Origin of the sequence: Haladaptatus sp. R4, from assembly GCF_001625445.1 — an archaeon.
GTDB lineage: Archaea > Halobacteriota > Halobacteria > Halobacteriales > Haladaptataceae > Haladaptatus.
In genome coordinates this window covers 1-57,671 of record NZ_LWHG01000006.1, presented here as the reverse complement: position 1 = coordinate 57,671, position 57,671 = coordinate 1, and the positions used below count along the sequence as shown (strand labels likewise).

50 protein-coding genes, 1 rRNA gene and 13 pseudogenes (1 of these 64 running past the window's edge) are annotated in these 57,671 nt (G+C 60.6%); 32 read left to right on the top strand and 32 right to left on the bottom strand.

What is annotated here, in order from left to right:
* Nucleotides 1-279 (top strand): annotated as a pseudogene (locus tag A4G99_RS24245) (PadR family transcriptional regulator); it begins 65 nt to the left of the window's first position.
* On the opposite strand, the gene A4G99_RS02960 reads toward A4G99_RS24245, so the two are convergent.
* The 4 genes and pseudogenes from A4G99_RS02960 to A4G99_RS02945 form a co-directional block, all read right to left on the bottom strand.
* The gene (locus A4G99_RS02960) at nt 233-880 is read right to left on the bottom strand and encodes a hypothetical protein (protein WP_223301661.1); all 648 of its coding nucleotides are present in this window, start codon (nt 878-880) and stop codon (nt 233-235) included. The pseudogene A4G99_RS24245 and the gene A4G99_RS02960 sit on opposite strands and share 47 nt — an antisense overlap.
* A gap of 51 nt (nt 881-931) precedes the next feature.
* A complete protein-coding gene (locus A4G99_RS02955) occupies nt 932-1,321 on the bottom strand; it encodes a hypothetical protein (protein ID WP_066139258.1) in 390 nt (129 codons plus the stop codon).
* Nucleotides 1,322-1,350: 29 nt separating this feature from the next.
* Nucleotides 1,351-2,047: pseudogene (locus A4G99_RS02950) on the bottom strand (hypothetical protein).
* 14 nt (nt 2,048-2,061) lie between these two features.
* Entirely contained in the window at nt 2,062-2,967 is a 906-nt protein-coding gene (locus A4G99_RS02945) for an NAD(P)H-binding protein (RefSeq protein WP_066139255.1), read from the bottom strand.
* 53 nt (nt 2,968-3,020) lie between these two features.
* Here A4G99_RS02945 and A4G99_RS02940 point away from each other — a divergent pair, with 53 nt between their 5' ends.
* The 4 genes and pseudogenes from A4G99_RS02940 (at nt 3,021) to thrC (ending at nt 6,065) form a co-directional block, all read left to right on the top strand.
* Nucleotides 3,021-3,455, top strand: coding sequence for a DUF456 domain-containing protein (locus A4G99_RS02940; RefSeq protein ID WP_223301659.1), 435 nt, complete (start codon nt 3,021-3,023; stop codon nt 3,453-3,455).
* A 233-nt stretch (nt 3,456-3,688) separates the two neighbouring features.
* Nucleotides 3,689-3,970, top strand: a complete 282-nt coding sequence (locus tag A4G99_RS02935) for a hypothetical protein (RefSeq protein ID WP_066139252.1) — start codon at nt 3,689-3,691, stop codon at nt 3,968-3,970.
* 58 nt (nt 3,971-4,028) lie between these two features.
* Nucleotides 4,029-4,788: pseudogene (locus A4G99_RS29715) on the top strand (HpcH/HpaI aldolase/citrate lyase family protein).
* Nucleotides 4,785-6,065 carry a threonine synthase gene (thrC, locus tag A4G99_RS29710; protein ID WP_394337435.1) on the top strand — a complete coding sequence of 427 codons (1,281 nt, stop codon included), beginning with the start codon at nt 4,785-4,787 and terminating at the stop codon, nt 6,063-6,065. Before A4G99_RS29715 ends, thrC begins: the two are co-directional and overlap by 4 nt.
* 474 nt (nt 6,066-6,539) lie before the next feature.
* Here the strand turns inward: thrC and A4G99_RS02925 are convergent, their stop codons facing one another.
* The 10 genes and pseudogenes from A4G99_RS02925 to A4G99_RS25645 form a co-directional block, all read right to left on the bottom strand.
* A complete protein-coding gene (locus A4G99_RS02925) occupies nt 6,540-6,773 on the bottom strand; it encodes a CDGSH iron-sulfur domain-containing protein (protein WP_066139249.1) in 234 nt (77 codons plus the stop codon).
* A 49-nt stretch (nt 6,774-6,822) separates the two neighbouring features.
* Nucleotides 6,823-8,574, bottom strand: coding sequence for a DEAD/DEAH box helicase (locus A4G99_RS02920; RefSeq protein WP_066139246.1), 1,752 nt, complete (start codon nt 8,572-8,574; stop codon nt 6,823-6,825).
* A gap of 98 nt (nt 8,575-8,672) precedes the next feature.
* A pseudogene (locus A4G99_RS02915) lies at nt 8,673-10,021 on the bottom strand (NADH:flavin oxidoreductase).
* A gap of 203 nt (nt 10,022-10,224) precedes the next feature.
* Nucleotides 10,225-10,650 (bottom strand): DoxX family protein, encoded by a 426-nt coding sequence (locus tag A4G99_RS02910; RefSeq protein WP_066139243.1) that lies wholly within the window; start codon nt 10,648-10,650, stop codon nt 10,225-10,227.
* Nucleotides 10,651-10,776: 126 nt separating this feature from the next.
* A complete protein-coding gene (locus A4G99_RS02905) occupies nt 10,777-11,334 on the bottom strand; it encodes a thioredoxin family protein (RefSeq protein WP_066139241.1) in 558 nt (185 codons plus the stop codon).
* A gap of 114 nt (nt 11,335-11,448) precedes the next feature.
* A complete protein-coding gene (locus tag A4G99_RS26795; protein WP_223301657.1) occupies nt 11,449-13,485 on the bottom strand; it encodes a glucodextranase DOMON-like domain-containing protein in 2,037 nt (678 codons plus the stop codon).
* A 290-nt stretch (nt 13,486-13,775) separates the two neighbouring features.
* Nucleotides 13,776-14,696, bottom strand: a pseudogene (locus A4G99_RS26790) (hypothetical protein); the annotation flags it as partial.
* Between the two features lie 73 nt (nt 14,697-14,769).
* Nucleotides 14,770-15,787: pseudogene (locus A4G99_RS02895) on the bottom strand (glutathione S-transferase family protein).
* A gap of 299 nt (nt 15,788-16,086) precedes the next feature.
* On the bottom strand, nt 16,087-16,857 hold the full coding sequence (locus A4G99_RS02890; protein WP_066139238.1) for a hypothetical protein: 771 nt from the start codon (nt 16,855-16,857) through the stop codon (nt 16,087-16,089).
* Between the two features lie 47 nt (nt 16,858-16,904).
* Complete coding sequence (locus A4G99_RS25645; RefSeq protein ID WP_190303670.1) at nt 16,905-17,081, bottom strand: hypothetical protein; 177 nt, start codon at nt 17,079-17,081, stop codon at nt 16,905-16,907.
* A gap of 212 nt (nt 17,082-17,293) precedes the next feature.
* Between A4G99_RS25645 and A4G99_RS02885 the strand changes: the two genes are divergently transcribed.
* The 7 genes and pseudogenes from A4G99_RS02885 (at nt 17,294) to A4G99_RS02865 (ending at nt 22,635) form a co-directional block, all read left to right on the top strand.
* Nucleotides 17,294-18,436, top strand: coding sequence for an MFS transporter (locus tag A4G99_RS02885; protein ID WP_223301656.1), 1,143 nt, complete (start codon nt 17,294-17,296; stop codon nt 18,434-18,436).
* A 99-nt stretch (nt 18,437-18,535) separates the two neighbouring features.
* Nucleotides 18,536-19,668: pseudogene (locus tag A4G99_RS02880) on the top strand (citrate synthase).
* Nucleotides 19,669-19,869: 201 nt separating this feature from the next.
* Nucleotides 19,870-20,491: pseudogene (locus A4G99_RS26785) on the top strand (ATPase domain-containing protein); the annotation flags it as partial.
* Nucleotides 20,492-20,512: 21 nt separating this feature from the next.
* Entirely contained in the window at nt 20,513-21,160 is a 648-nt protein-coding gene (locus A4G99_RS26780; protein ID WP_255359014.1) for an ATPase domain-containing protein, read from the top strand.
* A gap of 1 nt (nt 21,161) precedes the next feature.
* On the top strand, nt 21,162-21,338 hold the full coding sequence (locus A4G99_RS26775; protein ID WP_223301655.1) for a hypothetical protein: 177 nt from the start codon (nt 21,162-21,164) through the stop codon (nt 21,336-21,338).
* A complete protein-coding gene (locus A4G99_RS02870) occupies nt 21,335-21,703 on the top strand; it encodes a response regulator (protein ID WP_066139235.1) in 369 nt (122 codons plus the stop codon). Before A4G99_RS26775 ends, A4G99_RS02870 begins: the two co-directional genes overlap by 4 nt.
* 185 nt (nt 21,704-21,888) lie before the next feature.
* Nucleotides 21,889-22,635 carry a ribonuclease H-like domain-containing protein gene (locus tag A4G99_RS02865; RefSeq protein ID WP_066139232.1) on the top strand — a complete coding sequence of 249 codons (747 nt, stop codon included), beginning with the start codon at nt 21,889-21,891 and terminating at the stop codon, nt 22,633-22,635.
* Between the two features lie 783 nt (nt 22,636-23,418).
* On the opposite strand, the gene A4G99_RS02860 is transcribed toward A4G99_RS02865, so the two are convergent.
* Nucleotides 23,419-24,078 carry a cyclase family protein gene (locus A4G99_RS02860; RefSeq protein ID WP_066139229.1) on the bottom strand — a complete coding sequence of 220 codons (660 nt, stop codon included), beginning with the start codon at nt 24,076-24,078 and terminating at the stop codon, nt 23,419-23,421.
* 151 nt (nt 24,079-24,229) lie between these two features.
* On the opposite strand from A4G99_RS02860, the gene A4G99_RS02855 reads away from it, so the two are divergent.
* The gene (locus A4G99_RS02855) at nt 24,230-25,705 is read left to right on the top strand and encodes an ATPase domain-containing protein (RefSeq protein WP_066139226.1); all 1,476 of its coding nucleotides are present in this window, start codon (nt 24,230-24,232) and stop codon (nt 25,703-25,705) included.
* The gene (locus A4G99_RS02850; protein WP_066139222.1) at nt 25,698-26,078 is read left to right on the top strand and encodes a response regulator; all 381 of its coding nucleotides are present in this window, start codon (nt 25,698-25,700) and stop codon (nt 26,076-26,078) included. Before A4G99_RS02855 ends, A4G99_RS02850 begins: the two co-directional genes overlap by 8 nt.
* Before the next feature lie 482 nt (nt 26,079-26,560).
* Here A4G99_RS02850 and A4G99_RS02845 read toward each other — a convergent pair whose 3' ends face one another.
* The 6 genes from A4G99_RS02845 to A4G99_RS26760 all read right to left on the bottom strand — a co-directional run bounded on the left by A4G99_RS02845 (nt 26,561) and on the right by A4G99_RS26760 (nt 30,423).
* Nucleotides 26,561-27,301, bottom strand: a complete 741-nt coding sequence (locus tag A4G99_RS02845; protein ID WP_066139219.1) for a DUF6293 family protein — start codon at nt 27,299-27,301, stop codon at nt 26,561-26,563.
* Between the two features lie 195 nt (nt 27,302-27,496).
* Nucleotides 27,497-28,786, bottom strand: coding sequence for a hypothetical protein (locus tag A4G99_RS02840; RefSeq protein ID WP_223301654.1), 1,290 nt, complete (start codon nt 28,784-28,786; stop codon nt 27,497-27,499).
* Nucleotides 28,765-28,989 (bottom strand): hypothetical protein, encoded by a 225-nt coding sequence (locus A4G99_RS26770; RefSeq protein WP_223301653.1) that lies wholly within the window; start codon nt 28,987-28,989, stop codon nt 28,765-28,767. The genes A4G99_RS02840 and A4G99_RS26770 overlap by 22 nt, the downstream gene beginning before the upstream one ends.
* Nucleotides 28,986-29,162, bottom strand: a complete 177-nt coding sequence (locus A4G99_RS26765; protein WP_223301652.1) for a hypothetical protein — start codon at nt 29,160-29,162, stop codon at nt 28,986-28,988. Before A4G99_RS26765 ends, A4G99_RS26770 begins: the two co-directional genes overlap by 4 nt.
* Nucleotides 29,159-30,265, bottom strand: coding sequence for a DUF58 domain-containing protein (locus tag A4G99_RS02835; RefSeq protein ID WP_223301651.1), 1,107 nt, complete (start codon nt 30,263-30,265; stop codon nt 29,159-29,161). The genes A4G99_RS26765 and A4G99_RS02835 overlap by 4 nt, the downstream gene beginning before the upstream one ends.
* A complete protein-coding gene (locus tag A4G99_RS26760) occupies nt 30,262-30,423 on the bottom strand; it encodes a hypothetical protein (protein ID WP_223301650.1) in 162 nt (53 codons plus the stop codon). The genes A4G99_RS02835 and A4G99_RS26760 overlap by 4 nt, the downstream gene beginning before the upstream one ends.
* A gap of 228 nt (nt 30,424-30,651) precedes the next feature.
* Between A4G99_RS26760 and A4G99_RS26755 the strand changes: the two genes are divergently transcribed.
* Complete coding sequence (locus A4G99_RS26755; RefSeq protein WP_066139216.1) at nt 30,652-30,867, top strand: hypothetical protein; 216 nt, start codon at nt 30,652-30,654, stop codon at nt 30,865-30,867.
* Nucleotides 30,868-30,931: 64 nt separating this feature from the next.
* On the opposite strand, the gene A4G99_RS02825 is transcribed toward A4G99_RS26755, so the two are convergent.
* On the bottom strand, nt 30,932-31,987 hold the full coding sequence (locus A4G99_RS02825; protein WP_066139213.1) for a DUF4129 domain-containing protein: 1,056 nt from the start codon (nt 31,985-31,987) through the stop codon (nt 30,932-30,934).
* A gap of 101 nt (nt 31,988-32,088) precedes the next feature.
* Between A4G99_RS02825 and A4G99_RS02820 the strand changes: the two genes are divergently transcribed.
* Nucleotides 32,089-33,129, top strand: coding sequence for a M48 family metalloprotease (locus A4G99_RS02820; RefSeq protein ID WP_066139210.1), 1,041 nt, complete (start codon nt 32,089-32,091; stop codon nt 33,127-33,129).
* A gap of 29 nt (nt 33,130-33,158) precedes the next feature.
* Here A4G99_RS02820 and A4G99_RS26750 read toward each other — a convergent pair whose 3' ends face one another.
* Complete coding sequence (locus A4G99_RS26750) at nt 33,159-33,512, bottom strand: hypothetical protein (RefSeq protein WP_223301649.1); 354 nt, start codon at nt 33,510-33,512, stop codon at nt 33,159-33,161.
* Nucleotides 33,436-34,602 carry an arylsulfotransferase (asst) gene (locus A4G99_RS02815; protein WP_223301648.1) on the bottom strand — a complete coding sequence of 389 codons (1,167 nt, stop codon included), beginning with the start codon at nt 34,600-34,602 and terminating at the stop codon, nt 33,436-33,438. The genes A4G99_RS26750 and A4G99_RS02815 overlap by 77 nt, the downstream gene beginning before the upstream one ends.
* A 232-nt stretch (nt 34,603-34,834) precedes the next feature.
* On the opposite strand from A4G99_RS02815, the gene A4G99_RS02810 reads away from it, so the two are divergent.
* The 3 genes and pseudogenes from A4G99_RS02810 to A4G99_RS26745 all read left to right on the top strand — a co-directional run bounded on the left by A4G99_RS02810 (nt 34,835) and on the right by A4G99_RS26745 (nt 38,819).
* A complete protein-coding gene (locus tag A4G99_RS02810) occupies nt 34,835-35,569 on the top strand; it encodes a CPBP family intramembrane glutamic endopeptidase (protein ID WP_066139208.1) in 735 nt (244 codons plus the stop codon).
* Between the two features lie 110 nt (nt 35,570-35,679).
* Nucleotides 35,680-38,341 (top strand): annotated as a pseudogene (locus tag A4G99_RS02805) (heavy metal translocating P-type ATPase).
* A 244-nt stretch (nt 38,342-38,585) separates the two neighbouring features.
* The gene (locus A4G99_RS26745; RefSeq protein ID WP_223301647.1) at nt 38,586-38,819 is read left to right on the top strand and encodes a hypothetical protein; all 234 of its coding nucleotides are present in this window, start codon (nt 38,586-38,588) and stop codon (nt 38,817-38,819) included.
* 208 nt (nt 38,820-39,027) lie between these two features.
* Here A4G99_RS26745 and A4G99_RS02795 read toward each other — a convergent pair whose 3' ends face one another.
* Nucleotides 39,028-39,615 carry a histidine phosphatase family protein gene (locus A4G99_RS02795; protein ID WP_066139205.1) on the bottom strand — a complete coding sequence of 196 codons (588 nt, stop codon included), beginning with the start codon at nt 39,613-39,615 and terminating at the stop codon, nt 39,028-39,030.
* A 113-nt stretch (nt 39,616-39,728) separates the two neighbouring features.
* Here A4G99_RS02795 and A4G99_RS02790 point away from each other — a divergent pair, with 113 nt between their 5' ends.
* Nucleotides 39,729-40,508: a PHP domain-containing protein gene (locus A4G99_RS02790; RefSeq protein ID WP_066139286.1), complete on the top strand. Its 780-nt coding sequence runs from the start codon at nt 39,729-39,731 to the stop codon at nt 40,506-40,508.
* A gap of 49 nt (nt 40,509-40,557) precedes the next feature.
* On the opposite strand, the gene A4G99_RS02785 is transcribed toward A4G99_RS02790, so the two are convergent.
* A complete protein-coding gene (locus A4G99_RS02785; protein WP_223301646.1) occupies nt 40,558-41,745 on the bottom strand; it encodes an AI-2E family transporter in 1,188 nt (395 codons plus the stop codon).
* 264 nt (nt 41,746-42,009) lie between these two features.
* On the opposite strand from A4G99_RS02785, the gene A4G99_RS02780 reads away from it, so the two are divergent.
* Complete coding sequence (locus A4G99_RS02780; protein WP_066139202.1) at nt 42,010-42,627, top strand: GAP family protein; 618 nt, start codon at nt 42,010-42,012, stop codon at nt 42,625-42,627.
* Between the two features lie 30 nt (nt 42,628-42,657).
* Here A4G99_RS02780 and A4G99_RS02775 read toward each other — a convergent pair whose 3' ends face one another.
* Nucleotides 42,658-43,350, bottom strand: a complete 693-nt coding sequence (locus A4G99_RS02775; RefSeq protein ID WP_066139197.1) for a glycosyltransferase — start codon at nt 43,348-43,350, stop codon at nt 42,658-42,660.
* A gap of 120 nt (nt 43,351-43,470) precedes the next feature.
* Here A4G99_RS02775 and A4G99_RS02770 point away from each other — a divergent pair, with 120 nt between their 5' ends.
* The 3 genes and pseudogenes from A4G99_RS02770 (at nt 43,471) to A4G99_RS02760 (ending at nt 46,410) form a co-directional block, all read left to right on the top strand.
* Nucleotides 43,471-44,304, top strand: coding sequence for a hypothetical protein (locus A4G99_RS02770; protein WP_150123014.1), 834 nt, complete (start codon nt 43,471-43,473; stop codon nt 44,302-44,304).
* A gap of 134 nt (nt 44,305-44,438) precedes the next feature.
* Nucleotides 44,439-45,777, top strand: a pseudogene (locus A4G99_RS29705) (M28 family peptidase).
* Nucleotides 45,778-45,891: 114 nt separating this feature from the next.
* Nucleotides 45,892-46,410, top strand: coding sequence for a phenolic acid decarboxylase (locus A4G99_RS02760; RefSeq protein ID WP_066139192.1), 519 nt, complete (start codon nt 45,892-45,894; stop codon nt 46,408-46,410).
* A 248-nt stretch (nt 46,411-46,658) separates the two neighbouring features.
* Here A4G99_RS02760 and A4G99_RS29700 read toward each other — a convergent pair.
* From A4G99_RS29700 to A4G99_RS25005, 4 genes and pseudogenes are all read right to left on the bottom strand, one after another.
* A pseudogene (locus A4G99_RS29700) lies at nt 46,659-46,742 on the bottom strand (DNA-binding protein); the annotation flags it as partial.
* A gap of 65 nt (nt 46,743-46,807) precedes the next feature.
* Nucleotides 46,808-47,155 (bottom strand): hypothetical protein, encoded by a 348-nt coding sequence (locus A4G99_RS02755; RefSeq protein WP_066139189.1) that lies wholly within the window; start codon nt 47,153-47,155, stop codon nt 46,808-46,810.
* 404 nt (nt 47,156-47,559) lie between these two features.
* Nucleotides 47,560-47,907 (bottom strand): hypothetical protein, encoded by a 348-nt coding sequence (locus tag A4G99_RS25640; protein WP_190303668.1) that lies wholly within the window; start codon nt 47,905-47,907, stop codon nt 47,560-47,562.
* 558 nt (nt 47,908-48,465) lie between these two features.
* Nucleotides 48,466-49,290: a twin-arginine translocation signal domain-containing protein gene (locus tag A4G99_RS25005; RefSeq protein ID WP_150123013.1), complete on the bottom strand. Its 825-nt coding sequence runs from the start codon at nt 49,288-49,290 to the stop codon at nt 48,466-48,468.
* A gap of 91 nt (nt 49,291-49,381) precedes the next feature.
* On the opposite strand from A4G99_RS25005, the pseudogene A4G99_RS26730 reads away from it, so the two are divergent.
* From A4G99_RS26730 to A4G99_RS02735, 6 genes and pseudogenes are all read left to right on the top strand, one after another.
* Nucleotides 49,382-49,819, top strand: a pseudogene (locus tag A4G99_RS26730) (transposase); the annotation flags it as partial.
* A gap of 456 nt (nt 49,820-50,275) precedes the next feature.
* A pseudogene (locus A4G99_RS26725) lies at nt 50,276-50,605 on the top strand (Gfo/Idh/MocA family protein); the annotation flags it as partial.
* Between the two features lie 124 nt (nt 50,606-50,729).
* On the top strand, nt 50,730-51,458 hold the full coding sequence (locus A4G99_RS26720; protein ID WP_223301644.1) for a Gfo/Idh/MocA family oxidoreductase: 729 nt from the start codon (nt 50,730-50,732) through the stop codon (nt 51,456-51,458).
* Nucleotides 51,459-51,613: 155 nt separating this feature from the next.
* Complete coding sequence (locus tag A4G99_RS02740) at nt 51,614-51,910, top strand: hypothetical protein (RefSeq protein WP_066139184.1); 297 nt, start codon at nt 51,614-51,616, stop codon at nt 51,908-51,910.
* A gap of 236 nt (nt 51,911-52,146) precedes the next feature.
* On the top strand, nt 52,147-52,269 hold the full coding sequence (locus A4G99_RS28485) for a hypothetical protein (protein ID WP_255359008.1): 123 nt from the start codon (nt 52,147-52,149) through the stop codon (nt 52,267-52,269).
* Entirely contained in the window at nt 52,270-53,544 is a 1,275-nt protein-coding gene (locus A4G99_RS02735) for an RNA-guided endonuclease TnpB family protein (protein WP_066139181.1), read from the top strand.
* An 11-nt stretch (nt 53,545-53,555) separates the two neighbouring features.
* Here A4G99_RS02735 and A4G99_RS02730 read toward each other — a convergent pair whose 3' ends face one another.
* Nucleotides 53,556-53,954, bottom strand: coding sequence for a hypothetical protein (locus tag A4G99_RS02730; protein ID WP_150123012.1), 399 nt, complete (start codon nt 53,952-53,954; stop codon nt 53,556-53,558).
* A 228-nt stretch (nt 53,955-54,182) separates the two neighbouring features.
* Here A4G99_RS02730 and A4G99_RS02725 point away from each other — a divergent pair, with 228 nt between their 5' ends.
* Both A4G99_RS02725 and A4G99_RS02720 read left to right on the top strand, forming a co-directional pair.
* Nucleotides 54,183-55,934 (top strand): YndJ family protein, encoded by a 1,752-nt coding sequence (locus tag A4G99_RS02725; protein ID WP_066139178.1) that lies wholly within the window; start codon nt 54,183-54,185, stop codon nt 55,932-55,934.
* A gap of 795 nt (nt 55,935-56,729) precedes the next feature.
* Nucleotides 56,730-57,671: ribosomal RNA gene (locus A4G99_RS02720) — 16S ribosomal RNA — on the top strand; the annotation flags it as partial.

The following is a 57,671-nucleotide window of genomic DNA, read 5'->3' as shown; positions in this document are numbered from 1 at the left end:
CACGGCCTCGCCATCAAAGAAGAACTCGAAGCGTACTACGAGAAAGAGATTCATCACGGCCGACTGTATCCGAATCTCGATTCACTCGTCGATAAAGGGTTGGTGGAGAAGGGACAGCGAGACCGTCGGACGAACTACTACACGCTCACCCGCCGAGGAGCGCGGGAAATCGAAGCGCGACGCGAATGGGAAGAGCGCTACGTCGGCGCTGACCTCGGTCAAACGCAGACGCTTAAGGAGAGAGTGCGGTACCGAGGACCGCCGCGTTCAACGCTCTGATTTGAGCGAACACAGAGCTCGACTCATTTACTTTGTAGCCGTCACCCGACTCAGTGAGAACGCCGAGGTCCGCCAGCGGTTCGACGTGCATCCACACCGACTTTCGGGACAGGCCGACGAGTTGGTGAAGGTCGTCCTGCGTGAACACCTCGTTCTGATCCATAGCGAGTAGTGCGTCCAACAGCAGTCGTACCTCCTTCGGTCGTGTCAGGTCACGAAAACCGTCCGACGCGCCGCGTTCGTCCGCCGCACCGCGCAACTGTGCGACCGTGTTGGCGATAACGCTCTCCGAGTTCGGGCGGTACGTCCCGTCGTCTTTGCGGAATACGTGGAGTTCGACGAGGTCGTCCAGGCTTCGGTCGACGCTGTCGGCTCCTTGGTCGAGTTCGTGCGCGAGTTCCTCTAGCTCCCACTCGCCGCCGGTCGCGGCGGCGAGACGAACCAGCTCTCTGGTCGCGGAGTCGCGGGTCAGAAAGAGCCAGCCAGACGGGTACGCCGCCCGTGCCGCCTGAATTCCTTCTTCGTCCGCAAGCCCCCACATGTCGTCTCGATTGTGGGTCGTGCGGAGGGTCCAATCTCGGGAGTCTACATGAAGCGCCATTAGATTGCATTGTCCCGCCGATGGTATATAATGGTTGTACTCCGAAAGTGACTAGTTTTCCGGATTCGACTCACACGAAACGTTCCACGAGACGGGGGATTCTGCGGACAATCGTCGATAGATCGACTTCAACCCCTCAGAACGAGTGTCCGGAAGGATGTGTAGTTCGACGGAACCGTAGCGCACGACGACGCGAAAGGTCGTGTCGTGTTCGCGGTCGCGGACGAGATACATCGGGACGGGAAGGTCGAACCAGTCGCCGTAGGTGTAGGCATCCCCGTCCAGTACCCGCTCGACGAGCGCGGTGAGGTCGTTCTCGGACGGGTCGGAGTCGGGCGAGAGTCGAAACAGCGTCTCCCCTTCGTAGCGAACGCCACCCCGTCGCGGATACGTTCGGCGCGGACGGTGGGGAATCGAGAACGATGGGTCGCCGTCGGACATGGACTACCAGCGAATTACACCGTCATCGGTTAAATAGTTGAGCGGCGAGTGCGGATGAAAATCGCGCTCCCGGAGACGCAGAAGACGGCGACGACGTGTCCGACCAGGGCGAGCACCAGCAGGTCGTAGCCCCAGACGAACGGGACCAGAACGAGTTGCAATACGGCGAAGGCGATGACGACCGCATCGACACGCCGGAGGTCGTGGCGCGTCTCCGACTCGCTCGGATACTTCACGGAGACCCAGAAGCCGATGACGCTCGCCCACCACGCGGTGCCGATTCGGTAGCACACGTCCCAGAGGACGAGCAGGGTGAGAAACACGGCCGGAATCGGGGGCGACGTCCGCGAGCAGGGATTCGAGCAGCGGCGCTCCGGTCCGAGGCGTGTACACCAGCAAGTAGGTGACCAACGCCACGTAGGCGAGGACGCCGAGAACCACCTCGATGCTCGACCCGAACAACAGCTTTCGGTACACCATCGGAATCGTCAGGTCCCGCACTCGTCGTCCGATGAGGAGCATCAGCGCGCTTCCGGCGGTGGCGACGACGATTGCCGCGGTACCCGCCGGAACGGCGTGCCAGAGGTCGTATCGCCACGCGAGCAACAACATGAGTCCCTCGAAGAGGACGAACTGAATCGTCAGCGCGAGCCAATCGGGGAACGTGACGCCCGGAATCCCGTCCGCGCTGCTCTCGTAGGCCCATCGATACTCCGGCGTGTTCATCCGGTTTGCCCTGCTCATGCGATTGCGCGCCGCACGGCGTCGTCGAAGGGTGTCAGTTCGATGGGGACGAGCGAGCGAATCCGGTCGTCTTCCACGACGGTGCGCGTCTTCAGTCCGAGGATGAGCGGATGCGCGACGACTTTGGGGACGTCGGTGACCAGATCGACCCAGTAGGCCGAGAGTTGCGGGCTGAGGACGGGAACGGGGACCATCGTCGCGCGTTTGTCGAGCAGGTCGCCCGTCCGAATTACCATCTCGCCGTACGTCAGTACGTCCGGCCCGCCGATTTCGTACGTTTCACCGGCCGTCTCCGGCGTGTCGAGGACGCCGACGAGATAACCGACGACGTCCTCGATGGCGATGGGTTGGCAGTTCGTCCGGACCCATCGTGGCGTTATCATGAGCGGCAGACGCTCGGCCAACTGCCGGACCATCCGGAAACTGGCGCTGTCGCCGCCGATGACGATGGCCGCCCGAAGGACGGTGAGGTCGTACGCCCCGGTACCGAGGATGTACTCCACTTCCCGACGCGATTTGAGGTGATCCGAGAGCGTGACCCGTTCCCCGCCGAGACCGGAGAGATACACCACGCGGGAGAGTTTCGATCCCCGAGCGGCCGAAACGAAGTTTCGCGCCGCGACCCGGTCGTGTGCCATGAAGTCCTCGCTCTCGCCCATCGAGTGGACGAGGTAGTACGCGGCGTCCACTCCGTCGAAGACGCCGCGAAGGCTCTCGCGGTCGTTCAAGTCCGCCTCCACCACTGACACGCCTTCCGGCGGGTCGTACGTCGAAGCGTTTCGAGTCATCGCCACGACTTCGTGACCCCGTTCGATCAGTTCGGGGACGAGGTTGCGGCCGACGAACCCGGTTGCTCCGACGACGAGTACCTCATTACTCGAAACTCGGGCGCTACGGTTCAAAAGCTGTCGGGGCAACCTGAAGGGTTATGCGCCGCAAGCACCACGATTTCCATATGGATTGGCCGTTCCTCCTCGCCCTCGCCCTCCTACTCGGTGGCGTTCTCGGAAGCGTCGCTCCCCTCGTGCCGGGAGTTCCCCTCTCGCTCGCGGGAATCTACGTCTACTGGTGGGGGACGGACTTTCACAGTCCCGGCCTCGCCTTCGTCGCCATCGCAACGGTCGTCGGTATCGCGGCGTTCGTCGCCGACTACGCAGGAAGCGCGATTTCCGCACGCGCTGGCGGTGGTTCGATGGTGTCCGCCGCCGTCGCGGCCGTCGTCGGAATCGTCGCCCTGTTCGTCACGGGACCCGTGGGAATGCTGGTCGCCGTCGCGCTCGCCACCTTCGTCGTCGAACTCACGCGGACGAACGACCTCCGGCACGGTGCCCGAACCGCTGGCTTCGCCGTCGTCGGCATGCTCGCGTCGGCGTCGTTCAACTGCTCGTGACCGGTTCGTTGCTCGTCGGCTTCCTCGCCGTCGTGATATTTTGAACGACTGTCTTCCACTGGCTGTTCCATCCATCAACTTGATTAATATTCTGAATATGGGCGACTCTCGGATCAGGCTCTCCCGTCTACGCCTGGCATCGTCACGACCGGTCAAGTTACTGAACTACCGTATTGAATAATTTTAAATCAGTTGCCTGATTTGTAGATGACGACAGTCATAGGCACCTTTCCATGCAAGCTATCGAACTCACCTACATACTACTCAGCGTCGTTCTCGCGGCGACCGGCCTCACGATGGTCGGTTTGGCGATGCGTGCCTACCTTCAGACCTCCCGACGGTCGATGCTCGCCCTCTCTATCGGGTTCTCGATTCTCGTCGCGGGCGCGATAGCCACGACGTTCAGCGCGTTTCTCACGGATTTCCACAACACCAGACTGCTTTTGACGGTGAACTACGGCGTCTCGACGGTCGGCTATCTGTTCGTCATTTACAGCGTGACAGGTGCGGACTGAGGCGACTCGAATTTCCCCGACCGGACCCTATTTTTCCCTCCTTCGCGTTCGAATTCCCATGAGCCAACTCGCGGACGCAGTTCGTGCAGGTGATCGCACCGTCGGATCGTGGATTTCCATCGGCCACCCGGCGGTCGCCGAGATGAGCGCCGAACTCGGCTTCGATTTCGTCGTCATCGACGCGGAACACACGGCGATGTCGCTGGAGACGGTCGAATCGCTCGCCCGTGCAGTGGATGCGGCGAGCGGCGACACCGAACCGCTCGTCCGCGTGGCCGACGACGACCCCGCTCGACTCAAGCGCGTCCTCGACACCGGCGTTTCCGGTGTTATCGTTCCGATGGTGGAGACGGCCGACCAAGCCCGAGCCATCGCGGATGCGACGCGCTACCCGCCGGATGGAATCCGTGGCGTCGCCGGGGCACGGGCCTCGCGGTACGGACTCAGCTTGAGAAAATACTTCGAACGGGCGAACGACGAGCGTCTCGTCGTCGTTCAGATCGAATCCTCGATCGGCGTCGAAAACGCGGCCGCCATCGCCGGTGTCGAGGGGATCGACGCGCTGTTCGTCGGCCCGGCGGACCTCTCCGCGTCGCTCGGTCGGTTCGGCGACACCGACTCGCTCGACACGAGATTCCGCTGTCTTGGCGGCGGGTCACGAAGCGGGCGTCCCCGTCGGCACCATCGCGCTCGAATCCGAAGACGTGGAGCGCTGGGCCGACGCCGGATTCGACTTTCAGGTCGTCGGCATCGACGCCGACTACTTGCTCTCGGGTGCGACGAACGCCAAGGAACGCTACGAGGACGCGATCCGATGACGGCGGGGATGACGCTCGCCTGCTATCGGTGTGGCAACGAAGTGAACGCGGAAACGCGCGCACGCTGCCCGTGCGGCGAACCGCTCTGGCCGAAGACCGACGCATCGGACTTTTCGTGGCCGACGGTCTCGGACCCGTCCATCTGGCGGTATTCGGCGTTGCTCCCGGTCGGGCATCCGTCGGCGACTCCCGATATCGGTTCGGCGGTCGGCGGAACGCCCCTCCTTCGAACGCCGCGGTTGGACGAGTACGCCGGATGCGAGATGTGGGTCAAGGACGAGAGCGCCAATCCGACGGGCAGTTTCAAGGACCGGGGGAGCGCCGTCGGCATCGCCCGCGCGCTCGAAACGGACGACGAGTGGGTCGGAACCGTCTCGCACGGCAACATGGCGATGAGCATGGCCGCGACCGCCGCGAGCGCTGGCCTGAACTGCCTCGTCTTGGTCCCCGACGACATCCCGACGGAACGACTCGCCCACATCGCCCAGTTCGGTCCGACGCTCGTGCAGGTCGAAGGCGACTACGGCCGACTGTACGACGTGAGTCTCGAATTTTCGGATATTCGATTCGTGAACTCCGACGCGCCGCTTCGGGTCGCGGGCCAGAAGACGACGGCGCTCGAAATCTGTGAATCGTTCGCCGCACGAGGAACCGGTTCGACCGTACCGGATACAATCGTCGCGCCGGTCAGCAGCGGCGGACACGCCAGCGCCATCTGGAACGCCCTCCGTGAACTCCGGAGCGCGGGGTTGCTGGATTCCGCGTCGCTTCCGCGACTCTACTTCGTGCAGGCCGCCGCTTGCGACCCGATTTCGAGGGCGTATCGGGAGGGAGCGAACGAGGTCGTACCCGTCGAGGCTGGCGAAACCGTGGCGTATTCCATCGCCAACGCTTCGCCGCCGAGTGGCAACCGAGTCCTCGCGGCGGTCCGCGAGACGGACGGTGCCGTGCTCTCGGTCGAGGACGATGCGATTCTCGATGCGAAACGACACCTCGCCCGTGGTGCGGGACTGTGCGTCGAACCCGCCTCCGCGACGACGCTCGCCGGAATCCGTCGGCTTTCCTCGGAGGGCGAAATCGGTTACGACGAATCGGTCGTCGCCATCGCGACCGGGACCGGGTTTCGCGAACGCTCGTCGATGGCGTCGACCGCCCCGAATCGGTCCGGATCGACGACTTGCCGTCGCGCGTGGACTCTTTGGTGTCAGGATAGCACTTCGACAGGATCGTCTCGCTCTCGATGGTCGCGCCGTTCACCATCACGTCCACGCTCGTGAACATGATGCCGTTCCCGTACGGTTCGACCGTTTTCCCCGTCATCGGTCCGACGAGCGCCTTCCCTCGCTGACCCGTGACGGTGTCCTCGTAGTAGATGACGAGGTCGTACTGCACGTCCTTCGGTTTGACCTTGACGGTCACGTTCCGGCAGGAGTAGTCGATATCAGCGGTCACGGCGACCGTTTGGAGCGCCGTGGCGTCCGCTGTCGGTGTTTCACCCACTGCCGGTGTTTCGTCCCCCGTCGCCGGGTTACCGGTCGCGACCGTTCCCCCGCCAAAACCGATCCCGGTGACCACGACAACGACGATTGCGGTCGTCACCAGTTTCCGTCCCACTCCCCCGAGATGCATACCGTCGGCACGCCACCGATTCGGTTAGGCGTTGTTGCCGACCCCGCTGATCGTGTTTTCCGCTACTCGTCGTCGCGTTCTCCGCTATTTGCCGTATTCTCCGCTATTCGTCGTGTTCTTCCCTATTCGCCGCCGTCCTTGTAGACGATTTCCTCGATTTCGCGCCGGTCGCCGTCCTCGTATCGATACACCGTCCCCGATTTCTCGTCCCTCGTCGTTCGGTGCGTGCCGTCGCAGAACGGGTAGTCCGACGAGAGACCGCACATGCAGATGGCGATGTTCCCCTTCTCGTCGTCGAAATCATCCTCGTCCACTTTCAGCGGGCCGGTCGCGTCGTGTCGCACTTCGCGGGCCATGGTTCGACTTGTGCCCGCCCGTACTTCAGTCCCGTCGCCGACTTCCGGGCTACTCCTCGTCCCGTTCGTCCAGCACGGTTTCCTGAATCCGGATTCCCTTCGACGCCAGATGGCGCAACTGCTGGCGGGCGAACTCCTCCTCGCGGGTGCCGCGCGTCGCCAGCACGTACATCCGGGCGCGTCCGGCGGGGCGCATGGTCCGTCCGGCGCGCTGTGCACCTTGCCGCCGTGACCCGCCGAGACCGGACGCGACGATGGCGATTTCGGCGTCCGGGAGGTCGATACCCTCGTCGCCGACGCGGGAGATAACGAGGGTGTCTTCACGCCCGTCGCGGAACGCCTGCAAGTGACGTTCGCGTTCCGGGTGGCGCATCTGTCCGCTCAGGAACGGCACGTCGAGGGCCTCCGCGATCCGGTCGCCCTGTTCGAGGTACTCCACGAACACCAGCGCCTTCGAGGTGGGGTGCTCGGCGAGGAGGAACCGAATCTCGTCCAGTTTCGCGGGATTCGTCGCCGCGATCTGGCGCTTGCCGCGCCCGTCGGCGTTGGCGTACTCGCCCTGATAGGTCTCCTCGTCCCAGCCGACGTACCGGATTTCGACTTCCGGCTCCGCGACGAACCCGGCCTCGAACAGCGCGTCCCAATCGGTTCCGATTGGGGGGCCAATGAGCGTGAAGATGTCCTTCTCCTTGTCGTCCTCCCTGACGGGAGTAGCCGAAAGTCCCAAGCGGTGCTTCGATTGGAGGTTCGCGCTCCGGCGGAAGACTCGGCTCGGAATGTGCTGGCACTCGTCGTACACGATGAGTCCCCAACGTCGCTGGTCGAACAACTGTCGATGGCGGTCCATCCCGGCGGTTTGGTAGGTCGCAATCGTCACGGGGCGAACGTTCTTCTCGCCGCCGTGGTACTCGCCGACCTGTTCGCGCGTGAGGTCCGTGTGGGTCAACAGTTCGTCGCGCCACTGCCCGGCGAGTTCGCGGCCGGGAACCAGAATCAGCGTCTCGCCGGAGACGGCTTCGAGGACGCCCATCGCGGCCACCGTCTTCCCGCTTCCGGGCGGGCCGACGAGGACGCCCGATTTCAGGTCGATGAACTCCTCGACCCACTCGCGTTGGTAGTCGCGCAGGGAGAGTGCGCACTCGACGGGCAGTTCGTCGCCCGTCTCCAGTTCACGCTCGTCTTGGACGGGATACCCCGCCTCGTACAGAATTCGCTTGACTTCCGCGACCTTGTCCTCGGCGACCCAACTTTCGTCGTCGGCGATGGGTGCGCGAAGGTGGTTATCGTTCAACTTCTGCCGGGCCACGTTCCCCATCAGGTCGTCGCTCGCGGCCTGTAGGACGACGTAGCCGTCCTCGTGGGTGTAGAGGCGGAACTGCTTCGCTCGTTTCCACTGTCCCTCGATGAACGCCTCCAGATCCGGCGACGGTTCGGGGAGCACCTGCCGAACGGTTCGCATCAGGTTGTCGAGCGAGTCGTAGGGTGCGGACCAGATGTCCTCCTGTCGAACCTGATAGCTGTAGCTCCCGGCCCGCGTCGTGTCGGTGAGGTGGGCGAACTGCGAAAGCTGTGCTCGCGTGAACTGTTCGGGCTGGTCGGCGACGATCTCGCGGCGCTTCGGGAACACCACGATTCGCTCGCGGTCGGCCAGTCGCTCCCACTCCGTCGGGAACCAGACCACCGGGTCGTTCTCCACGTCGAGGCGCGCCACGTCGCGCTCGTCCCGCAGTCGTTCGAGTGCGCGGTTGGCGTCCTCGTGCGAACGGTCGAGGACGCGGGCGACTTCGTCGGCGGTGAGCACCGGCCGCCCGAGTCGATGGCGTCGTAGAAGTCCGAAATCTCGTTACTCGTGCTCGTCGTCGTCACTGTCCTTCGTTTGGATGCCACCCCGAATACCCGTTACGACTCGGTGCGGTCGGCATCGGTTTCGCTCCCGTTTCGCTCGTAAGCACCCTCTTTCCGGAGTTTCCCGCTCCGTTCGAGCACGCTCGGGGTGCGACAGACGCCGCGAGCGCCGGCCGCCTGCGGAACGGTGCAGTTGTTGCAGTTCTCGCAGGCGACGGCCGTCCTCTCCCCGTCCAAAATCCGCGCCGGAAGCCGCGGTTCGGCGTAGAACGGCCTCCCCATTCCCACCGCATCACAGGACCCGTCCGCGAGCAGTCGATCGATCTGCGGTCGATTTCGAATCCCGCCCTCGGCCAGCACGGGGATCGAAACCTGCTCCGCCACACGGCGGGTGAACGGCCGGTTCCACGCCGGGTCGAAGTCGTATTTCAGCGATTGGAGCCAGTTGAGCAGGGCGACGACGGCGCGCGCGGCTTGCTCCCGAACGCCTCCTCGTACCCTTCTCGGAACCGCTCGTCGCGCCACGCGCGGGACGGAAACGCCCCGCGGATGATGCTCGCGTCCCAGAACACGGAGGCCTGTACCGGAACGACCGCGTCGAAACCGACCGCCTCCAATCGGTCGCAGATTCGAATTCCGTCCTCCAGCGAGAGATGTCGCCGGACGAAAACGGGGGCGGTCGTTTCGGCCGGTACTTTCGTCATGATCGGAACGTCGGGGCCGACGCGCTCCCGAATCTCGTCGTACACGACTTCGAGAAATCTCGTTCGGGCGGCCAGCGATCCGCCGAACTCGTCGTCGCGCCGGTTGTAGAACGGCGAGAGGAACTGCTGGACGATGCCCATGTTCGCCCCGGCGATGTGAATCCCGTCGTAGCCCGCGTCAACCGCGTACGCCGCCGACCGGCCGAAATCCGCCGCGAGGTCGTACACCTCCGCCGTCGAAAGGACGTGCGGGTCGTAGTCCAGAAAGCTCAGTGTATCGAGCAGTCGAAGAACGGCGGGCGGTCGGGAAACCGCGAGTTGTTGCAAATCGGGATGCTTCCGACGATAGCCCGCGTGCCACGTCTCCATGCTCCGCAAGCCGCCGTGTTCCAGTTGGATGAAAATTCGACTTCCGGTCCCGTGGCCGTGAATCGCGTCCGTGAGTCGTGTGAGTCGGGAGACGAATTCGGGGTCATGTACCCGCGTCATCCCCGGCGCGGCACAGCCCCCCGTCCCGCGGACGATAGTCGCTCCTTGACAGATCAGCCCAACACCCGACTCGGCGGCGGGTTCGAGTTCCCGAATCAGGACGTCCACCGCGTCCTCCCCGTTGCCAGCGCATTCGAGCAACGGGGCGCGATAGAGCCGATTCGGCAGTTCGACACCCCCGATTTTCAGTGAATCTTCGAGTTGCGGCACGGTGACGGTGAATTCGTCGGATTCGCTCCTAAAGGTTTGCGCGAAAAAACGTCCTCGTGGGAATGGTCGACTTTGCGATTCGGAGGGCTGTCGCTGCGGGGTGGCTGTGCTCCTCTCGTGGTAACGTCCGGAAGTCGAAATCACCACGCCTGAAGCTACTCCTGTTCGAAAATTCGAAATCGAAAATACCGCACGCGACCGCCTTATCGTTCGCTCTGTTGCTTCTTCTTCGACTTCTCGCTCTCGGCGACGCCGAGGAAGGCGAATGCCGCGCCGAGCATGGCGGCGTTCTTCAAGAAGTGGTTCTGTTCGTTCCCCCGTTCCTGTCCTTCTTGATTCCAGAAGTCGTGGGTAAACGGCGTGACGCCGACCAGGAAGCTGATGGCGGCGCTGGCGGCGAGTCCGGGAAGTTTCCACAGGCTGATTCCGACGCCGCCGACGACGAGAAGCCAGTGGGACGCCACCACGGACAACTCGGGCATCGGGACGCCCTTCGCTTCCGCGTAGCCCGCCTGTGCTTCGATGTTTCGAAGTCCGGAAATTCCCATGTACGTCAGCAGGCCGCCGAACAGCACTCTGGCGAGCCTGAATCCGGTTGATTTCGCTACCGTGTCGCTGCTTTCTGCCATGGCTGACTACACGTCCAATCGCCACTTATAGCTGATTCCCAAAATGTTCGGTATCGCTCACGTCGGGGCGTGACACCGGTGTTACCGCCTCGGTTGCTCCCGATTATTCAATCTATTTGTTCCCTTTCACTTCCACTTGATCGAGCACCCACGCGACGGCAGGAACTCCAAGTCCACGTCCTCGCCCGCAAGCACGCTGTCGATGGCGTCGCGGATGTAGAACTCGGTCGGTTCCGCGTCGGGATTCAACGCGTCGTCGAGTCTGCCGTGGTACGCCAGCGTGAACGTGTCGCCCTCGTTGCGGAGCAGGAAAGGGTCGGGCGTGCAGACCGCGCCGTAGGACTCCGCGACTTCCTGTGTCTCGTCGTGGAGGTAGGCATCGTAGGCGATGGTTCCGTTCTGGACCATCTCCTGCATGTTGTCGAAGGAGTCCTCCGGGTACTCCTCGGCGTCGTTCGCATTGACGCCGACGACGGCAACGTCGTCGTACTCCTCCGCGAGGTCGTTCAGCAGGTCGAACTTCGCCTTCGCGTAGGGACAGTGGTTGCAGGTGAACACGAGTAACACGGCGTTGTTGTCGGAGAAGTCCGACAACGTGTGAAAGACTCCGTCGGTGCCGCGCAGTTCGAAGTTCGGCACCGGATCGTCACGCCCGATTTTCTCCTCGGATTCCTTCAGTACCATATCTACTCGTTTTCACTGAACCCTCAAAACAGGTTCGCCCACATCAGGTGGTTTTCGCCGGTGAAAACAGCGGAAACGGTGGTCTCGTGGAATCGTCCCATCTCCCTTCCGCTCTCAGAGCGACAGGTACGGAATCGTCGCCAACTCGTCCGCCGAGTAGGCGAGGGCGTCGGCCTGACTCACGCTGTCGGGCGTCACGAGGTCGATGACGTTCGGGTTCATCGAGTCGTCGCGCCCGCCGCCGAAGGTGTAACCACCCGCGGTCGCGTTGACGGGTCGAATCCGGCCCGGACTGTAGCCGTCCTGTCCGAGCAGTAGCGGCACGGGTTGCATGCCCGTCAGGTCGCCGAATACCGACTTCGGCAGTTCGAGCTTCACCGCATCGACCGACCCGTATCCCGTTATCGTCACGTCCTGCGTGAGTTCGCTTCCGTCGGCACCTTCGACGCGGGCCGGAACGAATCCTTCCGCGACGACGCGGTAGTGGTACGGCGCTTCGAACGTCGCGTTGACGCCCTCGCGTGCGGCCGTCGTCCCGTCCGCGTCCGATTTCTCGGGGTCACGGAGGTACACCTGAATCGTCTGGAGCGACAGTTCGTTGCCGCCCCACGGGTTCGTCAACTCGCCCGCGAGGGAGAGCAGGAACTGATAGCTGTCGTCGGTCTCGTAGACGCCGAACTCCTCGATGTCGAACGCGCCGTCCACGAACTCGCCGGAGGTCGGATAGGTGTACGAACCCGGTCCGTCGTCGTCGCCTTCGGGGTCGTCCCACGTCGCAACCTCGTCGCCGACGTCGACGTACGCGACGGTCTTTCGTCGCACCGCCGTGCCCATCTCGTCCAACGAGTCGGCGTCCGTCGCTGCCGCCACCGTAATGGTGCTCTCCCCGTCGCCGACTTCGACGTCGACGCTGAACTCGCCGCCCTCGCGGACAACGGTATCCGCCGACGTCTTCACGACGACCGTCGCGCCGTCGGTATCCCCGGAAATCGTCACGGTTCGATCCGTGACCGGTGAGGACGGGAACTCGACGGATAGGTTCGGTCCGTCCGGAACCTCGCCGTCGGCGTACCGTCCCGCCACGAACTTCGGCGTCTCGACCGGCCGTCCGGCCTCGACGCCGTATGCGAGGCGGACGAACTGCGCCATGCTCCACGAGAGCGGGGTCGCCGACCCGGTTCCCTCACCGAACTCCCACCCGTAGTCGGTCGGGTCGGGTCGGTCCCACACTTGCTCGGGAATCATCCCGCCCGAGTTGGCGAACTTCGCCATCGTACCGAGCAGGGACTTCGGGTCGTACCGGCGCTCACACCCCGTGAGCAGTTCGTACTCGCCGCGCTCGCCGGTGAAGATGGGCCAGAGTCGGCCCTGTCCTTCGTTGTCGAGCGTCCACGGACCGCCCTCTCGATACTGGTCACTTTCGTCCTCCCCCTGCTCGCCGTAGCCGTCGTCGTTGTAGCGGTAGAACGCCGGGCCGTACGGCGTCTCGACTTTGATGGTGTCGTCCACGACGGCCAACGAGTTCCGAACGACCGGGTCGTCCCACGGCTTGACGCCGAGACGGACGAGTTCGAGGAATCCCGCGTCGATGACGTTCCGCTCGTCCAACGTCGGCCCGCCGTTGTTGATGGCCCGTGGTGCACCGTCGTCGCCGAGTTCGTCGTTGATGCGGAAGTAGTAGGGCGTGTTCGTGTGTTCCTCGGTCCCCTCCGTCGTCGCCATCCACTCCTCGGTGTTCGCCTGCCAGTCGTCGGCCAGCGCGAGGTAGACGAGCGCGTCGGCGTCCTCCCCTTCCGCGTCGGCGAGCGCGGCGGAACAGGCGAGTCCGGCGATTTCCGCCGCCGTCGTGCTCGGCGAGTATCCGGCCTCCTCCTCCCATCGTTCCTGGCCGGTCGCCGGACCGTGCCCGACGACGTACTCCGTCGAACGGCGAACGTTCCCGTAATCGTAGCTCACGTCGTCGAACCCGATGCCGTGGCGCTCTCGCAGTTGGTACGCCATGATCTGCGGGAACGAGATGTTGTCCATCTGTTCGCCGCCCCAGCGCGTTCGCCCGTCGAGGAACGTGTTTTGGGGCAGGAACCCCTCCTCGTTCTGCTGATACTCGTACAGGTATTCGACGGCGGCAATCGCGCTCTCCTCGTCCCCCATCGCCGACAGCGCCGTGAACGCCTGATACAGTCGCTCGACCAGACGAAGTTGTAGCCGTAATCCGACGGTTCGTTCGCCACCACGGCGTCGCCCCACGGGACGCTCGGACTGGCGACCCCCGCGCCGCGGAACCGCTTCGACTCGGCCGCCTTCAACGCCATCGCGCTGGCATTAAACTGCCGTCGTAGGTCGGCGTCGCCTCGCACGCTCTTCGGTACATCGACGCCCTGCAGATAGCTCCGCCACGATTTCGCGTAGCGCGCTCGTATCTTCGAAAACGGCGACGAGAGCGCCGATTTCGCTTCCGCGTACGCACTCCCTTCGTCCGCGTTTTCGGCGAAACCGAGCGCGACGGTGGCCTTCAGGTGTTTCGTTTCCGTTCCGAGACGCCCGACGAGGGTGATGTTCCCGGTCGCCTCGTCGTATCTCGTGTCCGCCGACCCGTCCGTCAGTAGCGGCGAGACGCTGTCGCCGCCGATTACGTCGACCGTCGTCCACTCGAATCCGGCGTCCGCGACGAGCGCCCCGGCGACGTTGTACGGGTCCCCGTCCTCGTCCAGAATGACGGCGTCGCCGTCGTTTTCGGCCGTGTCGTGGCCCGTCAAGTATTTCGAACTTCCGTTGGACTTCGCGTGCCCCACGTCGCCCATTCCGCTGTTGGAGAACGCGGTGTCGGCGAGGGCGTACACGTCGTACTTGGCGCTCCCACTGAACGTCACGTCCGCAAGAAGCGCGTCGTGGTCCGGATGCGCCGCGTACTCCACGACGAGTTCCCAGTTCCGGTCGCCGGTCGCAGAAATCGTCTGTCGGAACGAGAGCGAATCGTCGTCGACCATCTCCGTCGTTCGCTCGACGCCCTCCTCGTCGTCGTCCAGTCGGGAGACGTCGAACGAGCGAGCGACGTAGCCCTCTTTCGGTGCGGCCACGACGAAATCGAGCGTCCGGAGGTTGATGTAGTCGATGCGCGGAAACCGCGTCTCGGTCAGGGCACCCTCGGTGAGGGTGAACCAGACCCGCGACGGGTCGTCCGCGTCGTGGTCGGCAACGGTGCCGACGCCGTACTTCTCGCCCGTCGTCCAGTAGGCGTCGTGCCGCCGGTCGGCATTCCCTCCGCCGTTATCGGCGTCGCCATCGCCCCGACGACGCCCGCCCCCACCAGTGTCAGCGCGGTCCGCCTCGTCATATCGAATGTTTTCTCGCGCACGTCGCAATCTACGATGATTGATTACTTCATACTTTCCCAAACATACTTATCTATAATTTCTGATTCGTGGTTCCGTTGTTTCAGTCGGTGTCGTTTCGGAAGTGATCTCGGCGACGAATCTCCTCCGGTGGCCCGCCCGCCAACCGGTCCCTGTCGTGTTCCTCCTCGAAATCGAGTTCCGGGCCGACGGGCACGATTCCGGTCGGGTTGATGTCCGTGTGGCTTCGGTAGTAGTGCTCCTTGATGTGGTCCATGCGGACGTCTCGGCGACGTCCGGTAGTTGCATCAACTCCTTCAGGTAGTTCCAGAGGTTCGGGTAGTCCACGATTCGCCGGACGTTGCATTTGAAATGGGTTGCGTACACCGCGTCGAAGCGGACGAGCGTCGTGAACATACACACGTCCGCTTCGGTCAACACCGGGCCGCAGAGATACCGCTGCTCGGCGAGCACGTCCTCCCAGTGATCGAGCGCGTCGAACAACTCCTCGACGGCCCCTTCGTAGGCCGTTTGCGTCTCCGCGAATCCCGCGCGATACACCCCGTTGTTGATGGGTTCGTAGATCGCTTCGATGGTTTCGTCCACCTCGTCGCGGTACTCCTCGGGATACAGCGTCACGTCCCGGTCCGCGATGCCATCGAACGCGGTATCGACCATCCGCATGATCTCTTTCGACTCGTTGTTCACGATGGTCCCCCGCTCCTTGTCCCAGAGGACGGGCACCGTCACGCGCCCCGTGAACTCCGAGTCGGCGTTCGTGTACACCTCGCGGAGGTAGTCGGCCCCGCTGATATGGTCTGGCGTACAACCGGGCTTTTCGGGGGAGAACTCCCACCCGTCGTTCTTCCGATGCGGGTCCACGACCGACACCGAGACGTGGTCGTCCAGTCCCTTCAGCGCCCGCGTGATGAGCGTCCGGTGTGCCCACGGACAGGCGTACGAGACGTACAGGTGGTAGCGTCCCGACTCCGCGGGAAACTCGCTTTCGGGGTCCGCTTCGACCCACTCACGAAACGAGTCGTCTGCCGCTCGAACTCCCCCTCGTCGTTCGTCGTCTCGTACGCGTCCGTCCGCCACTCGCCGTCCACGAGCATGTTCATATCGAGCGATAGGTCGTTGCGGTCCTTAGCGGTGGGGTTCCCCCACGTTCCTTCCGGGTCCACCGCGGGAAACCGATCTATCTCCTCTCCGCCGTTCCGTTTTCCGGAATTCCATCCCGTATTCTCTCTAGAAAGATAGTGAGACAGCTATCCGGAAATCTATCCGAATAGCAATCTATACAGAAATATATCCAGATATCTATCCAGAAATCCGTCTTCAGACGCTCTCTAACTGGTTCTTTCCGCCATTTTCCTTCGAGAGACGACCCATCCGATGGGCGAATCCCACTCGGCGTCAGTTACGCCGACCCGTTCGGGTCGGTCCGAGTGCCGGTCCTTCGTGGCTGTTCGTCGATGATCCGAACGCGCATCTCCCCGTCCAACACGAGCACCAACTCGTCGCCGGATAGCCGTATCGTCGTTCGCAGTTTTGGCGGGTCTTCGGAGAGAACTCGCGTGTTCTCCGCCGCCAATTCGCCGAGTTTCCAGTACGGAGTCGTCGTGACATCGATTCCGTGGTCGTAATAGAACGAAATCACGGCGGGGTGACTGACCACGTTCTCCAAAACCGTCGTCCGAAGGAATCCTCGACAGCGGTCACACGTGTGCGTAATCTCGACTTTTCCATCCGTATCGAACCCGTGGGAGACGGTGCTCGAACACCACGGACAGATGCCGTCACGAAGGAGGAAAATCAGCCGTTTCGTCCAGCGGTCGAACGCCCGAATTCGGTCCTCGTTCGACCTTCCGTCGAGGCCAGCGGGGAGAAACGGTCCGTTCGAAGCCGACTCGTCGCACGCGGCACAGTACACGTAGAACACCTGATGGTCGTATCGCAGTTCGAGCGGGGATTCACAGTTCGGACATCGTTCGTCGAGCGGAATCGGGTCGATTGCGTCCGGTCCCATGACGCTCCCGAGCATCGCTCGATAGAGGGCGATGCCCCCGGCGAGATGCGTATATCCGTCGTCCGTTTTCCGGAGGAACGTCCCATCGAGTGCGTTTAGATGGTACTGAAACCCGCCGCTGTCACGCATTCCGACGGCGTCCTTCAACTCGGTGAACGTCACCAGAAGCCAAGGGCTTCTGGTTGGCGAACGAATCGCTCTGCGATTCGTCACGTCGCGGTCCAACCGGGCGCGTTCCAGAGGGCGTACAGGATTTCGAGTCGGGTCTCGTTCGCGAGCAACTGGAAGGCGTCCCGAAGTCCCTCGTCTTCGTGTTCCGACGTCACGATTTCCCGTTCGATGGGGAGGAATTTCATCCGGTCGGTTTCCCCTTCCAATCGTGACAACGATCCAATTGAAACGCCGTTCAGCGAACCCTTTTCTCACTCGATTGTGTCCCTCTCGGTACGAACGCGCCAGTGACGGCGCACGATGCATGAATCCACGACAGAGATACTTCCATTCGATTCACACCGGTTTCGAACCGTCCACTGAACGAAGACGCGAACACCCACGATGCCATCGCTGAACGAACTGATCCGTCGGTTCTACGCCTACCGTGGCCTCACTTCCGAGGGATTCGTCTACCCCATCCTCACGGTTCACGCCTGCTCGCACAGGGACTCGACCTCGCCGGTGTCGGCTTCGCCGCGGGGTCGTCTTCGTCGGCACGCTCCTCGGCGAGATTCCGACCGGCTACCTCGGCGACCGAATCGGCCGTCGGAACGGACTCGCCCTCGGGTCGGTGCTCGTCTCGTTGACCCACCTCGGCTTCGCGTTCGCCCACTCGCTCGCCGGTTTCGTCGCGCTCTGGGGGTTCTGGGGTGTCGCGGCGACGTTCCGCTCCGGCACCACGGACGCGTGGCTGTACGATACCCTCTCGGATCACGGTGAGACCGCCTCGTTCGCCCGAATTCACGGCCGCAGTAGCGCGACGTTCTACGCCGCCGCCGCGACGACTGCGCTCGTCGGCGGGGTGCTGTACGAGCAGTGGGCCCCGTTGCCATTCCTCGCCGCGGCGACGTTGACGGGCCTCGGAACCCTCATCGTCCTGACGCTCCCCGAGCCATCGGCCAGCAGCACGAACGAGGGATTTTCGCTCGCCGACGCGCGCACCGCACTCGTCCGCGTCGTCTCGAACCGCCGCGTTCGGTCGTTCGTCCTCCTCTCGGGCGTCGCCATCGCCGTTCCGGAAACCGTGGACGTGTTCGTCCAACCGGTCGCACTTTCGGTCGGGTTCACCCCCGCCACGCTCGGCGGCCTGTACGCGGGACTGATGCTCGCCGCCGCCACCGGGTCCTCCGTCGCGGCCAGAATCGGCGAACGGTTCGGTATCGGCGGTTGGTTCACGCTCGGACCGCTCCTCCTCGCCTGCGGGTTGCTCGGCGCGAGCGTCGTTCCGTCGTCGTCGCTTCCGGCGTTCCTCCTCTCCCGCGGAACGAACACCGTTTACGGTACCCTTCAGAGCGCGTTCCTCAACGACCGGATCGATTCACACGGCCGCGCGACGACGCTCAGCGGCGTCTCGATGATCCACGCGCTCCTCTTCTTCCTCGCCCGCACGGTTGGCGGGACGCTGGCGAACGTCACCTCCCCGCTCGTCGCCCTCGCCACGTTCGGGTTCGTCGCCGTCGGTTCGGTCGTCGTCTTCCGTTCGGTTTCCGATCCGTTCGCGTCTCGCGGGTCGGTCGCCGTCGACTGACCGACTTCCGTGCGGAATCGTCGGGTCTTCACGAATCAAAACCCCTCCTGGGAAATATAGGGTATATATCACCTTGCTCCTTGTAACATCGTTCGAAGCATGACCGACCAAGCCACGAACGAGGGACTGGAGGACGTCATCGTCGCCGAAACACGGCGGAGCTACATCGACGGGGACGCCGGTGAACTGGTCATCGCGGGGTATCGCTCTCGGAACTCGCCGAGAACGCGACGTTCGAGGAGACGGTCTTCCTGCTCTGGAACGACCGGCTACCGACCGCCGACGAGTTGGCGTCCCTCCGCGCCGACCTCGCCGAGTACCGCGACCTCTCCCCCGCGACGCTGGACCTGCTTCGGGCGGCCGCGGCGGACGACGCCCCGCCGATGGACGCGCTTCGGATGGGAGTCGCCGCCGCGACGCTCGGCCACGAAACCGACGGCTCCGAGGACGAAGCACGACTCCTCGTCGCGCAACTCCCGACCATCGTCGCTGCGTACTGGCGACTCGAAAACGGCGAAGAGCCGGTTTCCCCCGACGACGACCTCTCGCACGCCGCGAACTACCTGTACATGCTCACGGGAGAGGAACCGACCGACGCCGAGACTCGCGGGTTGGAGACCTACCTCAATTCGGTGGTCGACCACGGCCTCAACGCCTCTACCTTCAGCGCGCGGGCAATCGTCTCGACCGAGACGGACCTCGTTTCGGCCATCACCGGCGCGGTCGGTGCGCTCAAGGGACCGCTTCACGGCGGCGCACCCGGCCCGGTTCTCGACATGCTCCTCGACATCCACGAGTCCGGGGATACGGAGGCGTACGTCGAAGACAAACTCGACGCCGGGGAGCGAATCATGGGGTTCGGCCACCGCGTCTACAACGTCCGGGACCCGCGTGCGGCCGTCCTCTCGTCAGCCGCCGAATCGTTCTACGAGGCAGGTGGGGAACGCGAGTTCTTCGAGACGGCGAAAACGGTCGAGACGACGACGACCGACCTGCTCGCCGAACGCAGGCCGGACCTCAGTCTGGCGACGAACGTCGAGTTCTACACGGCCGTCCTCCTCCACGGTATCGGGATTCCGTCCGAACTGTTCACGGCGACGTTCGCCGTTGCTCGCGTCGGCGGTTGGACCGCCCACTGCTTGGAACAACTCGACGGCAACCGCATCATCCGCCCCCGTTCGTCGTACGTCGGCGGGGAAAACCGCGAGTGGCGACCGGTCGAGAACCGCTAATTGTACTTTCGCCACTAACTGTCCATCACGGTTCGTTTTCATCGGCATCCGTGTCCTGTGAGGTCCGATATTCGTCCTGTGATATCCTCACTCTCCCACGTTTTTGCATCGAGATTCGGATGAAGCGTGTGCTTGCTTGCGATTTGTTGCTCTCACGCCCAATAGAGATATATGTCTATTCCAGCGAGTATGTAATAGAGTATGACTCTCAGTCCACCGAAGCGAATATCGACCGGTGTGGATGGACTGGACGAGATACTGCACGGCGGCATTATACCGGGACGGAGCTATCTCGTTCGGGGCGATCCAGGTACAGGAAAGACGATTCTCGGCATTAACTATCTCACTACGAACCCGGACGATACCGTCATGTTCGTCAACTTGGAGGAGTCGGAACACGACATTCGGGAGAACGCGGCGACGCTCGGCATCGACATCGGTGCCGTGAACTTCCTCGATTTGAGTCCCGACTCGGACGTGTTCGTCGACGACCAATCGTACGATATCTTCTCTCCCAGCGAAGTCGAACAGGAACCGCTCACGCAGGCGATCACGGACCGCGTCGAAGCCATCGAACCCGACGGGTGTTCATCGACCCGCTCACGAAACTTCGTCACCTCACGTCCGGCGAGTATCAGTTCCGAAAAGCAGGTCATCGCGTTCATGCGGTATCTGAAAGAACAGGGTGCGACGATCCTACTCACGTCGGAAAACACGGAGAACTCGCGACGACTACCTCCAGTACATGACCGACGGCACCATCGAACTCAGGCGCTCGGAGCGAGGTCGAACCATCAGCGTGCCGAAGTTCCGCGGTTCCTCGATTCGGGAAGGAAGACATTCGATGCGAATCGATGAAGGTGGGATCGCCGTCTATCCCGAACTGACGACCAACGAGCACGACAGCGAATACGTCGCGGAACCGATTCCGTCCGGCGTCACCGAGATCGACAAACTGCTTCACGGCGGGCTCGAACGCGGGACGGTTTCCGTCCTCAGCGGGCCGACCGGCGTCGGGAAGACCACTGCCGGAACCCAATTCATGAAGGAGGCCGCGAGCCGTGGCGAGCGTTCCATCATCTACATGTTCGAGGAATCCACCGAGACGTTCATGCGGCGGAACAAGGCCATCGACATCCCCGTCGGGGAGATGATGGAGGAGGGGACGCTCTCGGTCGAGGAGGTCGAACCGCTCGATCACTCCGCGATGGAGTTCGCGAGAAAGGTCCGTCGCGAGGTCGAGGAAAACGACATCAGCATCGTGATGATCGACGGCCTGCAGGGGTACAAACTGTCCGTCAGTAGCGAGGACGACGAGATGCTGGTTCGCAAGCTCCACACACTCTCGCGCTATCTCAAGAACATGGGCGTCTCCGTCATTCTCGTGGACGAAATCGACACCGTCACCGGCGACTTCCGCGCGACAGAGGCGGGTATCAGCTATCTCGCCGACAACCTCGTCTTCCTCCGGCACCTCGAAATCTCCGGCTGAGATGCGCAAGGCAATCGGCGTCCTGAAAAAACGCACCAGCGACTTCGAGCGGACCCTTCGTGAGTTCCGCATCACCGAACACGGTCTCGAAGTCGGCGAACCGCTCACCGGTCTCCGAGGCGTCCTCTCGGGTGCACCGGAGTGGATCGAGGACGCGCCGAGACTCGATAATGAATGACCGACGCATCGCTCGTGCTCGTTTTGAGCAAAAACGAGCGCAATCAGTCCCTCCTCACCGACCTCGTCAACGAGGAGGGATGTGAAACCAGGCCCGTCTCGACGGTCGAGGAGTTCGACAGCGTCCTTCGGGGCGAGGATTCCATCACCATCGCCGTTCTCGACACCGAAGGGTACACCGCCGACCTCTGGAAGCGGTGTGGCTACCTGAACGAACGCGACATCCCGACCGTGGTTCTCACACCCGAAACCCCGCCACACGTCCGCCGCGAAGCCATCAGTCGCGGCGTTCGCTCTATTCTCGAAAAGCCGGTCGACACGGCCGATCTACGGGCGACGATTCGCGGCATGCTCTCGACGACGTAAGGAGTTCGGCGTCATCGGCTCGTTCGCGTCTCTCGTCGTACTTGCCTCGCTCATCTCTCGTCGCTCTCGCCTCTCTCATCTCTCGTCGCACTTGTCTCTCGTCGTACTCGTTCTCGTTCGCCGGGTCGGTCGTTCCCGTCCGCAAGAGACAACGCCTTTAACCGTCTCGGCATATCCTTCGGTCGATGCGAATCGAGAACAGTTTCATTCCCGTCCGCGGGGTGGGCGAGAAGACGGAGCAGAAACTGTGGCGAAACGGCGTCACCCACTGGGACGAGTTCGACCCGTCCCACGTCGGGAGCGCCACGGGCGACCGAATCGAGTCGTTCATCGCCACCGCGAGCGAGCACTTGGACGACGGCAACTCCGCCTTCTTCGCCTCGGCCTTTCCCTCCAGCGAGAGCTGGCGATTGTACGAGAACTTCCGCTCGGACACCTGCTTCTTCGACATCGAGACCACCGGTTTGAGCCACTTTTCGAGCGTCACGACCACCGTCAGCCTCCATCGCGACGGCGAGACGAAGACCCTCGTCCGCGGCGACGACCTGACCGCCGAAGCCCTCCAGCGCGAACTCGGCGAGTCGGACCTCGTCGTCTCGTTCAACGGCAAACGCTTCGACCAACCGTTCCTCGAACACGAGTTCGACCTTTCGCTCGACACGCCGCACGTCGACCTGATGTACACCTGCAAGCGCCTCGGTCTCACGGGTGGCCTGAGTGCCGTGGAGTCCGCCCTCGGAATTTCCCGCGGCGGCATGGACATCGGCGGCGAGGACGCCGTCCGCCTCTGGCACCAGTACGAAGCGGGCGACGAGGAGGCGTTGGAAACCCTGATCGAATACAATCAGTACGACACGCAGAACTTGGAATCGATTCTGGAACACGCCTGCGACGAACTCCATCACGACGTCTTCGCCCAACACGTGGAGTAACGGATTGTTTTTCGGGTTTTTGAGGTCGATTTCGACTCCGACTGAGCTTGCTACGCAATCTCGTGATTTCAGCGACTACGATGATGGCCCCGAAAGCCCCCGCCCGTTCACGGTCGCTGTGACGGATATTCTGGCCTCTCCGCCACGTTCGGCCAGAATAGTAGCCTCCACAGCGACTAAAACAAGCGTGAACAGGCGCCCCTTTCAATCCCACCGCAACCGCCGCCGCACCCCGGACCACGCCCTCCCCAACCGATTCACTCCACTCGCGCCGGAAGAGCGAAGCTCTTCCGTGCTCCCGTTCGCAGACTCACGGGAACTACACTCGTTCCGCTCGTCCCTCGCACGATAGCCAACAAGCCCGAGGATGACTGCTCCCCTCGGGCTTGTTGGCCCGCGCGCACCCGGGTGGACGGGGTGGGCGCTACGGACCAACTGCCACGGCGCGCGACGTCCTCGTGAGCGGGCGGACCGTCGGTCCCGCTGGAAGCGACGCGAAGCGCCGGCGACAAAGCGAACGAGTGGCTCGTCAGAGCTTTGCTCTGACGGTGGCGCACGGCAGTGCGCCACGTGCGAGGGATAACTGACGACGCGAACGAACGTGAGCGGCGGAGTGAATCGGTTGGGGAGAGTGTGGGCGGTTGCGGTAGCGGTATGATGTGGCTCGGTTGCTGAAATCAAAGCAAACCTAACCACCTCCCTTCGACGCGAGCGGGTTGGAGGTTTTCAAACTCGTTGTGACGGTGCCCCAGTACTTTTCAGTCGGTTCCAGTACTGGTCCGCTCACCATTCCGCGACGGCACGAACCGGCCCACCATCTGCATCAGCCACGGCTAGCGGAAACGCCGAGAGTCGAAACCGCTCGGGAAGCCCGTCTAGATTCATCAGATTTTCTAGAATCAGGTGATCCGTGCCGAGGAGCGCGTGGTGGGTGGGGATGCCGTCGGGTTCGGCGTCGCCGGCGTTTTGGGTCGGTGTGGGGTCCACGTTGAGGGCGTCGATGCCGACGTGGTAGTCGTGGTCGGCGCACCACGCCGCGGCGTCGGCCGTGAGATACGGGTGGTCGAAGTAGGCGTCCATGCCCCAGTGAGCGTCCCACCCGGTGTGGAGGACGAGCAGGTCGGCGTCGGACTCGTCGTTCGAATCCTCCTCCGACTCCACCAACTCCTCCCGTTCGATGGGTTCGCGTGGGTCCTTTCCTCGACAGTCCACGAGACGGGCGTCGAACGCGAACGTCTCGATGGAAAACGAATCGAGAGTCCGACCGTCGGATTCGGTGTGGCTGGGTGCGTCGACGTGCGTCCCGCTGTGGGTTCCGAGTTCGAGGCTGGTGACGCGGTAGCCATCCTCCTCGTGTGTCGCGTGGGGGGTGCACTCGACGCGCGGGTCACCGGGGTACACCGTCGTCGCCGAAGTCAACGGATGGGTACAGTCGCGTAACATGTTCGTTCGATTCTCGAACCTGTGTGATAAAAATCTCGTCGCCCGACTTCCCTACTTAAAACATTGTATTACTACCACTCGTCGTTCGATTACGGATTATATATTCCGATAGAAATATAGCCTCCCACTGGACATCTATATCAACGCGCGCATGAGTGATTCCAAACTGACAAAAATTTTGACTGGAACACCGGGTCTCGACGAGATTCTACGGGGTGGATTTATTGCGGAACGAAGTTATCTTCTCCGGGGTGATCCGGGGACGGGCAAAACGATTCTTGGAATGAAGTATCTCACGGAAGGTGTCGATTCGGACGAGACGGTACTGTTCGTCAATCTGGAGGAATCCGAGGACGACATCCGTGACAACGCTTCCACGCTCGACATCGATCTCTCCGACGTTCATTTCCTCGATTTGAGTCCCGACTCGGACGTGTTCGTCGACGAGCAATCGTACGACATCTTCACGCCCAGCGAAGTGGAGCAGGAACCGCTCACGCAGGCGATTACGGACCGCGTCGAATCCATCGACCCGGATCGGGTGTTCATCGACCCGCTCACTCGACTTCGTCACCTCACGTCCAACGACTACCAGTTCCGGAAGCAGGTCATCGCGTTCATGCACTACCTGAAAGAACAGGGTGCGACCGTCCTGTTCACGTCACAGCACAGCGACGAGTCGTCCGACGACGACCTTCAGTACATGACGGACGGTACCATCGAACTCGAACACACCGCACACGGACGGACGATCAACGTCCCCAAATTCCGTGGGTCGTCGGTCAACGAGGGCGACCACGCGATGCGGATTCAGGACGGCGGCATCGCCGTCTTTCCCGAACTCACCCCCGGCGAGTACTCCAAGGAGTTCGAACTCGACGCCATCTCCTCGGGTGTCCCCGAGGTGGACCAACTGCTCAACGGTGGATTCGAACGCGGGACCATCACCATCCTCAGCGGGCCGACCGGCGTCGGGAAGACGACCGTCGGGACGCAGTTCATGAAGGAGGCCGCTGGACGCGGCGAGCGGTCGGTTATGTACATGTTCGAAGAGACGCTGGAGACGTTCCGCGAACGCAGCCAAAATATCAACATCCCCGTCAAGCAGATGGAAGAACAGGGGGCACTCACGGTCGAGGAGATGAAACCGCTCGACTGCTCGGCGACCGAATTCGCCTATCGAGTGCGGAAGGACGTCGAGGATAACGACACCAGTATCGTCATGATCGACGGCATCGACGGTTACAAACTCTCGCTTCGAGACGACGACGACCGCGTGTTGGTTCGCAAACTCCACACGCTCTGTCGGTATCTGAAGAACATGGGAATCACCGTCATCCTCGTGGACGAAATCGACTCCGTCACCGGCGAGTTCCAGGCGACGGAGGCAGGTATCAGCTATCTCGCCGACAATATCGTTTTCCTTCGGCACCTCGAAGTGGCGGGTGAGATGCGCAAGGCAATCGGCGTCCTGAAGAAACGCACGAGCGATTTCGAACGGATGCTCCGCGAGTTCCAGATAACCGAACACGGACTCAAAGTCGGCGAACCGTTGGACGAACTCAGCGGTGTTCTCTCCGGTTCTCCAGATTGGGCGCGAGGACAATCGGAGACGAATAATGGGTGAAGCGGCTCTCATCCTCGCACTGGGAAAACGGGAGCGAAACCTCGAACTGCTCGCTGACCTGCTCAAGAACGGCGGCTACGACGTCGAAATAGCGACCAGCATGGGTGAGTTCGACGAACTGCTCGAACAACGCGACGACGTGGCCCTCGCCGACCACGACGTGGACGGCTTCACCGAGGACATCTGGAAACGGTGTGAACAACTCAACGCCCGCGACATCCCTATGCTCGTCCTCGCCGCACAGATACCACCCGCAATGCGACAGAAAGCGGTCAGCCGCGGCGCACAGACCATTCTCGAAAAGCCGGTCGACAAGGCGGACTTACAGGCGACGATACGTGGGTTGATGGAATACATCCGGATGAATCGCTGACTGGCCACTCCGCTCGATGCGCTTTTTCGCGTACCGCTCGAATTCGACACCAATTTCACACTTCCGTTCCGGACAATCACGACGTTCGAATCATCGAAGGAGAAGGGATGACGAACCGTTTTGCGACCCACCGGGAACCGTTGGGGGCGAGAGGTGAGTGGGCGGGAGCGGGATGGGGTTGGGGGGTGGAAGCTGGCGTGGCACCGAGGGCGGTACGGGACCACGGGCGATGTGGGCCGAAGCGCGTCGTTGGGGGGAACGACCGGGGGTGGTGGGCCGCTACGTCGTCATCGATTATTTCTATACCCGATACCTAATTCAGTACTTCCATCTTACTATCAATAGCAACGTTACTGTCGATAGTATCAACACACACCATACTATTCTATCTATCCGTACTCACCGCACTCGATTCGTTCCTAACACTCCGTTCGGCGTCCTTCCTGCACGTCGAACACCCTCCGACCACTTCCACCTCGTCGCTACAGTTTATGCCGAAACGCTCGGAGCACGTCGTGTCCGGTGTCGGTCAACGTCACTTGCTTTTGGCGTCCGACTTTCCGAACCTCGATGTAGTCGTCCCGTTGCAGTGGGTCGATGATGTTCGCGTTCAACAGGGCGAACTTCGCCTTGTCGTTCGCCGGATTACTGTCCGCGATGAAGGAGAGTCCCGCCTCTTCGGAGTACCCGATAATGTCCTTCTTCTTCGGCGTGTACACCTCCGTATCCGACTCTTGGAGGTAGTTCATCACCGACACTTGATCGCGCGTCGGCGATTCGATGGGGTAGGTCGGGAGCACTTCCTCACCCGTGTATCCGTAGCTTTGCCGTTCTTCCCTGTCCGCGTGCGCGTACCCCTCCGGATGGACGTAGTAGGCCGTCGCGTCCGTCGCCATACAAGCAATCGCCGCGCCGACGGCGGAGAGTTTCGACCCGCTCGCGACGTTCACCCGAACGATGTCGTCCCGGTGTTCAGAAACCAGCGTCGTGACGATTCCCAACACGTCATAGATATCCATCAAGTCCACCGTCCGCGACCGGACGTCGATCCCTTCCGCTTCGAGTTCCTCCTTCAATGCGTCGTGATAATCCGGGTGGTCGGATTCGGGACCGTCGTGTTCGAGGAGATAGAGGATGTCCACTCCGTGCTCCCGAACGGGACCCAAGATTCGGTCGTATTCGAACCCGAGCGGAGCGATATGTACCTCATCGATGGATTGCATAGCCGATTTCTTTGCGTGAAACTCGTTAAAACCGCTAGATTTTCGTCCCGCCTTCCGTTCGAGTACCACCAACTCACGGCGAAATTTATGTCAAAATGGGAAAATTCGTCACGCCAACATCTGATAGCCAATTGAATGGATGGCCGAGAATCTAGTCGCGTCTCGTATCGGATCGAATCCGCGACTCGTCGGTCGTCACCGCGAGTCCGTCGCCTCCGCGTCCGTCGCAAGCAGGAGGGTGAACGAGACGACCGCGACCAACAGCAGGACGAGCGCGAGATACCCACGCCACGAACTGGTCGGCAGTGACACCGGCCCCACGAACGATAACGTTCCGACGGCGAGACCGACCCCGAGTACGGCGACGAGCAGTCCCCCCGTCGCGTGGGCTACCTCACCGCGGCGTGTCTCTGCCGCCCGCCCGATTTGTAGTCCGACCTCCGCCGCGTGGTCGCCCACGTCTCGGACCACGAGGGCGGCACCGACGGCACAGAAGACGATGACCGGGGCCGCTCCGAGTCCGGCGGCGGCGAGTGCGCCGATGAACAGCGCCGCGCCGCCGAACGCGAATCCGCTCGCCGAATCGAGCGCGACCCACGGTCTGACCGCCAACACGGCGAACACCTGCACCAACACGAGCAGAATCAACACGCCCGCAACGCTTCCCGCGATGACCGTCGCCGGACCGAGTTGTTCGACCATTCCCCAGGGTTCGATGGTCGCGAGCGTCGATCCGACCGACGGGACGAACATTGATACCGCTCCGACGAGTCCCGCCAACGCGACGCCGCCGATACCACCGGCCGCAAACGCGAGCGTCTGGGGCGGTTCGTCACCCATCCACGCGATGATGACGTGTTGTGCCCCGCGCGCGGCGAGGAGTACCAGTTCGAACAGGATGATCGCACCGACGACCGCTTGAAGCACGCCCGAACCGAACACCAACCGGATTACGTCCCCGAGCACGGACAGCGACGCCAGTAGCCTCGCAAACCAGCGCGGTCCCCATCCGGAATACACGACGATGATCTGTATCGCGAGGAACGCCCAGTAGGCCACCGGGACCGTTTCGAGTCTGAAGCCGAACGGTTCGAGGATTCGCTGCCGGAGTCGTGCCTTCGCCGGAAGCCAATCGTCCAGTATCGGGACCACCCAATGGAGCAGTTCGACGGCCACCAAACAGCCGATTTGCAGGGCGACGATCATCGCCAGCGTGCTCGACGTGGCGGCGTTGACGATGACCAGACCGCTGAGTCCCCCGAGCGTCCTGAAGAGACCGCCGTGGATGCACACCGCGAGGGCCGTCCCGACGACGAGCACCGCGGTGGACCGCCGAAGCATGAGATACACCGGAAAGCCGACGTTCGACGAGAGGTCGACCCTCGCGTTGAGCAGTACCGCCGTCATTCCGAGTCCGAGCAGGAGCGAGAACAACGGCGGCGTCCCGAGCCCGGTGGAGGCCGTCAGTGCGATCGCACCGCCCACGATGGCGAGCTTCCGGCCGCTCGGCGTTCGTTCTGCTTCGACTGCATCCCGTTCGCGCCCAGCGCGATGCAGACCGCACCGACGACGCCCGCCGCGACGCTGACGAGGTTACCCGTTCCGACGCCGAGCAGAATCACCGCGCAGACCGCAACGACGCTCGCCAACGCGCCACCGAAGCGCGTCGAACCGTGATTCACGCTCATGCGGACCTCCTCGTGCTCTTCGAGACGGCCGCCGCAAGCGGTTCGTCGGGCGACCAATCGATCGCACGGAGTCCGCTCCGTCGCACCTCGTTCAACCGTTCCGCTCGCGCGAGACCGGACACCGTCCCGCCCGGCGTGTCCGTTCCGGTCATGTCCGGACTGACGACGGTCACGGCGTGCCCGTGTGCGTCGAACCGTTTTGCGACGAGACGGCCACGTCGTCGGCCAGCGGCGAGAGGAATATCACCTGCGTCTCGGAGGACAGACGTTTCCGGAGTCGCTTGAACCGCGACTCCCGTATCCGTTCGTCGCGCCCGGCTCCGAAGAGTCCGCTTCCGCTCGTCGTCTTCCGGGGCGTCTCGATCTTTTCGAGTTCTTGACGGACACGGGCGACCTGCTCGCGGCCGCCATCGGGCGCGAGAAACAGGGGTTGTGCACCGTACAGCGCCAATCCGACGAGGTCGTTCTGCCGGACGAGCGCGGCCGTCATCCGCTCGGCCGCGTATCCGGCGAGGTCGATGGCGTTCGGCTCTCCCGACCGGCGTGCGATACAGGCCTTCGATCGGGCGTCGATGAGGAGCAGGACCGACGCGGACCGACTCTCGCGGAAGTTCACCGTCGTTAGCTCTTGGGTCCGCGCGAACCGCTTCCAATCGATTCGGCTCATCGGGTCGGCGGGACGATACTCTCGTGTCGAGTGGAACTCGATACCTTCGCCGCTCGCATCGGTCTCGATGTGCCCCGGCATGGAAGTGGTCAACTGCGACAGCGGCATGTCCTCGACGTACGTATCACACGTAATCGTCATCGGCAGGTTTCGCTCCTCGCGGGCTTCGGCCGTCCCGCTCATGGATTTGGCCACGAGCGTCGTCGGTTCGAACTCGTGTGCGCCACGCTGGGCGCGAATCGTGTACGAGAACGAAACGGTTTCGCCCGGCCCCACACTCGTCCCGTGGCGCGGCGACCCGTCCACGACGCCGAGTTGGTCCGGAACGCCGTCCACGATACGGAGGTCCGGGATCGCACGGTCGCCGTAGTTCTCGACGGTCATCGTCACCCGTACGTCCTCGCTCGGGCGGGGGGATCGCTCGCTCACCGACCGGTCGACTTCGACCGTGATTTCCGGCGTTCTGGACACGAACTGGTAGGCCGCGTAGACGAAGCCGATGACTGCCGAGAGGAACATCACGGTGTTTCCGGTGACGACGCCCGCCGCACCGGCGAGCAGCGCCACCGTCATTCCGGCGTTCAACCGCGGGCCGTTCCCGTCGCTCATCGTGACTCCCCTCCGTTACGAGTTCGGAGTTCCGAAACCGCCCGCTCGGCGCGGCGTCGAACGTCTCGCCACGCGCCCAGTCGCTGATTCTCGTACGAAGCGGAATGGAGGCGTTCGACGCGCCGAGGAAGGCCGCCGCACGCGGGTCGTCCGTCCACGACCCCGCTTCGAGTCGCTCGGCCGCTTCCTGTTTGGTGTCTCCCTCTGCATGGAGCGTTTCGATCGCGGCCCTTCGAACGTGACGCCGCGCAGTCGCCCGGCGACTGCGCCGCTCCCTGGCTTCTATCCCGAGGTCTTCGGACAGTCGAAGCCCGTCGTCCACGTCGGACCCGGTCGTCCGCTGTTCGTGGAAGTGCGCTTTCTCGGGTTCGGTTCTCGGTTGCCAGATGACCTCCCGCTCGTCCACCACGCCGTCTTTCAGCGACCAGATGGCGAGCACGCCGCCCGCGCCAGCGAGGAGGAAAATCGTCATCGGTCTCGCGATCCAGCTGACCAACGGCCTGACCGTGGCATCCGGCACGACCTGCGGGACGAAGACGACGAGGAACGCGCAGGCCAGCGAAACGATACCGACCGTGAACAGAATTCGCTCGCGGCTTTGATCGGTTCGGAACAGTCGTCCGACGTATCCGACAACGCGTCCGGTGACACGTCCCACGAAACGCATCATTCGTCGTCCTCCCTGAACCGCTCGATCCTGTCGATCGCGGTGCGGGCCAATTTCGTCCGTTTCCCGGACGCCGGGAACCTCCCGTACCGGACTTCACGGAACGCATCGGTCAACTGACGAACCGCATCTGCCGGGTACCCGCGGTTCATCGCCACCCGTGCGTACTCCGCGGGGGTCGTGGTTCGTCGACGCCTGACCGGGAGGCGTTCGATCATCGATTCCCACGCCTCCTCGATACTCGGCGGTCCCCGTTCCTCGGGTTCCGGCGGGGCGGTTTCGTGGCTCGTCGTTCGTCGTTTCGATTTCCGGTTGGACCCGCCGAAACTCGGCCGTGAGAGGACTTTCGGTATCGAAAAGAGGCCGCTTCCGACGCTCCCGACGGAGAGCAACGCCCCGCCGAAGCCCCGTCCGAGGATCGAGAACGTTTCCGCGATTGCCGACCCGAGACCGACGGTCCCGGCCGAGAGACCACGGCCGAGTTCGGCTAACAGACCGAACGCGTCGTCGGTAAATCGCGGAATCGACGCGGAAAACCCGACGACGAGACCCATCGTCCTGGCGGGAATCTTCCCGAACAGTTCGCCGATGGGGACGCCGCGAATCACGAGCGGTATCGCGCCACTGCCACCGACGCGAACCGTCCCGGTACGAAATCCGGCGAGGAGGACCCCGACGAGGCAAAGGAGGGCGACGCCGATTCCTTCGAGGATCGTTTTGAGCAGGTCTCCTCCGCCGGTCGAAGGGTGGTGACTGGCTCCCGCTCCGACGTCCGTCGTGGTCGTCGTAGTCGTCGTTGTCGATTGGCCGTCCGAGTCGCTGCTCGTCTTCTGGGCCGCTGTCGTCATCGCATCCGATTGCTGACCGGTAGTGGTTCCGGCTTCGACGGTCGAATGCCCGCCGTGGCCGGTTCCACCTGTGTCACCTGCGCGACTTCCGCCTCCCGGACCGGCGGGATACGACCCGAACCCGGTCGCCGGAAACAGGGACGCACCGAAGATAACTGCGAGGACGCAGAGGGCGATGAGGGCGGCACGGAGATGATTACGTTCCACTGCTGTTCGGGTTCATTCTCATCCGGCAAATATCTTCTCCTAACTGAACACATCCTTGAACCAACATTCATGTGTGATGACCGCGACACGTTACGTACGACATGTCACGAGACCCCGCCCTGACTCGGCGAATACTCACCACCCTCGCGTGCGTGCTGATCGCAGACCTCCTGCTCGTCGGCTGTGTCGCGTTCCTCCTCCGCCCGTGGCTCGCCCCCATCGCATCGAGCCTTCCCGCCGGTTCGGGATGGCTGGCGTTCGTCGTCCCCGCGACCGCGGTGTTGGTGTGGGCGCAACTGCGATACACCCGCCGCGAAGCCCTCTCGGAGGTCGATGCGACCGTCGTTACCGACGGGACGCATCCGGACCTCGTCGCGCGCGTTCGACGGCTTGCGACCGGCGCTGACGTCGCCGTTCCGACCGTCGCCGTTTCCGAAACCGAGGTCGCAAACGCCTTCACCGTCGGAACGCCGCGACGCGCCACGGTCGTCGTTTCGACCGGCCTGCTCTCCGCCCTCGACGAGGACGAACTGGACGCGGTGCTCGCCCACGAACTCGCGCACGTCAAAAACCGCGATGCGATGGTGATGACCTTGGCGACCTTCCTCCCGGCGCTGGCGGGCAACTACTCCCTGCTCGCCGACCTCGGTCTGGGGAAGTCGGCCAGACGAACCGCTTGGATGGTCGCCGTCGCCCTCCTCTACGTTCCGAGTGCGGCCGTCATCGACGCGCCGATTTTCGGCGTTCGATACACCGTCACGTACGTCCTGCTCGTCGCGTTCGTCCTGCTGTTCGGCGGGGTCGCGCTGGGACTGCTGGCGATGCCCGTCATCTCGCTCGCGGGACGGCTTTCACACGACAGGGAGTTCGTCGCCGACAGCGCGGGCGCGACGCTCTCGGGCAGTCCGGCGTCGATGGCGTCCGCGCTCACGACGTTGGCCGACACGCCCGCGGCACCCGACCGGGACGCACGCGCCGTCGATGGCGTGAAACAACTCTGTTTCCTGCCCGGCGGGTTCGGGAAGGGCGAGGAGGACGAAGCGGGCGCGCTCGACTCGCTCCCGATTTCGGTGCAGACCCACCCGGCGACCGAGGACCGCCTCGCGGCGCTCCGCGACGTGGCGTCGGAACTCGAAGCCTGAGCGACGGTCGAAAAAATACGGATTCGATTTTATCGCGTTTCGTTGAACGACTCGATTCGTCGGCGGACCGTCGAGAAGACGCCCGCCCACTTCAGTTCGACCACGCCCCAGACCAGGAGGGTCAGGACGCCGATGAGGATGGCGACGACTTCGGGGACGCCCATCCAGACCGGCGTGATGTACATCAGCGCGTTGAGGTACTTGCCGGGCAGTTTGTCCTTGACGCCGATCCAGAACTCGTTGACGAACCCGTTCGATTTGGATTTGAGTCCCGCTTTTTGCGCGCTCGGGCCACCGGCGCTTTCGTCACCCGTTCCGAGCCGTTCGGCTTCGTATGGGAACGCGATCTGCACGTCCCAGACGATCTTGCCCTTCTCGTTCACCTCGAAGACGCGGTTCCCGACGAGTCGGTGATGAGCGTGCGCCGTTCGGCAGGCGGTCGGCGTCGCGGGGCCATTGCATCTTCGAATCCTGCCACGTCCACGTTTGGTTCCAACTCCCGTTCTCGCGCTGGTACTCTATCACGCGGTTGTTCTCGGAGTCGGCGACGACTTCCGCCGGGCCGCCGTTCGACTCGTTGATGTAGTCGGGATTGTGCTGCTCGTAGAGGATGCTGTGATCGTCGTCCTTGCCGAGCGTCTCGTTCTTCAGCATGCCCTTCCCTGGCTTGAGGAACACGACTTGGTCGTGATTCCGGACGCTCACGGCGATTCGTCCGTCCTCAAGTGCTTGCACGTTGTTGATGTGCGACCAGTCCTTGGGGTACTCCCCGCCGGTTGCGTTCGGTTGGTAGACATCGCTAACGTTCCACGTCCAACCGACCTGTCCGTTCGTCGTGTTCACGATGAACACGCGGTCGAGGAAGATGTCGGCGACGACGAAGTGGTTCTTGTCGAGACGATCGACGTCGTGATACCGGGTCGCTTCCTTCCCGGGCGTGATCTGCGACCAGATGGGGGTTACCTTCCCGGTCGTCAGGTTCACGCGATCGATCCCGTTTCGCGTACACGCGGGGACCTTCCCGTGGACCTTCATGTACGTGTTCCACGTCTTCTGGGAGACGTTGCGCTTCGAGAGGTTCCAACTGGTCGGACACTCCGATTCGTTCAGGTGGTCCGCGTAGGAGTACTCGACCGTCGCTTTCGTTCCCTTCACCGGGTCGACGTCCCAGTATCTCGTGTGGGTGTCGTTGTAGTACAGAACTGACCCGTTCGGGTTGAACGCGACGAGTTCTGCCCGTGCACGAGGACCGCTTCCTTCCTTCCCGAGCCACGAATTGGAGTCCGTAGCGATGACAGTGATGTTGTCACGGGGGGAGACCATTGCGCCCGTTTCGGCTCTGATTTGGGACTGTGTTTTTCCGCTGAAATCCGCCGAACTTCCCGGGGTGGAGGCGTACGCGTTTACGACGGCGATCCCGGAAAGTATCACGAGTCCGGCAAAGAAGAGCCGATACATCCGCTTTGATACCATTACCTCCCTCTATTGGTTCCGAAAATATACTCGTTTTGACCGATCTCGTCAACTAAGAATCATTTTAATGAGGGATTACTCCGAAATTGATAAATTTTCTGCCATTATATATCGCTGTGGACGGTCAGGAAATCCGACCGTTCCCCCGTTGGCAATCGGGGGTCCCCGTTCCGTTCCGTCCGTCGTTCCGCAACCGAAAGACGAAGAAGGGACACGACCGTAGTGGGCGATAATGAGCACTGCTGAAACACGGCTCCGAACGTTCGGCATGGGGATTTTCCTCTCGTTCGGGGCGTACGGCGTCGGTCAAATCGTCGCCCTGATTGCGATTTTGGCTCTCATGGCTTTCGGAATCAACGTCCAAAACAGTCCCGGAATCCTGCTGTTGGTCAGTTCCGTCATGCTTCAAGGGGTGACGTTCGGCGGTATCGCGCTCGTCTACCTGAACTATCGCGACCTCGGTCTCGACTTCATCCACGTCCACGTCCCGTCGCTTCGGGATATCGGTGTTGCCATCGGTGGATTCGTCCTCCTCTTCGGCGCGTTGAACGTCATCTCCAGCGTGATCCAGTCGCTCGGCCTTCACTCCGCGGAGAACTCCGTCGTCGATATCGCGAGCGGTAATCCGGCGGTGTTCTTGCTGTTGATTCCGCTCTCGTTCCTCCTCATCGGCCCGGGCGAGGAACTCCTTTACCGTGGCCTCATCCAAGGGGTTCTCCGCGAATCGTTCTCCCCCGTGCCAGCAGTCATCCTCTCCAGCGTGCTCTTTGCGTCCATCCACTTCTTCTCGTTGCAGGGATCGGGAAAATTCGTCTACCTCGCGACCGTGTTCTTCTTGGCGCTCATCCTCGGGAGCGTGTACGAGTACACGAACAACCTCGCCGTCCCGATACTCATCCACGGCGCATACGACGCGACGCTGTTCGGACTCCAGTATCTCATGGCGACGGGTCAAATCCACCCGTAACCGTCCTCCACTGAATAATAACTCACGGCAGATTTTTTAATAATCTCTCTCTAACAATGCCCGGTTTCATAGCAGCTGGATTAATAACCTCGTGGTGACTACGCTCTAGTATGCAAGACGCGGATTCGGACACGCCGCCCGACTCCGGTTCGTGTGGCTGTTGTGAGGGAGATACCTCCGACGACGGCCGCGGAGACGGTAGTTCCGATGGTGATTCGGTGAGTGGGAACGGCGGTGGGAGCGACGTCGTGCGGTTGTCCGTCCCGGACATGGATTGTGCATCCTGCGCGGGCAAGGTCGAAAACAGCGTGCGAAAAATCGTCGGTATCGACGCCATCGACGCGGGTGTCACGACCGGGACGCTCACCGTCGAGTACGACGGTGAGGCGACGAGCGCGGACGAGATTTCGGGTCGGGTCGAGAAGGCGGGGTACGCCGTCGAAGACGATGGTTCACGGGTGACAGTTTCAGTCCCCGATATGGACTGTGCGTCCTGTGCGGGCAAGGTCGAGAACGCCCTCGATTCGGTACCCGGCGTCCGCTCCTACGACACGCGGCCGACCACCGGAAAAGCCGTCGTCACGACCGATCCGTCGGCCTCCGTCGGCGACGTGACGGCGGCCATCGAGAACGCGGGATACGAAGTCACGGGAACCAGCGAGGACGAGCGCGGCGAGTCGCCGCACTCGTCCGAAAGCGTCTGGCGGAGTTCGCGCGCCATCAAAACGTGGATCAGCGGCGTCTTCGTCGCGCTCGGACTCCTCTTCGAGTTCGCACTTTCGGGACAGAACGCGATGGTCGCGCTGGTGTTACTGCGGTCGGAACTGCCGACATCACGCTTGCCGATGTCTCGTTCCTTCTGGCCGTCCTCGTCGGCGGACAGGCCATCGTCACCAACGGTTACTACTCGCTTCGCAACCGAAACCTCGATATCGACCTGCTGATGAGCGTCGCCATCCTCGGCGCGCTCGTGGTCAGCCTCGGGTTCGGAAAATCGCTCTACTTGGAAGCCGCCACGCTCGCGTTCCTGTTCAGCGTCGCGGAACTGCTCGAACGCTACTCGATGGACAAGGCGAGAAACTCGCTCCAAGAACTGATGGACCTCTCGCCCGACGAGGCGACGGTCAAACGAGATGGGGTGGAAGAAACCGTCCCCGTGGACGAAGTTCGTGTCGGCGACATCGTCGTCGTCGCCCCGGGGAAAAAGTACCGATGGACGGAACGGTGACGACCGGCGAGAGCGCGGTCAATCAGGCCCCGATCACGGGCGAGAGCGTGCCCGTGGACAAATCCGAGGGCGACGAGGTGTTCGCCGGGACCATCAACGAGGGTGGCTACCTCGAAATCGAAGTCACCTCGGAAGCGGACGACAACACGCTCTCGCGCATCGTGGCGATGGTCGAGGACGCACAGGCCAACAAGACCGAGCGCGAGCAGTTCGTGGAGCGCTTCGCGGACTACTACACGCCCGTCGTACTCGGATTCGCCATCCTCGTCACGGTCGTCCCGCCGTTGTTCTTCTCCGAACCGTGGGTGAAGTGGTTCGTCTACGGGTTGACGCTCGTCGTCCTCTCGTGTCCGTGCGCGTTCGTCATCAGCACGCCCGTCACGGTCGTCTCGGGTATCACCAGTGCGGCGAAAAACGGCGTCCTCGTCAAGGGTGGCAATCACCTCGAAGCGATGGGTGAGGTCGAGGCCGTCGCCTTCGACAAGACGGGCACGCTGACGAAGGGTGAGTTGACCGTCACCGACGTGATTCCCCTCAACGGCAACACCGAGGACGACGTCCTCCGCTGTGCCCGCGGCCTCGAAGCGCGCAGCGAACACCCCATCGGCGAGGCAATCGTGGCCGAAGCGAACGGCACGAACGTGGCCGAACACGAGATAGAGGAGTTCGAGAGTCTCACCGGTAAGGGCGTCCGGGCGGACCTCAGTGGGACGACCCACTACGCCGGAAAGCCCGCGCTGTTCGAGAACCTCGGCTTCGACCTGAACCATGTCCACGAAACCGACGGGGACGTCGCCGTGGCCGAAACTCGCGACCTCTGTGAACGCAACGACTGTCTCGACCTGCTCGAAGAGACGGTCCCCTCGCTCCAGCACGAGGGGAAGACGGTCGTGCTCGTCGGCCGCGAAGACGAACTCGAAGGCATCGTCGCCGTCGCCGACGAGGTTCGTCCCGAAGCGACGGCGGCGATTCAGCGTCTGCGTGACCTCGGTCTCGACCACCTCGTCATGCTCACGGGCGACAACGAACGCACCGCGAAGGCCATCGCCGAACAGGTCGGCGTGGACGAGTTCCGCGCCGGACTCCTGCCCGAGGACAAGGTCGAAGCCGTCGAGGAACTCGGTGAAGAATCCGGTTCGGTCCACGAGCAACGGTCGTGGGCTCGCCGGACCTCGTCCGGCGGTGTTGCGATGGTCGGCGACGGCATCAACGATGCCCCCGCACTCGCCACCGCGACGGTCGGCGTGGCCATGGGTGCCGCCGGAACCGACACCGCGCTGGAAACCGCCGACATCGCGCTGATGGGCGACGACCTTTCGAAACTGCCGTATCTGTACGACCTCTCACACCAGGCGAACGGCGTCATCCGCCAGAACGTCTGGACGAGTTTCGCTGCGAAAGCCGCGCTCGCGATCGCGGTTCCGTTCGGTCTCGTTCCCATCTGGGCCGCCGTCCTCGTCGGTGATGCGGGGATGACGACGGCTATCACCGGCAACGCCATGCGTCTCGCTCGAATCGCGCCGAGCGACCGTCTCGGCGAGTAATCGTTTTTCGCTGTTACTTTTTTCATCGATTCGATGGCTGTACCATAGCCGCTTTCTTCGACCCCCTCCTATCGAAAACCAGCGGGTCGGACGCGCCCGTCCGACGTTTTCCCGTCAACAGAGGAAACTATGGATACTTCCACACAAAACGCCGACACTCGCCGCCGGGTCGAACAGTTCGAGACGACAACTCGCGATTGCAGGCACAGCCCTCATCCTCCTCACCGGGGTGATTCACCTCGCCTTGGCACCCGAACACCTGGAGGAAACCACCTATCTCGGCGTGCTCTTCGTCGCCAACTTCGCCGCAGCAGCAGTCGCCGCGTACGGCATCTACCAGGACCGTGACTGGGGCTGGTGGCTCGGTGCCATCGTCGCCGCCGTTGCCATCGTCGCCTACATCGCGAACGGTACCGTCGGCCTGCCGATGACCGAGTCCGAAGGACTCCTCGAACGGCCGGAATCGTCACCAAAGTAATCGAGCTCCTGTTCCTCGGCGTCGCTGCCGTGTGGATGGGGAGGAAATGACGACGAACGCGACTCGCCAACGACTAACCGAGAACCGTTGATCAACCGAGAACTGTTGATCAACCGAAAACCGCCGACTTTCGAGCAATTTTTGAACGACAATGCGACCGCGCCGTTCATCGGTCGTTCCAGTCGATGTGCCGATTTTATCCCACTCGTTACCCCACGGTCGAGTCCCCGTATCGACGCGTTATCTCGACTTCCTCGTCTTCCGCCGGAAACGTCACCTCGTAGATGTCGGGCATCGTCAGTTCCTCCTGCCAGAACTCGACGTCGAAGCGCTCGTCGTACTCGTGCAGGATCAACGTGAGGAGGTTTCCGTGCGTGCCGACGACGACGGTCTCGCCGGAACGACGGTCGCGGAGACGTTCGACCGCCGCGAGTCCCCGTCGCTTCGCATCGCGATTCGACTCGCCGCTCGGCCACGCGAACGACCAGTCCGACCAGACCCGCTCGGTCGCGCTCTCGAACGTCTCCCCGATGGATTCCACCGGACCGTCGGTCAACTGTCGCTCGCGGAACCCGTCGTCCGTTTCCAGTTCGACGCCGTTCCGATCGGCGGTCGGACGGACCGTCTGTCGGGCGCGGGCGAACGGACTCGAAACGACTACATCTATGGGTTCGTCCGAAAGGTTGTCGGCGACGCGCTCCGCTTGCTCGTGACCGCGTTCCGAGAGCGGCCGTTCCGCCTCTCGGTTCGGAACCCACGGCGAGTGTGCGTGGCGGACGAAGTGGATGGTCGTCATGCGGCATCTTCTCTTGTCCATCGAGTAATCTTTCCGATTTCGGACACGCCGTGCGATTTTTCGTGGATCTCGCAGCTAATTTTATGGTCGTCCTCGTTCACCGTTCCTATCACATGCGCGATTTTCACACCCACTCGAACTACTCCGACGGGAAGTTCCTCACTCGCATGGTGCGGGCCGCCGAGGCCGCCGGTCTCGACGGTATCGGCTTCGCCGACCACTGTACCGTTTCGTCCCGCGAGTACCCGCGCGACATCCGTGCGATACGGGGCTTCAACTTGGACGCCACCTACGAACGTCGGAGACGGGCCATCGAGGGGTTGCGCGAGACCAGCGACGTGGCCATCTACGACGCCGTCGAGATGGATTACGATCCGCGCGACGAGGACGAGATTCGTGATTTCTTCGAGCGGGCGAACTTCGAGTACACCATCGGCAGCGTCCACGACATAGAGGGGATGAACGTGCAGGTGTCCTCGAACTTCGACGGGATGTCGGACGAAGGACTCGACGCGTTCGTGGACCACTACTTCGAAAACCTCGCATCGCTCGTTCGCTCCGAACTGTTCGACATCGCCGCCCACCCCGATCTGATAGAGCGAACGCCGGAACTCCGCGGCCGCGCCACCGAATCCCACTACCGAACGCTCGCGGAGGCGTTTTCGAATTCCCGAACCGTCCCGGAGATCAACGCCGGTCGGGCGCTGACCGACGCGGGAATCGTCCACCCGTCGGAGGGGTTCTTCGCCGTCCTCCGTGAGTACGATATTCCGTTCACCGTCGGCTCCGATTCACACAGGCCGGACGAACTTCCGAACCGACGCGAGTTTCTGGACGATCACTTCTCGTCGTTGGACCTCGAACCGGTCGCGCCGCCGAGTCTCGACCGCTGATCTCCCTTCACTCGCTCATTCTCGTTCGCCGATTCTCGTTCGTCGATTCTCACTCTCCGTTCTCCCGTCCGCCGTCGGTCGCCTCGCCGCCTTTCGTCGTGTCGTCGAACCCCTCGTCCGTTTCCCGTGTCGTCGGTTCGATATCGATCGGGGAGTCCGGTTTCTCCCCGCGGAGTTGCGGGACGACCACGCCGAAGAACTGGACGACGATGACCATCAACAGCGGCCCGAGGAAGACCCCGTACCATCCGAACAGTATCGGACCGAGCAGGTAGGCGAACATCACCAACGAGAGGTGAAACAGCTTCCCCGAGAGGTACGGTCGGATGTAGGTTCTGACGACGTTGTCGAACGCAAGCGTCATGAACAGGAAGAACACCACCGGGTACCAGAGGTCGGTCGGGTTGCGCTGAACCGCCCCCAACGCAAGAAACGCCGCGATGGCGATGTAGACGACGGAGCGCCCGACCAGCGGCACGAGCGTGAAGATACCCGTGATGACCGCGAGCAGTATCGTCGCCGGAATCAGGAGGTTGTTGGGCGCGAAGAGGTTGAACAGGTTGTAGATGAGAGCGGTCAGAATCATGATGACGAAGATAGTCAGCGTGTAGCCGAAGTAGATCGAGTTCAGCCCCGAATCGACCGCTTCGAGGTAGTCGACGGACAACCGGTCGTCCCCGAGCAGTTGTTCTTTCCCCCATCGAGCGAGGCGTTCGTCCTCCACGAGGAGGAAAAAGCCCAGCAATAGGGAGAGAAAGAGCATGAACATGCTCGACGCGACGGCACCGACGAACGACTGTGCGCTCGTCAACGCCGACTGCACCGACGGGTTCTTGAGCGTCGTGCTCGCCGTGTCCAACAGTTTGTTCGGGTCGTTCGGTATCGTGATGTTCGGAACCCCACCGAACAGTTTCGTCACCATCGGCGTGGTCGCGAAGTTGGCCAGTTGCCCGATTGCGATCGAGAAGAACACGCCCAGAAAGAGGACGACCGGCACGACGATGAGCAGCAACGACAGCGCCGCCGAGAGGTTTCCGTTCCCGATTCGCTTGCCGATGAAGCGGTTTATCGGCCGCGCGACGTAGTAGATGAACAGTCCGAACACGACCCACGGAAGGAACGTGTACGCGACGACGGCGACGATGCCGAACACTATCAGGCCGATGACCCACCACCGCAGGTTCGGCCGCTCGATACGAATCCGCGTCGCTCCCGAGTCAATCCCACTCCCAGCCATATCTATCGTACGTCATCCAGACCGTTAGCTCTGCCGCTGAAAACGCCGGAAACAGGCGATTGAAGGGCTGGTACTGGAGTTTACTCTTCGACCACAACACCTATCCTGTTAGCTGGCCTACTTGTGTGTGAAGGCACGACTCGGCTCCCACGGCCGGTCGTGCTGTGGGGGAAGTGACATGAGTGACCCGAAATCGGGACCGAACTGGGGTATCAGACGACGAGCGACGGGCCAATTCCGTGATTACGAAGGGGTCGCCGAGCCGTGAGTTTCTTGCGGGTTCTTCCGTTGGCGTTCGTGATGATCGCCGGGCCGCAGATTCTGAGTGCCATCTTCCTCGCGACGAGCGAGAACTGGCGGCGCAACTCCGCCGCGTTCGTCTTCGGATCGGCGCTTTCGATCACGCTTCTGGTCTCCCTCGCGTACTTCCTCGGTATCGGTGCGAACCGCCAGCGCGGGTCAAACACCACGCTCTCCGTCATCGTTCTCGTTCTCCTCCTCGCCGCCATGGTACACACCTACCTGACGCGAGAGGAATCGGAACCGCCGAAGTGGATGGGGAAACTGACGACGGCCAACCCGCGGTTCTCGTTCCGACTCGGTTTCCTCCTGCTCGGATTCTTCCCGACCGACATCCTCACCTCGGTCGCCGTCGGGTCCTATCTCTCGGCGAACGGATTGGCGTGGACCGATTCGTTCGGGTTCATCGCCATCACCCTGTTATTCTTGGCGCTTCCGTCGCTCGTCCTGCTCGCGTTCGGCAAGCGCGCGCAGGCGTGGCTTCCGAAGGCACGCGAGTGGATGAACGACAACTCGTGGGTCGTCAGCGAAGCCGTAATCTTGCTCTTCGTCGGGATGAGCCTCAACGACCTCCTCGGCTAATCGCTTCCGTTCATTCCCGGAACTTTCGCATCAGAACCGGTACTCGCGTGTTCGCACGTCCTCACCGTACTTCTCTCGTAGTTCCCTCTTCCCGGCTTCGACCCGCCCCTCGTCGGCCGTCTGACTGTCCGGTCGCCGATAATACACGAACAGCGGGTCAGGAACGTGATAGCCGTCGAGACCGGCATCGAGATACCGCAGGAGGAGGTCGTACTCCGCGAAGATCATTTCCGGGTCGTAGGAGCCGAACTCGCGGAGGCGGTCGGTTCGGTGCACCGTGCCGACCTTGACGGTGTTCATGATGTTCTCGCCCGTCTCGACGGTTTTTCGCGTCCCGTCCGGAAACCGCTCGTAGTAGTCCGGGTAGACGAAGTCGATTTTCTCGTTATGTTCGAGAATTCCACACGACCGCTGGAGTAGCGACGGGAGGAACTCGTCGTCGGAGTCGAGTACCGTCACGTACTCGCCGCGCGCTCGCTCGATTCCCCGATTGCACGCGACAGTACCGTTTCCGCTGTTTTCCTCGTTCTCGACGAGTCGTACGGACGGAGATTCGAACGATTCGACGAGTTCGACGGTTTCGTCGGTCGAACCGTCGTCGACGACGACGTGTTCGATCCGCGCTTCGTCCATCGTCTGGCGTCGAACGCTTTCGAGCGCACGCTCGATGTAGTCCGCCGAGTTGTACGCCGCCGTGACGACCGAGATATCCGGCGCGGTCATGAGTCCTGTCTACAAATATCACCGAATCATCGCGTTAATACGTTTGCCCTCGCTCGAAACTCCTCGACGAGTCAGTTGTGGAGAAAGATTATGCTCCGTCATCGTGTATGAATCGCTACGATGCCCTCTACGGTTCCTCGAACCCTCCTCGTCGGTGACCATCCTCGGACCAGTGTCCGAGCACTGGTCGCTGCACTCGTGATGGCCGTATTCGCGGTATCCCTGCGATTCGTCGCACCGACGCTTCTCCTCGGTCCTGCCCTCCTGTCGCTCGCGGCAGTCGCCGGTTTCCTCCTCGCGGCGGGGGTCGGTTGGTCTCGGGGCGGCGTTCTCGTCGGAATACTCGTCGCCGTCCTACCGGTGTTCGCGTTCGACGCCGCATCGACGGCGCTCTTCGAACCGGCGACGCTCGAACTCGCCGTTCGCGCCGCCCGCCGGGCCGCGTGGTTTTCCATCGGTGTGTCGGTACTCGTCGCCGGGCCGCTCGGCTACGCCATCGGTTCGTCCCTGCGGTCGGACGACGAATCGCCTCGTCCGCTCCGTTCCCGCTGGAATTTCGACATTGCCGACGAACAGCGGGCCGTATTGCTCGTCTGGGGCTGTTTTGCAGTAGTGGCCGCTGCCGTGTTGACTGTCTTCCCACTGGCTTTGATGCTCTCGCTAGTCGCAATCGCTCCGGTCTTCGCCGTCGCTGGACTCGTCGTGGCCGCCGTCCTCGGCTATCAAAGCCCTGATGCGCTCGCGTCGGTCATCGCTGGCGGTATCGGTGTCAGTTCCGGGTTGTGGCTGTTCACGCACGGATTCGCCGCCGCCGAAGCGGGGACGCGAGCTATTCCACCGCTCGCGCTCGCCAGAATCGTCCTATTTGGCGGCGTCGTTCTGCTCGTCGGTTTCGTCGCCGGTATTCCGCTCGGCTTGGTCGGGTACGTTATCGGACGAACGTTGGACGCCTGATACCGCTCGGTTGTCGTACCACCGACGGATGACGATTCGGACGATTTTCTGCCGATTTCTGGTCAGCTGTTTTGCAGCTGTCCCTCTTTTCCGAGAGGCATACGTTTTTGCGCTACCGCCGCACGGTTGCATTCATGACCCGACTCACCGATACCATCGTCGGCGACGCGTACCGGAACGATTTCCAGTGGCAGGTCCTCGAAGACCTCGTCGACCTCGAAACCAGAATGGCCGGACAGCGAGGGGAGAAGGACGGCGCGGAAATCCTCGAAGGGTACTTCGAAGAAATTGGCCTGCGAGACGTCCACCTCGACGAATTCGACATCGACGGTTGGTGGCGGGGTACCTCCTCCATCGAGACCAGCGGGAGTCACAGCCAGCGCTACGAGAAGGATTATCAAGTCGTCGCGCTCCCGGGAACGCCCGCCGGAACGGTTGAGGGCGAACTGGTGGACGTCGGGTACGGGCGACCGGAGGACTTCGAGACCGCCGACTGCGAGGGCAAAATCGTACTGGCTTCCAGCGAAACGCCGGACGGCTACGGCCGCTGGATTCACCGGATGGAGAAGTACGTCAGCGCGGCCAACGCCGGGGCGGTCGGCTTCGTCTTCACGAACCACATAGAGGGATGTCTCCCGCCGACCGGTGAGGTGGGCTACGATAACCGCCCCGGTTCGATCCCGGCGGTCGGCGTCTCGAAGGAACTCGGGGCGCGTCTCGCCCGCCACGCCGAGGACGGCGACCTCTCGGTCACGGTCGATGTGGACTGTCGAAACGAACCGTCGACGTCGTCAACGTCGTGGCGACATCGGTCCCGACACGGACGAAATGGTCCTTCTGACGGCCCACGTCGATACACACGATATCGCCGAGGGCGCGAACGACAACGGTGCAGGAAGCGTGTTGGCGACCGAGGCCGCCCGCCTGCTCGCCCGAACGGAGGACGAACTCGAAACGCGCGTTCGCGTCGTCGTGTTCGGTTCGGAGGAGATCGGACTCAAGGGTGCCTACCACGCGATGAACACGTACGACCTCGACACCGTGAAGTGCATCGTCAACATCGACGGCGCGGGACGGGACAGAACCCTTTCGGTGAACGCGAACGAGTTCGACGACCTCCTCGACGCCTTCGAAGCGGTGACCGACGAACGGTCGATTCCGCTCGTTTCCAGCAACACCGTTTCGCCACACGGGGACCAGTGGGCGTTCGTCCAAGAGGGAGTTCCGGGCGTGATGGTCTCCTCGACGAGTCCCGACAAGAGCGGTCGCGGATGGGGTCACACGCACGCCGATACCCTCGATAAGGTCGACCTCCGCGACCTCCGCGAACACGCCGTCACCATCGCGGACGCCGTCTGTGCTCTCACCGAACCCGACCGCGAGGTTCCGAGTCGCTCCCGCGAGGACACGCGTGATCTGATCGACGCCGGGTACGAGCAGGAACTCAAACTGGGCGGGCGCTGGTCGTACTAATCGCTCGTTGCGGCACACCCGCTCCACTGACTTCGGTCCGAACCTATCGATACAATCACAGTGAAAGTGACCGCTATGGGTGGTTACTTCACGCCATGCCCACGACTTATTCCCGTGACAGAATCCTTTGAATCAACCCGTCCCGAGACGCTTTCCCGCGTTCTTGGTAAGCATTTCATCTACACGTATGATACTGGCTGGCAGTACGAGATGTATATCAAGGACGCGCACACGATCGATTATCGGATACATAGTGGGATGGTCGGCGGCCGATGGGTTCGTGACCAGGATGCCCACATCGTTCGACTTTCCGATGACGTGTTCAAGGTCTCTTGGGACGAGCCGACTGGAACCAGCGTCAGTGTTTCCTTCAATCTCACCGAACGAGAGGTCCATGGCGTGATTTTCTTCCCACAGTGGATCGAGCAGAACCCGGAGCTAACCGTCTGCTACCAAAACGAACATCTCGATGAGATGCGCCAGTATCGGGACGAAGGACCGACGTATCCAAAGCTGGTGGTCGATGAGTTCGCTGAGATCACGTTTATCGAGGACGTCGGAACCGAACGTGAGGATATCATCGACTGTGCACCCGCGGAGCTCCCCGATCAGTACACGGATCGGCGCAACTGAATCTCACGAATAAGTAGCATACGCCGATATGATTTCACCGTATTGTAGCCGGTAGCACCGTTGATGCCGCGTGTTTGCTTCATCTACTCCATTTTCCACCCCTACCAACTGTTGGGACTAGCACTCTCGATGCATACACTAGTATCTCATTTGGAGCTTCAATCGAATTCGCTTCTACCTAGCTATGCACATCTCGACCAGTCTCATACCTCTCTAGAGACCTTTGTCTGTCAGTTTGGAAGAGGTGGTCACGTTGTCGCGGCCGTTTCTTCGACGAACCGAGTCTGTGCACGACGCAGTCGCTCGGAAACCGAGGATGCTGAGATATTCAGCCCCATCGTCCCGTGTAAGGCGGTATACTCGAAAACTGGTGGTACGCTGCCAGAAAGAAACGCCCTTATCCGCTAAGTTCTTCGTGAACTGACTCGCCTTTCCCGGGCTTCGATTCCCATTCCCATTCGTCTTCAACCCTGATACGCCCATCACTGAGTAGTTCGACGTTTCCAACGGAGTGTCCGGTAGCAGTTTCACCTGCCTCGTTTATTTGAACATATCGGATGTCCCACTGCTTTCCATCAAAGGTTCCAACTAAATGCCCGTCCACGATTGCACCACCGGAGTAGTTCGCGTAGATCCGTTCTCCTTCTTGTTCGAAATTGAATAGGGTATCTGCATCCACCTCTCCTGCTTCATCATTTGCCACTCCGGCAAGTGTGCGACCATCTAGTGAAATTTCATTTGCCATATTGTGACCGCTTCGGAGAGCAGAATAATGGTTATGGTCGTTCAGTTATTTGCCTCGATAATCCCTTCGTCCGAACCATCAGAGGTCGGCTCTGTCGAGGAAGTAGCTACCGCTTACTATCGGAATAGATGCCATACGAGATATCTAGCAAAGTGACGACAATTGCGAAAATGTTAAAAAATAAATCAGAAACGCCTTTCAGGTTCAGCGTGAAGTGCTTGTAGTAGGACGGATCGGCAATAATTGTGCATTTTGGGATTGCTATTTCCTGTGTAGTCTCATCTTCCGATTCTCGACAATGGTTGAGACTGGCTCTCTCAATGCATACGGTGGAGCTACCTGAGACCCTGCTCGGGGAGATTGTAGCTAGGTCAGCTACTTAGTAGAGCACTAATCTAACAACCCTACCAGCCACTATCTTCTGGTTTCCACGGACGGGCCTGCCAGTATTGTCTGGCCCGTATGCCTGCCGCAATTCCAACTGCAAGATAGGCAATAGCCCATATTGATGCCCTGCTGACACCAACTGCATAGATAACACCAAGCAAGCCACTCAGTGACATTACTCCAAACATGATTGCAAGATTAGCTGCGGTGTATCCACGAACGAGGACAGACCCTGCTCCAAGGATGGCGGCGACTCCGATGAAAAGGAATGGAAGACGCTCAAAGTAACCGTACCAGATAGCTATGAGACCAACGACTATCAATCCGTACGGAATGTATCGGAGGCGTGCTTTGCGAGAGATCATACTAAAACTGAAGTGCAATTAAACAATAACTTTTTGTTCTGAATGCTTCTTTTGTTGTTCCCTCCATTCTCTATATAATCAGGGAGACGAATTCTTTTAGTGGACTGTAGCCACCCTCTCGACGTATTTGAGACTCGTGAGTTGTGTCGGACTGTCCCTTGAACGGAAGTTGAGATTAGTTGTGTCAATGCATATGGCAGCGCTACATTTGACTGATTCATAAGTCTGTGAGTGGGATATCTGCTATGCGGAAGGCAATGACGCCACTACAAGTGCACATGCAGTTTAAAATAGTTAAAGACAAATTTGTCCAACTAATCCTCACTTATAACATAGACAATGTTGCTTCCTATTTATTCATAATTCTTTCTATAGTTATAACTCATATATAGTGTCAATAAGCCTGCAACTGCAAAAAACAATGCTCCATACGAAATCCCAATCATCCACTCGTAAGTGGCAACTAAAAGTAGAACTATTCCTGAGAGAAGAAATGTGGTGCTGCGACTAATTCCTAGCATTACTATGCTATAAATCCGAATCGCATAAAAAAGTTCGTCAGCAGCAGAATATACAGTCCCAGTGCCCGTGCTGACAACACTGAGAAATGGTAATCCCTGCTCCGATAAGAACGGCCGCACACGCAATGCAGCTAATGCGTGTTACATCGACGTAACAAGCCTTGCAACTCTCCGATCCGCCGACTACTCCGGCAGCCGCACCAGCTATACATGCGGTATTCAGATTTCCAGTACATGTATACATGGCTGTGCAGAGCAATTTTGCTGAAACAGAACCATGATTTATGTCTGGATCGAGCGAATCGGTTCCATTATGCGATTTGAGTTCACCGTTTTCGACCCAGTAAGAGGTGAATTCTACCTTTGATTCTGTCTCTTCTGTTTGTACATCTGACTTCTGATGGACATTGTATCCTCTCGGTTCAAGATCCCCGTAGCTTGACCAAGTAATATATGTCTCTTCGTTACCATTCTCCCTTGGTCGTTTAAATGGTAATATTACAGTATAATATGTCGAATCAGGTGAGTTCTTTTTGTTCTCTTGGGTGGACTTAAGTGCGTTCAGATCATCTTGTGAGAGTACCCATCCTTCACGATTGAATTTGCTTTTTATCTTTTTAACTGCTGGATCATTTATCGCACGTTGGATTACACCTTCATTTCTTGGAGCGGAAAGAGATTCTACTGTGATATTCTTTTTGACCTCTTTGACTTCTCCATGTTTGGCAGCAGCTGTATCGATTGCTGTACTACCCAAAGCTGTTGCCCCTCCTACAACGCCCATTGTCTTAATCAAGCGACGCCGATTAATCGACCTTTTTGAATCTTTTTTATCTTCCTTCTGGTTTGTATTTCTGGACATCTCAATTTGATATTTTCCTGTCTCTATTTATGTTTTTCTTTTAAAACTTTATATTATTTTTAATTGCTATCTGTATATTGATGTTTGGTGGACGAGTGAGAAAGCCCAAGCACAGCGGTTACTGCAATGGGATCAAAACCGGTACGTGACTGATCGGAGCCTTCTGTTGAATGACGATGAGTGGCACGAAACGACACTAGTGTACCGACGCAAGGACAACTCCGAGCGCACCGATTATCGCCAGTATTCGGTGTTCATGACGAACGGAGATCCGAGGTTGTTGCGAGAATATGCGTATCGGTGGGAAATCGAGAGTGGGTACAAAAGCGTCAAACGGTTCATGGCCGCAACGACATCAAAGAATTTTGTGCTACGGTTCTTCTACTTCGCATTCGCGTGTTTGCTGTACTCAATTTGGCGTGCTGTTGATCTGCTGGTGCAGATCGAAGTGACCGGTGAGTACAAGCAGTCACCAGTTGTGACCGCAAATACGGTCCTTACACTGTTGAAGCAAACTGGGATCGGCTAGAACAAATTTTGAGCCGATGAATGCCAGGTGATTAGCGGCAGCGCTGATCCGGCCGGTCGCTAAACCCGGGACGAGTTAGAATAGTAACCAAAATAGATCTCTGGACCTCAATTTGAAGCGCTTGCAGCAGGTGCATTGGCTAATATCGTGCATTCTGGGGTCGCTCTTGCCTGTGTAGTCTCAACTTCACATTCTCGAGATTTTATATAGCGATATACTGTTTATCATCTCGAATACTTTCGTTTCACGCTCTCTATAACCCAAATTCTCCGACCACGCCATTTTCGGCAATACTGCCGCTTAGTTTGATAATCGGAAGTGATTTTGGCCGGGTCGCTCCCCTCGGAGAAGCACGAAACCTCTCACCGACGACGAGGCAGTTCCATCTGGAAAGACAGCGCCGTTTCCACCGGTTTTCGAGATCTCGTTCCTCCGATTACCGTGACGAAAGGATTGATGATGGTGTATCGTGCATCATCGTTCGTGAATTCAATTAACATCGGTATCGTCGGCGCAGGTAACCGCGGACAGCTACACGCGCGAGAGTATACTACTATAGAGAACGCATCTCTCGTGGCAGTTGCAGACATCGACGAGGAATCGGCGCATTCGCTCGCCGCCGAGTACGATATTCCCTCCGTCTATTCGGATTTCCGCGACATGCTCGACGACGCGGACCTCGACGCCGTGAGCGTCTGCGTGCACAACAACCTTCACCCGCCGGTCGCGATTGCCGCCTTCGAGGCCGGGTGTCACGTCTTCTGTGAGAAACCCCTCGCGGCAACGTACACCGACGCCAAGGCGATCGCTGATGCGGCCGAAGCGGCGGGAAAATACCTCGGCGTGCAGAACGAGAACCTGTTTCTCGACCGAACCCGCGCGGCAAAGCGACTCATCGACGACGGAAAGCTTGGCGACGTATACTACGGAAAGGCCGTTCGCTCGCGTCGACGTGGGGCGACCGTTCGTGGACGGGTACGGTACGCCCGGATTCGTCTCGAAGGAGTCCGCCGGTGGCGGTCCGATGATCGATATCGGGACCTACCAAATCGGCCAACTGCTGTATCTACTCGGCAACGCGCCCGTCGAACGGGTGAGCGGCGCAACCTTCGAGCACACCGGCGATGCGTATTCGGCGGACCTCGTGGGGGACAATCGTCCGACGTACACCGACCGGTTGGAGACGTCCGGGTACGACGTGGAGGACGCCGGTCTCGGTTTCGCCCATCTCGAAGACGGGTCGGTACTCTCCGTCCGCGCCGCGTGGCACATGTTCCTCCCCGACGAACCGAGTCAGGTCGCGGGAACGAAGGGCGGTATCCAGTTGGACCCGTTCGAGTTCTACACGACGACTGCGGACTACGAGGCGACGGTTTCGCTGGACATCAACGATTACGAGACACGACAGGCACTGTTGGAAAGCGAGGGCGGGTACGAGTTCGAACGGGATATCGGCCAGTTCTCCCACTGGATTCGAACGCTGACCGGTGCGGCCGACGTACCGATTCCCACGGGCGATATCGCGCTCAACTCGATGCTCGTCATGGAAGGGACCTATCTCGCACAGGAAGCAGGACGTGAGTTGACGGCGGCGGAAATCGCCGAACGCTCGAAATCGACGGCGATCCAGTTGGACTGAGAATTCGTCGGTGCTGCGGTTCGTCGATATCCTGTCCGTCAGACACACGCCTGACTGACCTTCTTGTACGTGACCGTCGTTGGTGCTCGCATGGGACTCACGACTGTCGCACGTGTCCGCGAGCGGGACACATCCCGCGACAGAGGGACGTCGATATGACCGAACGAACCGTCCAAATCGAAATCTTGGTCGCGGATTCGCCCGAGGATGCCCCGGAAGTCGAAGCACACTCCCGTGTGGACGTCGCCGTGAACGGTCAGATGTACCCGACCGCAAAGCTCACCGACGGCCGATACGTCGCGTGGTGGTTCGAGGCGGCCGCTCCCGCTCCCGATGACAGCGTTACGACCGAGTGGGTCGCCGCTCCAACCCGATACCTGGCGGCCGCGACGCTCGGGGAACTCTGGGAGGATCCGGCGGCGTTCGATTCGATAACCGGCGCGAACTGCTAAACGGTAGAGACGATCGATTTTACCTGAATTACAGGCGCTAAGCCCTTCCTCAAGGAGCGACCGAAGGGAACGAGTAGGGAGAGGATACAGCGTGCAAAAGAGCTTCGATCTTGTGGACGAACGAGACGCAACGCGTCTCGTCAACGTCGTCATAGTCTCTCTTACACAGTTCTATTGCGGACCCACAGGTTCACAGAAACATAACTTATATACACACAAGTTGTGTATGTTATTGTGTGGCAACGCGTAAGAACATCTCTATCCGCGACGACCAAGAAGAATGGATTCAGGAGAACTACCTGAATCTCTCCCGATTCGTCCAAGATAAACTTGACGAACACATCGAAGAGCACTCGTAGATGAACTACAACTACAGATATCGACTCAATCCAACCGTCGACATTGAAGAGCGGTTAGCATGGACGGTCGATACCTGTAGACAGGTCTATAACCACTTTCTCCACCGACTCAACCGGACCGACGATACGTCGGCGTACTCCGAACAGAAACTCCTACCGAGTCTCAAAAAGTGGTGGAACGACTTGAAAGACGTTCACTCGAAAGTGCTTCAAAAGGTCGTTCAGCGGCTGTACGATAACCTCTCGACCCTCCGTGGTCGCAAAGACAACGGGTACCGTGTTGGGACACTCAAGTGGAAAGCACCCGATGAATACCGAAGTTTCACCTACAGTCAATCTGGCTTCAAGCTCAAGAACACGAGCGGTCGGACACGTCTATGGCTCTCGAAACTCGGTGAGATTCCTATCACCCTCCACCGCGACTTGCCCGACGACGCGGACATTAAGACCGTCTCGATTAAGCAAGAACCCACCGGGAAGTGGTACGCTATTCTCGGTGTCGAGACACCCGACGAAGCTCCCAAAAAACCGGATACTCCCGAGAAGTGTGTCGGTATCGACGTGGGTATCTTGAAGTACGCCCACGACACCGATGGGACAGCGGTCGAATCGCTGGACTTGTCGAATAAACGCGAGCGGTTGGAACGTGCCCAACGTACACTCTCGCGGAAGCAACACGGTTCGAACAATTGGGAGAAACAGCGCCGTGCCGTGGCCGAACGTCACGCCGACCTGAAACAGAAGCGCTGGGACTTCTTGCACAAGTTATCGAATTACTACGCTCGGGAGTACGACCTTGTAGCAGTCGAAGACTTGGATGCAAAAGGGTTGATGGAACTCCCCGACAACAGTAGGAATCGAGTGGGAGCATCATGGGGGACGTTCCTTCGGATGCTCGAGTACAAATGCGAACGCGAAGGCACGCACTTCGTTGCGGTGAACCCACGAGGAACTACGAAGGTGTGTGCATCCTGTGGCATTTCGACCGATAAACCGCTATGGGTTCGGAAACACTCGTGTCCGTCGTGCGGGTTTGAAGCGGATAGAGACACGAATGCGGCGTGGAACATCCTCATTCGAGGGTTGAAGAAAGCGGATATAGGAGCGGGATGCTCCGAATCAACGTCACCAGAAATTTTCGATTTCTGGCTGGCGAACGAATCGCTCTGCGATTCGTCAACGCCTGTGGAGACTGCGCTCCCTACGGACACCGTTGTGTCTGCAAAGCGCGTCGTGGAAACAGGAAGCCCCGTCCGCACCGTGCGAAGCGTGTAGGGCGGGGTAGTTCACAGGCGGTCGGTAGTCGTAGACGATTCCCTCGCCCGACGATACCGCTGTTCCGATACCCCCGGCCGAAAACTCGCTGCTTGGACTCCCAGTTGACGCCGTTCTAACGGATGAATTCGGACTTGGCCAATGATCCACCGTCCAACCAGTAGCGTCACACAGACGTTGAACCCGACGACGACGAGAATATCGGACGTGACGAACGTGACCAACAAGCCCGTCAACAACACCCTGAGGGCGAGCGCCAGTACACCAACGGTGGCTATTGCTGTGAGTATCGCGCTCGTCCACCCGTACGCCTGCCGCATGTCACCACGCTTGAAGTGGGCCGGCGAGCGGGAGACGAACGTTTCCTTTATGCTTCCGAAACTGACGTTCGGGACCACTACGGATGTCACTGTTGACGACTGATAACACTGCGCTAACGATTCCTTGCTCCGACGAGCACCCCGCACCATTATCATCCCGTTCGTTTGCTTCGCTATTCAAACTGTGTCAGTCCGCTGTCTGACGGTGGAATAGTTGATGGCCGCGCTTCATATTACCTCCCGATGGCCACAAACCCCATACCACCACTTGTGATACGATTAACACGTAGACCACATTGAACAATGATCTCTCTATCTGTGGATACCGCACCCGATAGAAGTGCGCTTCTCGGTGCCGTCCTCTGGCTCGTCGTCCCCGTACTGATCTCACTCGGACGTATCGCACACTTATTCTTGCTCGTCCCGCTCGTCCTCGTTCCGCTCGTCCTGCGAATGGTCACACCCGATTCACGTACTCCCCTCCACCGAATCGCCATCCTCGGGCAACCGTTCGGTGCGGTGCTGGTCGCCCTCTCGTTCGTCGTTTCCCCCGGTCTCGTCGCAGGCGTTCTCGTACTTCCATGGTTAGCGACCACGGTAGCGGTCGCTCTTTTGGGTTTCGCTCGTCTCCTTCCGCGTGGGTTCCGTCCGCTGGAAGAACTCTGTCTCAATGCCGGACTCCTCTACATCGCCGTCGGTGGTTGTTGGTTACTGATAAGCCGCCTCGGAGTGAACCCACTCGGGTTCGGTGACGCTATCGTCTTTTTCACCGCCGTTCACTTCCATTATGCGGGGTTCGTCCTTCCGGTCGTGGTGGGGCTCACCGGTCGCGCCATCGATGACGATCACGTTCGTCGATTCTACCGACCGATTGCTACTGTGGTCGTTTTCGGTCCCGGACTGATCGCCCTCGGAATCTCGTTGTCCCCCATCGTCGAAGTCGCGTCCGTTACCGTTCTCACGCTCTCGGTGATGTCGTTCGCGCTGCTTCTCATCCTCGGCGTTGTTCCAACTCGCTCGAACCGCCGCCAACAGATATCCTTGATCGGTGCTGCGGTTGCCGTCGGTATCTCGATGCTGTTCGCCCTCGGATACGGTCTCTCCCAGTATCTCGGGACTCCGATCGCAAACCTTTCCATCGGACGAATGGTGCAAATTCACGGTCACCTCAACGCCCTTGGATTCGCTCTTCTCGGCATCGTCGGTTGGCGGCTTTCGACACCGTCTCCGCGATTCGAGGATCCGACCCCGTCGATCCCTTTTAGCTCGCTGACTTCGACGTGGCGAGTCGGGGAGGATTACGTCGAACGAACCGGAATCGAGGCCGATGGCGGTTCGAAGCCGGTCGGTCAGGTAGACGAGTTCTCGACGTACGCTCGTCACGACTTCGACACCGAATCCGTCCACACCGCTGTTCGAAACTTCTACGAACGAACGAGCGAGTACACGCTCTCATATCGCACCCATTGGCATCGTGGTTTCCGTCTCGGTGCCCGTATCGCCGCGCTGTTCACGAGTTCCTTCGAACAGTTGAACCTCCCACTGCCGAGAACCGCATCGAAGACGGCGAACAGCCGCATCATCGATATCGATGATAGCGTGGACGGGCGTGAAAACGTCCGTGCATGGGTTCGAACCGATTCGGAAACCGGATCTGCCGTTTTCGTCGCGGCATATTCGACCCACGAGTACGCCGGTGAAACGTACATGAACGTCTCCCTTCCACTCCCCGGTTCGAACTTGAGCGGAATTCTCCGTATCGACTCTCTCGACTCGGCCGAACACGAAGGCGCTATTCGACTCACTTCGAAACGCCGGACGCCCGGCGGTCATTCCGGACTCTATCTCGTAACTCCGTTCGTTCCGATTCGGCTTCCCATGCACGAGGAATTCCGCGTTTGGTCCGCAAGCGATACTCCCGGTACAACTGGAGCCATGGCAACTTCCGAGACCACGCTCATCGCACAACACGAGATGTGGCTGTTCGGTCGCCAGTTCCTCACTATCGACTACGCGATCACACCGACCGCCAGTCCGAAGACACGAGCAGCAGAACCCGAACTGGACTGATTTGTCGGATTCGTATACAACGTGATAACAGCAGATTGTCACACGATCTTCCTCACGCGCGCACGAAACAACCATATACGATTCGGTATTGAGGAATACCGCTCGGTAATGTGAGCTTGTCCCGTGGGATATGTCGAATCGTGCCACTGTCGCTTCGATTCGACGTACTTAAATTCAACCGGCCATTTCGATAGAATGCGAAGGACGCCTCGTGGTCACCCCGCGAGGTGTCAGCCGGAAACCCGACACATTTCACGATGTGTTGGTTGGGTTTCGGGCGAAAGAAAGCCAATCCAATGCCCTTAAGTGTATGGGGGCACTCGGATGGAATGTCGACGGCGTCCCTCGGTTTGGGACGAACGAAACACGACGAATCCGGTGCCCTTAAGTACAAAGGGGGCATTGGATTGAATGTGAACGCGCCCCCGGCCACAAACCGCCGGAGGCGAGCGAGATCCGACGCCCTTAAGTGATAGAGGGCGCTTGGATACAAACGCGAAGAAAGACTCAAAACGCGATCTGTGAGGCGTTCAAACCGTCTCACAATCTCGGGGCGAACGAGGTTCGAAGGGTTTAATACTCTTCCTCGCCTTCGTTCAAATCCGAAGGAAATGAGGATTCCACCCCTGCGGTCAGCCGTATACGATGGAATCTGATGTTAGCCCTGGCAGTTCGGTGACACCCGTCCAGTTACTTGGTTCGGGGTCGTCGAACTGACGGACCAACGTATATGCGACACTATACATGCATTAGCATGCTTCCGCCAGACCCACCGAGCCATTGTGCTCGGCAACCATTCCGGTTGATCCTGCCGGAGGCCATTGCTATTGGAGTTCGATTTAGCCATGCTAGTTGTACGAGCTTAGACTCGTAGCGGAAAGCTCAGTAACACGTGGCCAAACTACCCTATAGATCAGAATACTCTCGGGAAACTGAGGCTAATACTGAATAACGCTCCCTTGCTGGAAATGCAGGGAGCCAGAAACGCTCCGGCGCTATAGGATGTGGCTGCGGCCGATTAGGTAGACGGTGGGGTAACGGCCCACCGTGCCGATAATCGGTACGGGTTGTGAGAGCAAGAGCCCGGAGATGGATTCTGAGACAAGAATCCAGGCCCTACGGGGCGCAGCAGGCGCGAAAACTTTACACTGCACGACAGTGCGATAAGGGAACTCCAAGTGCGAGGGCATAACGTCCTCGCTTTTGTGTATCGTAAGGTGGTACACGAATAAGAGCTGGGCAAGACCGGTGCCAGCCGCCGCGGTAATACCGGCAGCTCAAGTGATGGCCAATTTTATTGGGCCTAAAGCGTCCGTAGCCGGCCAGACAGGTCCGTCGGGAAATCTGCTCGCTCAACGAGCAGGCGTCCGACGGAAACCCGCTGGCTTGGGACCAGAAGACTCGAGGGGTACGTCTGGGGTAGGAGTGAAATCCTGTAATCCTAGACGGACCACCGATCGCGAAAGCACCTCGAGAGGATGGATCCGACGGTGAGGGACGAAAGCTAGGGTCACGAACCGGATTAGATACCCGGGTAGTCCTAGCTGTAAACGATGCTCGCTAGGTGTGGCACAGGCTACGAGCCTGTGCTATGCCGTAGGGAAGCCGAGAAGCGAGCCGCCTGGGAAGTACGTCCGCAAGGATGAAACTTAAAGGAATTGGCGGGGGAGCACTACAACCGGAGGAGCCTGCGGTTTAATTGGACTCAACGCCGGACATCTCACCAGCATCGACAAT

Bases quoted from the DNA above. Each gene is read 5' to 3' on its own strand.
- A4G99_RS02960 (WP_223301661.1), bottom strand. From the start codon at position 880: ATGGCGCTTCATGTAGACTCCCGAGATTGGACCCTCCGCACGACCCAC.
- A4G99_RS02955 (WP_066139258.1), bottom strand. From the start codon at position 1,321: ATGTCCGACGGCGACCCATCGTTCTCGATTCCCCACCGTCCGCGCCGA.
- A4G99_RS02940 (WP_223301659.1), top strand. From the start codon at position 3,021: ATGGATTGGCCGTTCCTCCTCGCCCTCGCCCTCCTACTCGGTGGCGTT.
- A4G99_RS02935 (WP_066139252.1), top strand. From the start codon at position 3,689: ATGCAAGCTATCGAACTCACCTACATACTACTCAGCGTCGTTCTCGCG.
- thrC (WP_394337435.1), top strand. From the start codon at position 4,785: ATGACGGCGGGGATGACGCTCGCCTGCTATCGGTGTGGCAACGAAGTG.
- A4G99_RS02925 (WP_066139249.1), bottom strand. From the start codon at position 6,773: ATGGCCCGCGAAGTGCGACACGACGCGACCGGCCCGCTGAAAGTGGAC.
- A4G99_RS02910 (WP_066139243.1), bottom strand. From the start codon at position 10,650: ATGGCAGAAAGCAGCGACACGGTAGCGAAATCAACCGGATTCAGGCTC.
- A4G99_RS02905 (WP_066139241.1), bottom strand. From the start codon at position 11,334: ATGGTACTGAAGGAATCCGAGGAGAAAATCGGGCGTGACGATCCGGTG.
- A4G99_RS26795 (WP_223301657.1), bottom strand. From the start codon at position 13,485: ATGGGGGACGAGGAGAGCGCGATTGCCGCCGTCGAATACCTGTACGAG.
- A4G99_RS26780 (WP_255359014.1), top strand. From the start codon at position 20,513: ATGCGAATCGATGAAGGTGGGATCGCCGTCTATCCCGAACTGACGACC.
- A4G99_RS26775 (WP_223301655.1), top strand. From the start codon at position 21,162: ATGCGCAAGGCAATCGGCGTCCTGAAAAAACGCACCAGCGACTTCGAG.
- A4G99_RS02870 (WP_066139235.1), top strand. From the start codon at position 21,335: ATGACCGACGCATCGCTCGTGCTCGTTTTGAGCAAAAACGAGCGCAAT.
- A4G99_RS02865 (WP_066139232.1), top strand. From the start codon at position 21,889: ATGCGAATCGAGAACAGTTTCATTCCCGTCCGCGGGGTGGGCGAGAAG.
- A4G99_RS02860 (WP_066139229.1), bottom strand. From the start codon at position 24,078: ATGTTACGCGACTGTACCCATCCGTTGACTTCGGCGACGACGGTGTAC.
- A4G99_RS02855 (WP_066139226.1), top strand. From the start codon at position 24,230: ATGAGTGATTCCAAACTGACAAAAATTTTGACTGGAACACCGGGTCTC.
- A4G99_RS02850 (WP_066139222.1), top strand. From the start codon at position 25,698: ATGGGTGAAGCGGCTCTCATCCTCGCACTGGGAAAACGGGAGCGAAAC.
- A4G99_RS02845 (WP_066139219.1), bottom strand. From the start codon at position 27,301: ATGCAATCCATCGATGAGGTACATATCGCTCCGCTCGGGTTCGAATAC.
- A4G99_RS26770 (WP_223301653.1), bottom strand. From the start codon at position 28,989: ATGAGCGTGAATCACGGTTCGACGCGCTTCGGTGGCGCGTTGGCGAGC.
- A4G99_RS02835 (WP_223301651.1), bottom strand. From the start codon at position 30,265: ATGAGCGACGGGAACGGCCCGCGGTTGAACGCCGGAATGACGGTGGCG.
- A4G99_RS26755 (WP_066139216.1), top strand. From the start codon at position 30,652: ATGACCTCCCGCTCGTCCACCACGCCGTCTTTCAGCGACCAGATGGCG.
- A4G99_RS02820 (WP_066139210.1), top strand. From the start codon at position 32,089: ATGTCACGAGACCCCGCCCTGACTCGGCGAATACTCACCACCCTCGCG.
- A4G99_RS02815 (WP_223301648.1), bottom strand. From the start codon at position 34,602: ATGGTATCAAAGCGGATGTATCGGCTCTTCTTTGCCGGACTCGTGATA.
- A4G99_RS02810 (WP_066139208.1), top strand. From the start codon at position 34,835: ATGAGCACTGCTGAAACACGGCTCCGAACGTTCGGCATGGGGATTTTC.
- A4G99_RS02795 (WP_066139205.1), bottom strand. From the start codon at position 39,615: ATGACGACCATCCACTTCGTCCGCCACGCACACTCGCCGTGGGTTCCG.
- A4G99_RS02790 (WP_066139286.1), top strand. From the start codon at position 39,729: ATGCGCGATTTTCACACCCACTCGAACTACTCCGACGGGAAGTTCCTC.
- A4G99_RS02785 (WP_223301646.1), bottom strand. From the start codon at position 41,745: ATGGCTGGGAGTGGGATTGACTCGGGAGCGACGCGGATTCGTATCGAG.
- A4G99_RS02775 (WP_066139197.1), bottom strand. From the start codon at position 43,350: ATGACCGCGCCGGATATCTCGGTCGTCACGGCGGCGTACAACTCGGCG.
- A4G99_RS02770 (WP_150123014.1), top strand. From the start codon at position 43,471: ATGCCCTCTACGGTTCCTCGAACCCTCCTCGTCGGTGACCATCCTCGG.
- A4G99_RS02755 (WP_066139189.1), bottom strand. From the start codon at position 47,155: ATGGCAAATGAAATTTCACTAGATGGTCGCACACTTGCCGGAGTGGCA.
- A4G99_RS25640 (WP_190303668.1), bottom strand. From the start codon at position 47,907: ATGATCTCTCGCAAAGCACGCCTCCGATACATTCCGTACGGATTGATA.
- A4G99_RS25005 (WP_150123013.1), bottom strand. From the start codon at position 49,290: ATGTCCAGAAATACAAACCAGAAGGAAGATAAAAAAGATTCAAAAAGG.
- A4G99_RS02740 (WP_066139184.1), top strand. From the start codon at position 51,614: ATGACCGAACGAACCGTCCAAATCGAAATCTTGGTCGCGGATTCGCCC.
- A4G99_RS02735 (WP_066139181.1), top strand. From the start codon at position 52,270: ATGAACTACAACTACAGATATCGACTCAATCCAACCGTCGACATTGAA.